Consider the following 42,854-nt stretch of genomic DNA (forward strand, 5'->3'; position numbering starts at 1 on the left):
AGGCTGGATTTGCCGCTGCCCGACAGCCCGGTGATCACGATCAACTGATCGCGCGGCAGGCTGACATCAAACCCCTTGAGGTTATGCTCGCGCGCGCCGCGAACCGTTATATGCGTGAGACTCATGTCGCGCGATGTTCCATATTTGTTCGGGAGAGGCAATAGGTGTCCGCGGAATGCCATCGCATGATTGCGGCGGTCGGAAGATATGGACATTTGTGGGGATATCAATCGGCAGATGTTGCTTGCGCTCGAACGCGGTCCGCGATTTTGTCAGCGTCAGCCATCAGACTCAGAATCTGAGCACGGATCGCATCAAGGCGCTGACGATCAGGCGTGGTGTCCGCGCTGCTGTCGATTGCCGCATAGGCAGCGATGTAGCCCGATATCAAGCTTTCGCGACGATCTTGCTCTTGAGTGCCGAGCCCCAAGGTCTTCAGATGAACCTGCCATGGTTTGTTGCCCTTCTTCGAATTGCATGCTTTGCAGCAAGGCAAGAGGTTGCCAAGTCGATGGCCATGTCCACTGAACGCGCTGTCTTTTACGGTTGCATGGATGTGATCCCACGTTTCGGCGGGCTGGCTACAATAGGCACAGGCGAGGTCACCATCTGGATCATTGCCGAGCAGGGAAACAGCTTCCCTGACCCTGGCCTCGTCATAAGCATCGTGGGGTGCGATCGCCGCTGCGAACATGTGGTTGATCGTCGTTTTGCGGTTAGCCACCATGCGGTATGGCTTGAGGTGCGAAGCGATGGATTTGATGCGCATAGTACCACGGTGCAACGCGCGGGTGATTTGCGCCAGCCTCAATGGCAGCCTGGCGGAACAATCATTCGCATGCGAGCCAATGCAAACCAATATCGCGCCGTCATTGATCAAGGGTCGCCAGCCCGCAGCGTTGCAGGAAATCGAACGTCCCTTCGTAGAACCGCGCCGGGCGCGTCCAGTCGCCGGCATCGCCTTCGGGCACGACGATCACCATGCCTTGCCGCGCGCGCGTCAAAATCACGCGGTAGGCGTTTTTCAGGTACAGGCGGCGGGTGGGATCGTTGACCTGCTGCCATTTGCTGCCCTTGAACGACTGGTGGACCCAGCCGCCCCGATCCCTGGCGCCATCGTGGTGGAAATCGCCGTCCCACACCACGCCGGCCCAATCGAGTTCGAGCCCCTGCACGTCGAATTCGCTGGCGACTTCCTCCATGAAATAGGCCGAGCGGATGTCGGTGGCGGGGTTGAGGAACCAGTTGGGCGGGTCGACCGCGGCCTTGATGTGGATGCCGAGCGGGCGGAGGCGTTGCGCGCCCGATGAGGCGATCAGGCCGAAGCGTTCCGTGCCGCGCGCCTTGTGACGCAGCCAGGCGCGCGCGGCGGCTAGATCGCGGGTGAGGACGATTGGATAAGTCTCGCGGATGCTGTCGAAGACTGCGCGGGCGGCTTGGGCGTCACCGTCCACCATGTGGCCGATGAAAACCGAGAGGGCCTCGGCGCGGAATGAACGCATCGAGACCGACAGGTGCAAGTGTTCGTCCTGCTGGACGCGCGGCGAGGCGAGGAAATCCGCAACCCGCAAGTTTGCGCCGTATTCGGGCAAGGTGATCCGCGGTGACACGTGCACCCGCCAATCGGGGAAGCGCGCCTCCAGCGCGTTGATCCATTCGGAGATGCCCGCCTCGCCGGTGTTGATCTCCTGCCCGCCACCGATCAGGCACACGATCACGCACCAATCGGGATGGCGGTCCATCACGCTGATCAGGAATTCGGGCTCGGACATGTCGAAATCGGCCTGGCCGCGCTTGCGCTGCATGAAGGCCGAGGCTTGGGCGCGGGTCCAGGCGCGTTGGGCTTCGTCGAACACCACGACCTTTTCGATCGGCACGTCGTGGTTGCCGACATAGTGATCGCGGAAGTGGTGGATGTTCTGGATGAAGCTGCGCACTTGGCGGGCAGCGGCGGCTTTGGAAATGGCCTCGCGGGCGGATTTGTCGCGCGCCAGTGCCTCGCGCAACACGTCGACCAGCGGGCCGTTGCCTGAAAGGAACACCGCGTGTTCGTCGCTGTGTTCGTCAGACCGGCGGGTGGCGATGTTGAGCCCGGCCAGCGTCTTGCCCGATCCGGGAACGCCGGTGACGAAGCAGATGGCTTTGCGGCCGTTGGCGCGGGCGGCATCGATCACCGCGCTGACGCTGTCGCTGGTTTCCTGGAGGTTCCTGGCGCTGGCGTCGGATCGAGCGATGTCCTCGACGCTGTGCGTGCGATACAGCGTCTGCGCGGCTTCGACGATCGTGGGCGTGGGCTTGTAGCCCGCTGCACCCCATGCGGCGTGATCGAGCGGCGCAAACGAATGGCGGCGGACCAGCAGGTGGATCATCTGGCCCAAGTCCTGCGCGTTGGCACGGAGCGGCGTGGCCACCATGTCGTCGGCAAACAGCGGGATCTGGAACGGCACGGCTGGCGCGAGCGTCGCCACCACGATCGGCACCACGTTGGCGTGATGGCTGCCCTCGTGGAAGTTCTTGAGATCGAGCGCGTAGTCCTCGACTTGCAGCAGCGCGTCCTTGCCATGGTCGCGCGCGCCGACCTTGAATTCGAGCACCAGCAAGTTGTCGCCCACCAGCACCACCGCATCGGCGCGCTTGCCCATGCGCGGGATGTAGCATTCGAGCAAGATTTCGCCGGCGAGTCCGGCCAGCGCCGCTTGCAATATCCGCGTTTGCTCGACCCAGGCGAAGCGTTGCTGGATGTCGAGATCGTGGTGATGCTGGCTGGCGAGCAGGCCGAGAATGCGGTCGCCATCCTCGGCGCAGAACTGCGCGATCGGCGCTTGGTAATATGTCTTGACGCCCACTGCCCGCCTGCCGCCCTGATAGCCAGACCAAGGGCTTAGGCGCCCGCCTGGCACTGCGTCCAGGCGCGATCGAACACTTGCGCTTTCAGCTTGCAAGTATCGTCGCGGACCGGCGACATTTTGTGACCATGTATGTCTGGAAAAGCGCGGGGCTTCGTCGTCTTTGGCTGGAGCAGCGGCACGGGATCGGGGCCGGATGCGAGGAGACAAGCCATGCGACCCAGAACTGGCACCAACACCGGAACACGCGTCGGCGGGGATCGGCACAAATGGATGGAATTCGGCCTGCTCATCGCCAGCAGCGGCGCGATTCTGGCGGTGGTGACCTGGGTCGAGAGCGGTTTGGTGGGCTGAAGGCGCGCCCGGCCGGGCTGATTGCGCGACCAGCCGCATTCGGCTCATCGCATTGTAATTGAAGTCTTAACCCTGATGCCGATAGCCTCTGGCCGATAACGCGGGACGGGGGCGGCAGCATGAGGGTCAAGACCATTTTGAACGCCACGCTGGTTGTCGCATTGGTACCGGGCGCATTGGTGCCGACAGTGGCGCGGGCCGATGATCCGAATGATCCCACGATGCGCAGCGCGGCGGCGCGGGCGCGCGATCATGCGATGGTCCGCCAGCTCAACCTGAACGAACTGGCCAGTACCCGCGACCGCGATGCACGCTATTCAGGCGGGTGGGAGGCTTATCGCCAATCCCGAACCGCGGATCGCGGTGGATCGGACCAGACCGTGCGCTACGTTCCCGAGGCGGACTATGCGCCGGCCTCGCAACGCTATGCCCGCGATCGCGCGAAATACGAACGCCGCATGGCAGAGTGGCGCCGCGCGGTCGCCGCGTGCCGCGCGGGCGATTATGACGCCTGCGGAAACTGAAACGGCGCATAAGTTGACATCGTTCGGCCGATCCGCCGGCCACCCTCCGGATAAGTACGTATTGGCACAGAGAGGTATTCGGAACATCAGGCGCTTAGAAGCATTGAAATGCCTGAGGGTCCACGAATATGGGTCACGTCACTATGGGTCGGATGATCTGGATTACCGGTTTGGTCTATGCGCTTTGCGCAATGGCCGCAGGTTCGCTGCATCCTGACCATTGGTCGGGCTTCGTGCAGGCGGTGATGCTGGTGATCGCGGGTTCGACAATCCTGATGAATATCGAAAGCGATATCGCGCACAATTTGCGCGCCGCGCGCCCGGCCCGTCGCCCGGCTGCAAGGCTTCGCCCCGCAGCCTGACCGATTTGTCACCTTAGATCGTGGCGTGGAACAGCGTGCCCACGCCCGCAGTCAACGCCATCGCCAGGCTGCCCAGCACCACCACCCGGATTGTGGCGGGCAACATCTTCGCACCGCCCGCGCGCGCACCCGCGGCGCCCAGCACGGCCAGCGTGATCACTGTCGCCACGCCGATCGCGTAAAGCACGTTCGGGCCGGGCAGCAGCAGCGCCATGATCAGCGGCACCACCCCGCCTGCCAGAAATGTCAGTGCCGAGGCCAACGCGGCCTGGACCGGTTTGGCCTCGTTGCCTTCGTGAAGCCCCAGTTCGTCGCGCTTGTGCGCGTCTAGCGGATCGGTGTCGTGGAGCTGGATGGCGACTTGCTGCGCCAGATCCGCATCCAGCCCGCGGGCACGGTAGATCGCGGCCAGCTCGTGCAGTTCCTGCCTGGGGTGTTCGCGCAAGGCCGTGGCTTCGCGGACCAGATCGGCCTTTTCGGAATCGGCCTGGCTGCTGACCGAGACATATTCGCCCGCCGCCATCGACAGCGCGCCCGCAACGATCCCGGCCACGCCGGTCAGCACCAGTTGCCCCGGCGCGACCGACGCCGCCGCCACGCCCGCCATCAGGCTACCGGTCGACAACAACCCGTCATTGGCGCCCAGCACCGCCGCACGCAGCCAGCCGGTGCGCGTGACGTAGTGCACTTCGTGGTGCCCACCCAAAGGGGCCTTTTCGCTCGACTTGTCGTTCGCCTGCGCGTTCATGGTAATCCCCTGCTATCCCGAAACCCGGCCTCCGCAGCCCGGTTCCCGTGAAGAACGCCAGCTTTTGCTGCCGTAAACGGTACCTGTGATCTTGTTGCATCGGTCATGCCGAAAATTCGGTCGAGATCGAGCAAGCTACCGATTTGGACTACCCTTCCCACCAATTCGGTGTAATTCTGAAGCCGCACTTAACCATGAACCGGCGGGAGAGGCCCCTGTTCGTGCGCACGATGGCCTTTTACGGGCGTTATGCGGGAAGTGGAATGCGAAAACTGTCGTGGCCGAAATGTTTAAGGGCTGTCGCGTCGATACAAGCAACGCTTCGTAAAGCATGACAGAGAGCCGCAACGGTTGATCTAGGAAGTGAAGTGATGAAGGACGTGGTCTCGCAAAGCAATGAAGCGCTTCTGGTCGGCGGTGCCCAGGCAGGTGCGGCTGCGCCCGGCGGTGCTGCACCGGTTACTGCAACGGATGAACGCCCAAGCCTGTTCTGCAGCCTCGACGGCACTTGCGTCAATCCGCACGATGCCATCCCGCTCAACACCCGCGATACCTTTGCGCGCAATTTCATGAGCCATTTTGCGGCTGCCCTGGGCGAATCGCAGCACGCCGCCTGAACTGCGCGCCGGGTAAGCCGGCCAGCGCCAGCACTCATCGCATGTCGTTCGCAGACCCGGCCCGTCGTTGGTCGATAATGGTTTTTGTGGACCTTGTCTTGGCCAGCCGATCCGATATGACACCGCGTATGCAGTTTCATCTGAAAGCAACTTTCCGTGCCAGCGTCGCGCTTGCACTGGCCCCCCTCACCGCATTCGTCGCAGGCGCGGCGCAAGCCGAAACGGTTGTGCCGCAAGAACTCGCAGACACTCCGCCGCCGGCGTACGGCGCTACCGGGCTGGCGCTTTCGGCGCGTGACACCAAGGTCAAACCGGGCGACGATTTCGACAAATACGCCAACGGCACGTGGCAGGCGGTTACCGTGATTCCGGCGGATAAGGCCATCATCAACGGGTTCGACGTTGTGGCGGAAGTCACGCAGAAGCAATTGCGTACGCTGATTACCGCCGCGCCTGCGGGGTCCAGGTACGGCGCGCTTTACCACAGCTTCATGGATGAAGGCCGGATCGAACAGCTCGGCGCGGCTCCGTTGCTCCAGGATATCGCGGTGGTGCACGCGCTTGCCGACAAGGCTGCGTTTTCGCGCTTCATGGGGCGAAGCACCGGAACCTTCGGTATGTCGCTGGTCAGCGCAGATATCTCGGCCGATCCCAACTTCCCCACCCGCACCGTCCTTGGCATAGGCCAGGCCGGGCTGGGCCTGCCCGAACGTGACTATTACCTCAAGGACACCTTCAAGAAGCAGCGCGATGCCTATCAGGCGTATATCGAACGCACTTTTGCGCTGATCGGTGAGCCTGATCCGGCGGGTTCTGCGCGTGCGGTGATGGCGTTTGAAACCGCCGCTGCCACGGTCAGTTGGTCTGCTGCCGATCGCCGAGATATCGACAAGTCGATCAACCCGATGAGCGCGACCGAGCTTGCCGGCTTCGCACCCGGGATCGACTGGTCGGCGTGGTTCGATGGCGTGGGCGTGCAGGCTCCTGCGCGGCTGATCGTCGGCGAAAAATCGGCGGTGCGCGATCTGGCGAAGCTTTACGCCGATACCCCGCTGTCCACGCTCAAGGCCTGGGAAGCCTTCCATGTCACCGATCAGGCCGCGCGCTTCCTGCCCAAGGCCTTCGTCGACAGCCGCTTCGAATTCATCAAGTCGCTGGTAGGTGTCAGCACGATTACCCCGCGCTGGAAGCGCGGCGTGGGGCTGGTCGACCAGCAACTCGGCGAACTGGTCGGCAAGGATTACGTCGCGCAGAACTTCCCGGCCGAAGCCAAGGCGCGGATGGTCGTGCTGGTCGGCAACCTCAAAGCGGCCATGGCCAATCGCATCAAATCAAACCCGTGGATGAGCCAGCCGACGCGCGAAGCGGCATTGGCCAAGCTGGCACGGATGGACGTGATGGTCGGATATCCCGACAAATGGCGCGATTGGGACGCTTTGCGCATCGACGCGGGCGATCTCTACGGCAACGTCGTGCGCGCATCGGCGTTCAACCGGGCTTACGAAGTGTCGAAACTGGGCAAGCCGCTTGATCGAACCGAATGGGGAATGAACCCGCAGACGGTCAACGCCTACAACGGCTTCTTCGAAAACAAGATCGTGTTTCCGGCCGCCATTCTCCAGCAGCCGTTCTTCGGGCTCAGTGCCGATGATGCGGTGAATTACGGGGCGATTGGCGCGGTCATCGGGCACGAAATCAGCCACGGGTTCGACGACCAGGGCCGCAAGGTCGACGCCAGCGGCGCCCAGAATGACTGGTGGAGCAAGGCCGATGTCGCGCGCTTCGAAGCCGGCGCCAAGGTGTTTGGCGACCAATACGCCAAGTTCGAGGTGGTGCCGGGCACGTTCGTCAATCCCACGCTGACGATGGGCGAGAATATTGCCGATTACGCCGGCGTGCTGGTGGCGCTCGATGCCTATCACAAGTCGCTGGGCGGCAAGCCCGCTCCGGTCATCGAAGGACTTACCGGAGACCAGCGCTTTTTCCTCGGCTGGGCACAAGTCTGGCGCTCCAAATCGCGCGACGAAGCCATGAAAAGCCAGGCCACCAGCAACGAACATACGCCCGACCGCTTCCGCATCCTGGGGCCCTTGCGCAACGTCGATGCGTGGTACGCCGCGTTCAACGTGAAGCCGGGCGATGCAATGTATATCCCGCCCGAACAGCGCGCGCGGATCTGGTAAGGCGGCAAGCCTTCCGAGCCCATTCATGTCCCGGCGGCCACAACCGCCGGGATATTGATTTCAAACCAGAATTTGCCATTTCAAACCAGAATTCGGAAAAAAACGTCATGACGCCCATCACCCGCCTGTCGATCGCCGCGCTGATGCTCGCCGGGGTTTCTTCGCCCGCTTTCGCGCAAGTCCCCGCCGGCACCGGCGTGTTCGCGCAGCCGTCGACGCTGCCGTTCCACGCGCCCGATTTCACCAAGATCCATGACGAGGATTTCCAGCCCGCGATCGAACAGGGCATCTCCATCACGCAGGCCGAAGTGCGCGCCATCGCCGACAGCACAGAGGCGCCCACGTTCGCCAACACCATCGAGGCGCTCGAACGGTCGGCCCAGATGCTCGACCGCAGCTATTCGGTGTTCAGCGCGCTGACCGGCGCCAACACCAACGACAAGCTCGACGCGATCGATACCGTCATCTCGCCCAAGCTGGCCGCGTTGCGCGATGCGATCGATCTCGACCCCAAGCTGTTCGCGCGGGTCAAGTCGCTCCACGATCGGCGCGCGGCGCTTGGCCTCACCGCCGACCAGACGCAGGTCCTGACGCTGACGTACGACCGCATGGTCCACAACGGTGCGCTGCTGTCCGATGCCGACAAGACGCGGCTCAAGGAAATCAACGGCAAGCTGTCGTCGCTGGGCACGGCGTTCGGCCAGAAGCTGACCGCGGGCACCAGGGACGGCGCGTTCGTCACCACCGACAAGGCCGCGCTGGCCGGGCTGACCGATGCCGATCTGGCCGCGGCCGCCAAGGATGCCGAAGCGCGCAAGCTGCCCGCCGGTTCCTACGTGCTGTCGATGCAGAACACCACGCAGCAGCCGTTGGCAGTCAAGCTGACCAACCGCGCGACCCGCGAAGCGCTGCTTGAACGCAGCCTCAACCGCTCCGAACGCGGTGACGCCAACGACACCCGCGCGCTGATCCAGCAGATCTCCGAACTGCGCGCCGAACAGGCGAAATTGCTTGGCGCGCCCAGCTTCGCCACGCTGACGATGTACGACCAGATGGCGAAGAACCCGCAGACCGCGCTGGCGTTCATCGGCAAGCTGGTCGGCCCGCTGGCGGTGGCGCAGAAGCAGGAAGCCGCCGAACTCGATGCGCTGATCAAGCAGAGCGGCGGCAACTTCGCGGTCACCCCCGCCGATTGGCCGTTCTACGCAGAAAAACTGCGCAAGGCGAAGTACGACATCGACGAAAGCCAGGTGAAGCCCTACTTCGAAATCCACCGTGTGCTCGAGGACGGCGTGTTCTATGCCGCCAACCAGCTTTACGGGCTGACCTTCAAGAAGCGCACCGATATTCCGGTCTATCAGGCCGACGTCAGCGTCTACGAAGTCTCGGACAAGGACGGTTCGTCGCTGGCATTGTTCTACTTCGATCCGTGGAAGCGCGACAACAAGTCTGGCGGCGCGTGGATGAGCAACTTCGTCAACCAGTCTACCCTGCTGGGCCTGAAGCCGGTGGTCTACAACGTCGAGAATTTCACCAAGCCCGCCCCCGGCCAACCCGCGCTGGTCACTGCCGATGACGTGAACACCATGTTCCACGAATTCGGCCACGCGCTGCACGGCATGCTGTCGAACGGGCGCTATCCGTCGATCTCGGGCACTTCAACCGCGCGCGATTTCGTCGAATTTCCCAGCCAGTTCAACGAGAACTGGGCGTCGGACCCCAAGGTCTTCGCGCACTATGCCAGGCATTACCAGACCGGCGCGCCAATGCCCGCCGCGCTCGTCGCCAAGATCAAGGCCGCGCGCAAGTTCGACCAGGCCTATGCGCTAGGCGAATCGACCGCGGCCGCATTGCTCGATCTCAAGTGGCACGCGCTTCCGGTGGGATCGGCACGTCCCGATGTCGATGCGTTCGAAGCCAAGGCGCTTGCCGAAACCGGGCTGGATACCGCGCACGTGCCCCCGCGCTACCGCAGCAGCTATTTCCGCCACATCTGGGGCAACGGCTACGCGGCCGGGTACTATGCCTATTCGTGGACCGAAATGCTCGATCACGACGCGTTCCACTGGTTCGAAACCCACGGCGGGTTGACCCGCGCCAACGGCCAGCGCTTCCGCGACATGATCCTGAGCAAGGGCCACAGCCAGGACTATGCAGTGATGTTCCGCAACTTCACCGGGCACGATCCGCAAGTCGGCCCGATGCTGGAAGCGCGCGGGCTGGTGGCGGAACCGGCGAAGGCTGCGCCGGTCAAGAAGGCCGCCACGAAGCGGCGGGGCTGATGCGCGAGGATAGCTGACGCTCGAACCGATGCAGCACTGCCAGTGTGCCGAGTACGGTCACTGGCAGGCTGAACGAAGCAGTCCACATCCACGTCCGCAACGGCACGCCGCCCAGCGCCTCGATCAGGAACGGCGGGTACAGCATCACCGCCAGCGACAGCGCCAGCAGGTCAAGCGGCCGCTCGGCGGCAAGGCGCCAGCGGGATGCCAGCGCTGCAACGGCCAGGCCCAGCGCGGGCAGCATGATCTTGACCAGCGCCGCGCCGGGCTGCGCATCGAGCTTGCCGAGCACGTGCGCGGTCGGGAACCGGGTCGGGTCATGAAGATAAAACGGCAGGTTCAGGGCAAGGACCACCACGCCGCACACCGCAGACAGCCGCAGGCACCGTGCCGCGCCATGAACCTGCCACACGTGCCCGGCCACGATGACCAGCGACACCGCGTAGATCGGCCGTGACGATACGGCGACGGCAAGCAGGATGGCGCTGCATGCCCGAGCCAACGACCTTTCGCCCCGCTGCGTGCGGATGCACCAGTCAGTCACGATCGCGACGTAGAGCGCGTTGACGAGAAAATCCCCGCCCACCACGAAATCGTCGAGTGCTTGCGGCGCCACGACCACCACCACCAGCCCGGCAATCCAGGCCGTTGCAGGCTCGCGAAAGTGGGTGCGGCACCACAGCAGGAAGGCCGGAACCCAAAACAGGTTCTGCAGCGCCGCATTGCCCAGGAACTGGAACGGTCGGGCCAGCAGCAACGCTCCCGGCATGGGCGTCGGCGGATTGCCGAGATACGTCATCGCCGCGTAGGGATAATGGCCCGCGACCAGCGAGCGCAGCGCATCATTCAGCGCATCGTCGCGATCCGATCCTCCGCCGAACCGTCCACTCGTTGCAAGCGGATATAGCACCGCGAACAGCGCCACGGCCACCGCGCAAAGGGCAAGGAACCATGCCCTGGTCGGCCGCAGTCTTTGCGACCTTGCCGCAAGCAGCAACAGGCAGAGCCCGGCCAATGCCACGATCGCCAGCGCAACCGCGCCGGCAAGGTCGGTAACCTTGACCAGTTGCCCGAGCGACGGAACCAGCCACAGCACCCATAACGACAGCACCGGGCCGGCAATTCCGCTCCATGGCGCCGCGCTGGATGGCTCGGTGGGCCTGGCCGGTATCATCAGTTCGCCCGACTCGCGGTGGAGCGGGTTTTGCCCGCCTGGCTTTCGGGAATCGGCGCCAACGGATAGGTCGCGGGTCTGCGCCATTCGATCATCTCGGCCTCGAAAGTGATCATCGCTCGATTCTTGTGTGCATCGCGGCAGGGTAGTGCCGTTCGGTCCGGATGCAACGCGCCGTCAGCCCCCGCGCACCACCAGCGCGCGTTCACCCGGATTGCCGAGCCATTCGGTATTCACACCCCAGCCCCGCGCGATCACGGCGGGCGTCAGCACCTCGGCAGGCGGGCCATTGGCGATCAGGCAGCCTTTGCCCAGCACCAGCACACGATCGGCATGGTTCATCGCCAGCGCAAGGTCGTGGAGAACCAGCACAACGCCCCTGCCCTGCCTGGCCAGCGCGCGGAAATGCGCGGTCAGGGACAGTTGATGCGCCAGGTCAAGCGCGGCCAGCGGCTCGTCGGCCAGCACCCATTCGGCGCCGGTTGCCAGCACCCGCGCCAGCAGCGCGCGGCCGCGCTCGCCGCCTGACAGGCTGTGGACCGGCCGGTCGGCAAACGCGGTGAGGTCCATCGCGGCGAGTGCCTGCCCGATCGCCGCCGCGTCCTCGGCCGCGCTGCTGCTGCCGCGCCCCGGCAAGCGACCAAGCCCGGCCAAAGCGCGAACCGAGAGGTTCCACGCCACCTCGCCCGCTTGCGGCAGGTAGCCGATGCGGCGCGCGCGCGTGGTTGGCGCGATCGCGCCCAGTGGCTCACCCGCCAATGCCGCGCGCCCGGTCTCGGGCACGATCAGCCCGGCCAGCGCCGCCAGCAAGGTCGACTTGCCCGCGCCGTTGGGGCCGAGGATCGCGGTGATTTCGCCCGCGTTCAGATCGAAGCTGATCCTGTCCAACACGGTGCGGCCGCCGCGTGCCAGTGTCAGATCATGTGCCGTCAGCATCACCCGATCTCCCGCCGCATCTTGAGCAGCAACGCGAGGAAGAACGGCGCGCCGAGCAGCGACAGCGCGATGCCCAGCCGCAATTCACCGCCCGCCAAGGGCAGCAACCGGCACAGGCAATCCGCCAGCAGCAGCAGCAGTGCCCCCGCCAGCGCGCTCGGCACGATCAGTGCCGAGGGGCGGTGATCGGTGAAGCGGCGCAGCAGGTGCGGCACGATCAGCCCGACGAAGCCGATGATGCCCGCAACCGCCACTCCGCCACCGACGCACGCGCCCACGCCCAGCACGATCAGCACCTGCAATCGCGCCGGGTTCACGCCCAGCGAGCGCGCCGCCGCCTCGCCCAATGTCAACGCATCGAGCGCGGGCGCGGCAATCCGCAGCAGCACCAGCCCCGGCAGCACGGTGGCGGCGGCGATGCCCACGTCGCTCCACGCGCGGTCGGTCAGCGCGCCCATCAGCCAGGTGACGATCTCGGACAGCGCGAACGGGTTGGGCGCCAAGCTGATCGCCAGGCTGGTCAACGCGCCCGCGAGGCTGGCAATCATCATGCCGGCCAGCGTGAACAGCGCGACCGAAGCCTCGCGGCCCGCGATCAAGGCGAGCAGCGCCATTGCGCTTCCGGCGCCGATGAGGGCGAAGATCGGCAGCAGGAACGGTTGGGCCGAGTAGCCGAACCAGAACGAGCACACCGCACCCAAAGCCGCGCCGGGGGCGATCCCGAACAGCCCCGGATCGGCCAGCGGATTGCGCAGATAGCCCTGCATCGCCGCGCCGGATGCGCCAAGCCCTGCGCCGACTATGAGCGCAAGGGCGGCGCGGGGGAGCCTGAGTTCGAGCAGGATCGGCAACGCGCCGAGGATCGCGGGATGGAGCGGATCGAGCCACACCCGCCCGGCCAGTAGCGAGAGCGGGACCGTGATGATGAGGGCTAGAACGAGCCAGAGGTTGAGGCGCGACATCATGTCCCCCGCCCTCTTGCGGGAGGGGTTAGGGGTGGGCTGTCGTTACGCAGCGTTCCGCTTTCACGCAGCCCACCCCCAGCCCCTCCCGCAAGCGGGCGGGGGGTCAGGTTGCGCCGGACTTCGGCCAGCCGCCCGACTGCGCGAATAATCGTCGGTCCGCCGCAATAGGTCAGCACCGGATCGAAATGCGCACGCATTGTCTGCTTCAACCCCGCCAGCGCCGGGTGCTGCAACAGGCGATCGCCGTCCGCGCGCGGATCGCCGGCGCTCAGGATCACGCGCGGCGGCTGTGCGATCATCATCTCAAGCGGCAGCCGATCAGCCTGCCGCATGCCTTGTTCCGCGGCGAAGTTGGCAAAGCCGGTGCGCCGCAGCAGGTCCGAAACCAGCGTATCCGCGCCCGGCACCATGCCGCCCTGTTCCCACAGCACCGCCGGGATCGGCGATGAACCCTGCGGCGGCGCGGCGGCGGCAAGCGCCAATTCGATCCGTCGCACCAGCGCTTCTCCGCGCTCGGGATGCCCGGCCCACGTGGCGATCTGCCGCACTTGCGCCAGGCTGGCGGGCACGCCGTTGGCGATACCCAGCGTCTCCACCCGCAGCCCCAGCCGCGCAAACGCACTGCGCGTGGCGACGGGCAGGAAGCTCGCCGCGATCACCACGTCGGGATGCAGCGCGACCACTTCCTCGGCCGTCCCCCCGGTTGCCGCGAAGCTGCGCGCCAGCCGCAGATCCATCGAGGTGGCACGTGGGTCCTGGCTGTAGCTGGAGATCGCGGCGATCTGTCCACGATCGGCTACCTCGGCCAGCACCGCGTCGCTGCACGGGTTGAGGCTGACGATCAGCGGGTGCAGATGCGGAACCGGCGCGACCGGTGCGCGCGCGCAGCCGGCGATGAGTGCAATCGCACCCAGGCCGGTCAGCGCGCGCGCCGCCCTCACCAGCGCAGCTTTGCGCCGGCGTAGGCGCTGCGGCCATATGTGCCGTAACCCGCCACGGTCTGGTACTTGGCGTCGAACAGGTTTTCCACCCGCGCGAACAGTTCGTAATGCTCGCCCAGCGGCAATTTGGCGCGCAATGTGGCCAGTTCATAGCCATCGACGCGCTTGCGGTTGCCGGCATCATCGAAGCTGCGCGAGACCAGCCGCAAGTCCGCACCGAGTGCCAGCCCGGCCCACGGACTTGTCCAGTCGGCGACCAGCGTGACGGCATTGCGGGGGCGACGCGCCTGGTCCTTGCCGAAATTGGCGTTGCCCGGCGTCTGGTTGGTCACCTTGAGGTGCGTATACGTCGCCGAAACGGTGAAGTTATCGGCCGGGCGCAAGCTGGCCTCGGCCTCGATACCTTCGGCCCGGGCCTTGCCGACGTTGACGTAGCTGAAGCCGAACAGGCACTTCGCGCACGACACGAAGTCGATCAGGTTGCGGCTGTCGCGGCGGAATGCGGTCACGCCCGCGTGGAACGTGCCGTCGGCCGTGCCATAAGCGATGCCCGCGTCGTAGCTGCGGCTGTTTTCGGGCTGGAGCGACAACTTCCCGTAAGCCGAGTACAACTGATACAGCGTTGGTGCCTTGAAGCCCTCGCCGTAGCTGGCGGTCAGCCGCACGCGATCGGTGAGCTTGACGCTGCCGTTGGCACCGAAGGTGGTGTGCGTGCCGAAGCGGCTGTGGTCATCGACCCGCACCCCGCCCGCCAGCGTGGCCCGATCGGTGTACCAGCCCAGCAGCGCGTGGCCGCTGGTCAGCCGCGCGGTCTGTTCGGGGTCGAACGCGGTCAAGAACTTCGTGCGTTCGGTGTCCGCGCCGAAATCGAGCGCGAAGTTTGAAGGCAAGCGCAGCCGTCCGGTCAGGTCTGCGCGCTCGCTGCGCCCGGCGGTGTTGTAATTGGGGGCCTTGCCGAAGGTGGGGTCGAAGTAGGTGCGGCGGGTGTCGGACAGTGCGTAGCCCGCATCGAGGTCTAGATTTGCGCCACGATAGCGCAAGCCCGCGCGGCCCGAGGCCTGCTTGCTCACCTGGTATTCGGGGGTATCGGCGAAAGTGTAGTTGGGCGCGGGGAAGCCGTCGATATCGATGTGGCTCCACGCATAGCGCGCGGTGGCGACTACGCTGAGTTCGCGGGTCAGGTCGAAATGCCCGGTACCCGATACGCGTGCCTGGCGATAACCGTCGGGTTCGGTGCCGATCGCGGCGGCGGAGATGCCCTTGGTCGTGGTATAGCCGCCGGTCAGCGAAATCGCGCCCTGCTTGCCTTCCAGCCCGGCGGTGGCATCGCCGTTGAAGGTGCCGTGCGAACCGCCCTCGGCGCTCGCTTCCAGCCCGGTGAACTGGCGGCTGGACAGTGCCAACACGCCGCCGAGCGCGTCCGAGCCCCATACCACGCTGTTCGATCCGCGCAGAAGTTCGACTTTGCCCAGCGCGCCGAGCGCGATGCTGCCAAGGTCGGTCCCGCCCGATGGCGCGGCCACGTCGGTCAGCCGCACGCCGTCGAGCAGCACCAGCGTCTGTTCGGAATTGGCGCCGCGCACGAACAGGCTGGTGGTCGAGCCGATCCCGCCGTTGCGCGCCAGCGTCACGCCCGGCGCGCGTTCGAGCAGGCGCGAGAGATCGGCGCCCTGCACCGCGTCGATCGCCTTGGCGTCGAACACGGTGACGGGTTGGCCCGATTGGTCGACCGGGATCACGCTGCCGGTGGCGACGACGGTGATCGAGCGATCGGCGATGCGATCGGCCACGACCACATCATCGCTGGCCTGCTGTGCTTGTGCAGAAGCGCTCAGCGCCAGCGCGCCGAGCGAAATGGATATAGTAAACAAGGTCTTCACGGTCGATGCTCCCAGCCCATGGACGGATTGCCGTCCATGGCGGGAAGCGCGCGGGGCCTTGATGGCACGCACTTCTCGACCTGCCTCCGGTACACCCCGCCCGGCACGCAGCGAACGACCACCATCGGCAGGTCTCCTGGCTCCCGGGTCATCGCGACCGCGCCGCCTTCCCGGAGCTTGCGCTCCAGTGGCTTCATGGCGGGCCGCTCTCCGGTTACAGTTGCGGGGGCAGCTTGCGCGTTGCAGCGCAAATTCCCTCAAAGGCCCGCACGCTTAATGCATTTGGGCACCGTCGGCGTCGGCGCGGCGCATAGGCGCACAAAGGTGCATGTTGCAAGTGCGTAATCGGATTGCCGCCAGCTGGCGGCGGGGTGAAAAACGCCCGTTAAGCATTTTACGCTAGGCTCCGCATTTGTGCCGCCATGGCACGATCGCAATTCGATGGGTGCGCAAGGCTTTAGGCCGCGCTAGCCCGCAATCGCAGACCCGCCGCTTGTCGCTAGCGGGAGCATGGATTTAGCCCGCCCCAATGCCGCTCGAGATCCAGTACCGCCCGATTGCCCTGCCCGCCGGGGCGCGCAGCACGCGGCGCCCGGTGACCATTGTGGTGCCCGGGCCGGTGCCGATTCCCGCCGCGACCGCCGCAGAAGCCGAATTCGACCGGCTCAAGGCCGCAGTCATGGCCGAACGCGCAGCGCCCAAGGCCAGCCGTCCGCGCCCGCTTGCCTTGCTCCAGGCGCTCGCCCGCGCAACAAGCTGGCGCCAGCGCGTGGCCGGAATCGCTGTGATCGGCGCGCTCGGCGTCACGCTCGGCGCGATCGGCTGGGGCAGCACCGGGATCACCCCGGCCCGCGCCGAAGTCGATGTGGCGGGCCTCGAACCGTTCGAACGCGCCGGGCAAAGCTTCCCCGGATCGGCGTTCTACTACCTCGATCCGGCCGACACCGGCCTGGTCGCGCCGCGCGTGGCCGAAAAGGCCTGGGCAACGCAGGGCGACGAGGCCGCGCAGCTTGCCGTCAATCCGCTGGCGCAGGGCTTTTCGGCCGCCGGAGCAGGCGTGCCGATCGCGCGGCCGCTGTTCGTCAGCGGCGGCGAGGATCACTACCGCGCGGTGCAGTGCCTCACCGCGGCGATCTATTACGAAGCCGCCAGCGAGCCCGATGCCGGGCAGCGTGCGGTGGCGCAAGTCGTGCTCAACCGCGTGTCGCATCCCGCCTTCCCCAAGACGGTGTGCGGCGTGGTGTACCAGGGTTCGGAGCGCGCCGGCTGCCAGTTCAGCTTCGCGTGCGACGGGTCGATGGCGCGCAAGCCGATGGCGCAGTTCTGGGACCGTGCGCGGCGCGTGGCCAACGATGCGTTGGCCGGCAACGTGTTCGCACCGATCGGGCTTTCGACGCACTACCACACCGGCGCGGTCCACCCCACGTGGGACCAGTCGATGCAGCTTGTCGACATCATCGGCGCGCACCGGTTCTACCGCTGGCCGGGGCTGGCCGGGCGACCATCGGCGTTCAACGCCAATTATCGCGGTGGCGAACCGCTTGCCGCACCGCATGCGCCGGTGGCCGGGCCAGCGCTGAAATTCGACGTGGCGAGCGACCCGATCGCGCTGGCGAAGGCTTACGAGGAAGGCCGACTGGCCGCGCTGAAGCAAGCGGCGGCGGGTGCGCAGGACGCGGGCTCGGCCGCTTTCGGCCAGGCCGCGGCTGGTTCGGCACGGCGCAATGCGATGTCGCAGTTTGCACCCGAGATCGAGAGGCGCGGTGGCGACGCGCTTTATCGGGCCAGCAACTTGCCCGGTACGCCCGCGGCAGCCGCAACCGACACCGCACTGCCCGAATACCGCAACAGCGGCCGCTGGATCGCCCAACCCGGCAATTAGGGCGCACGCTTGCCTCACCCGGCAAGCCGCTGCCGATGATCGCGGATAAAGCGTTAACGCGCCGTCCACCCTAAACTCGAACCTGCCGTTAGAGGCATGGGCCTAGAGCGGTTGGACCACGCAGCGATTGCTCGCGGTGTGGCCAACCGTTCAATAAGGCGAGACCGGGCACCATGCTGCATTTTTCTCCACGCCACGGTCCCCAGGCGCTTCATGGCGTGCGGCGGCGGCCGATGCGGCTGGTGGCGGCGAACGACAATCCTGCCGGCCAGGGTTCGCGCGAGGTGCCGCTGGCAACCGCGCTCAAGATGTTCGCCAGCCACGGGTTGTCTGCCGCTGCCCAAGCCGGGCAAAGCGCGCGTGATGCCGCGCGGATGGGTGACGAAGCCGGGTTTCACCACTGGCTGGCAGTATGTCGCTCGCTCGATCGGCGGCTGGCGATCGAGATCGAAAAGCGGCGCGCGCGCGGGCGGCTGTAAGCCCCGCCGCCGCAGCGGCAACCTGACCGAAGCCCTGTTCCTGCTATTGCGAACCAGTTGCAAAGATACCTTGTACATCCCGTGCTTTTGGCGGTTGCAATCGCCTGCCCGCTTGCTTAGGGCACTTGCCGTCAAGGCGTCTCTCCGTCGCGGAGCTTGAGGGGATGTGCGCCATGGGTCGGATCGGCACCCAAGCTCCCGAAACCTTCGTGAAGGAGCTAATCTCTATGGCCCGCAAGAAGATTGCGCTGATCGGCGCCGGTAACATCGGCGGAACTCTCGCACACCTCGCCGCGCAAAAGGAACTGGGCGATATCGTCCTGTTCGACGTGGTCGACGGCATCCCCCAGGGTAAGGCGCTCGATCTGTCGCAGTGCGGCCCGGTCGAAGGCTTTGACGCCCAGATCACCGGCACCAACGATTATGCCGATATCGCCGGCGCCGACGTGGTGATCGTCACCGCGGGCGTTCCGCGCAAGGAAGGCATGAGCCGCGACGATCTGCTCGGCATCAACTTGCGGGTGATGAAGGCCGTGGGCGAAGGCATCAAGGCGCATTGCCCCGGCGCGTTCGTGATCTGCATCACCAACCCGCTCGACGCGATGGTGTGGGCGCTGCGCGAATATTCGGGCCTGCCGCACAACATGGTCTGCGGCATGGCGGGCGTGCTCGATTCGGCGCGGTTCAGCACGTTCCTGGCGTGGGAGTTCGGCGTTTCGGTGCGCGACGTTTCCAGCTTCGTGCTCGGCGGACATGGCGACACGATGGTGCCGGTGGCCGAATATTCGACCGTCAAGGGCATTCCCGTGCCGGATCTCATCAAGATGGGCCGCACCACGCAGGACAAGATCGACGCGATCGTCAAGCGCACGGCTGGCGGCGGCGGCGAAGTGGTCAAGCTGCTCAAGACCGGTTCGGCGTTCTACGCACCGGCGGCTTCAGCGATCGCGATGGCCGAAAGCTACCTGGGTGACCAGAAGCGCGTGCTGCCGTGCGCGGCGCACCTCACCGGCCAGTACGGCGTCGACCAGCTATACGTCGGCGTGCCGGTGGTGATCGGCGCGGGCGGCGTGGAACAAGTGATCGAAATCGCGCTGACCGACCAGGCCAAGGCCGGGCTCAAGGTCAGCATCGACGCGGTCAAGGAACTGCTCGTCGCGTGCAAGGGCATCGACGGCAACCTGGGCTGAATTGTGATTCCCGGCCCCTCACGCAAGTGGTGAGGGGTTGGCTATTTTATTGAAACTGCAAGGACTTCCTCCCCGATGTCGATCCTCGTCAACAAGTCTACCAAGGTCATCACGCAAGGGATGACCGGCGCCACCGGCAGCTTCCACACCGAAGCGGCGCTGGCTTACGGCACGCTGATGGTTGCGGGCGTGACCCCGGGCAAGGGCGGCACCACGCACCTCGATCTGCCGCAGTTCAATACCGTGGCCGAAGCCAAGGCCGCCACCGGCGCCACCGCTTCGTGCATCTATGTCCCGCCTCCGGGTGCGGCTGACGCGATTCTTGAAGCGATCGACGCCGGAATCGAACTGATCGTCACGATCACCGAGGGCATTCCGGTGCTCGACATGGTGCGCGTCAAGCGCGCGCTGCAGGGCACCAAATCGCGGCTGATCGGACCGAACTGCCCCGGCGTGCTGACCCCCAACGAATGCAAGATCGGCATCATGCCGGGTTCGATCTTCAAGGCCGGTTCGGTGGGCGTGGTTTCGCGTTCGGGCACGCTGACCTATGAAGCGGTGTTCCAGACCTCCAACGCGGGCCTCGGCCAGACGACCGCGGTCGGTATCGGCGGCGATCCGGTCAACGGCACCAACTTCATCGACGTGCTCGAACTGTTCATGGCCGACGAAGCCACCAAGTCGATCATCATGATCGGCGAAATCGGCGGTTCGGCCGAAGAAGAAGCCGCGCAGTTCATCAAGGACGAAGCCAAGCGTGGCCGCGTCAAGCCGATGGTCGGCTTCATCGCCGGCCGCACGGCGCCTCCGGGACGGCGCATGGGCCACGCGGGCGCGATCGTTTCGGGCGGCCAGGGTGGCGCCGAGGACAAGATCGCGGCGATGGAAGCGGCGGGTATCACCGTCAGCCCCTCGCCCAGCCTGCTGGGGGAAACTTTGGTCGAGGTGCTCAAGGAGCGCGTCTGACTTCAAGGAACAACGGTGCTGCCGTGCGGTTGTTCGCACGCAGTACCGCGCAGCGATGGTTAATGTCGAATTGACCACGTTGCTGCGATGGCGGGCCGTTACGGTCGCCAGGGAATTGGTGGGGACAGTTTGGGGGCAATCGATCCCGGGCCACGCGTTGCGCGGCCCGGGGCGTAAGCTGATGTTCGGGCCGAATGGCCCAGGAGCGCATCTCGCGCTCGGAAGGTGATGACCATGGGTCAGGAAATGCAGGATTTCGCCCCCGACGCTAGTCTGGCTTTGGGGGCGCAGGACCAACCGCAAGCCGGCCCGTCGTGGCAGCGCAAGGGCTGGTCCCCGGCCGATGCGCTGGCACAGGATGACCTGACCTCGGCGCTCGATCCGATGGCGATGAAGGCGGCAATCAAGGCCGCCGTGGCCAAGGGCGCGGCTCCCGTTGCTGCGCTCGACGAAGCCGCGATCGAACAGGCCGCATCGGATTCGGTCCGCGCGATGATGCTGATCCGCACCTACCGCGTGCGCGGGCACCTGGCTGCCGATCTCGATCCGCTGGGCCTGGCGCACCAGAAGATCCCCGAGGATCTGGATCCGACATACCACGGCTTTGCCGGCGCCGCGCTCGATCGGCGGGTGTTCGTCGGCGGCGCGCTCAACCTGCAATGGACCACGGTGCGCGAGCTGGTGGCGATCCTGCGGCTGAATTATTGCGGCAAGGTCGGCATGGAATACATGCACATCGCCGCAGTCGAGGAACGCCGCTTCCTGCAGGAACGCATGGAAGGCGCCGACAAGCAGATCGAATTCACGCCCGAGGGCAAGAAGGCGATCCTCGCGGCAGTGATCCGCGGCGAGCAGTACGAGAAGTTCCTCGGCCGCAAGTACGTCGGCACCAAGCGCTTCGGGCTCGACGGCGGCGAATCGATGATCCCCGCGCTCGAGGGCGTGATCAAGTACGGCGGACAGTTGGGCGTCAAGGAAATCGTCTACGGCATGGCCCACCGCGGGCGATTGAACGTGCTCGCCAACGTGATGGCCAAGCCTTACCGCGTGATCTTCCACGAATTTTCGGGCGGTTCGGCCAACCCCGAGGACGTCGGTGGATCGGGCGACGTGAAGTACCACCTCGGCACCAGCACCGACCGCGAGTTTGACGGGATCAAGGTGCACATGAGCCTGGTGCCCAACCCCAGCCACCTCGAAACAGTCGATCCGATCGTGCTCGGCAAGGTGCGCGCGGGGCAGGTGTTCCGCGATGACATCGGCGATGAAACGCAAGGCGCCATCCCCGGCGAGGGCGCGCGCGGCAAGCACCAGCAAGTGCTGCCCGTGCTGATCCACGGCGATGCAGCGTTCGCGGGCCAGGGCATAGTGTGGGAATGTCTCGGGTTTTCGGGCATCCGCGGCTATAACACCGGCGGCTGCATCCACTTCATCATCAACAACCAGATCGGCTTCACCACCAGCCCGCAATTCGCGCGCAGCTCGCCGTACCCGTCGGACGTGGCCAAGGGCGTGATGGCGCCGATCCTCCACGTCAACGGCGATCATCCCGAGGCGGTGACTTTCGCGTGCAAGCTGGCGATCGATTACCGCCAGAAATTCGGCCGCGACATCGTCATCGACATGTGGTGCTACCGCCGCTTCGGGCACAACGAGGGCGATGAGCCTTCGTTCACGCAGCCGCTGATGTACGCCAAGATCCGCCAGCATCCGCCAGTGTCCGAGCTGTTCGCGGCGCGGCTGGTGGGCGAAGGCGTGATCGACAAGGACTGGCTGGGCGAAACCGCCGACCGCTTCGTCGCCACGCTCGAATCCGAATTCACCGCTGCGGGCAGCTACAAGGCCAACGAGGCCGACTGGTTTGCGGGCCGCTGGACCGGCCTCAACAAGCCTGCCGATCCCGAAACCGCGCGGCGCAACGTGCCCACCGGCATCGAGCAGAAGCTGTTCGACAGCCTGGGCCGCACGCTCACCACGGTTCCGGCCGACCTGACCATCCACAAGACACTGGCGCGCGTGATCGACGCCAAGCGTGCGATGTTCACCAGCGGAGACGGGTTCGACTGGGCGACGGGAGAGGCGCTGGCGTTCGGCAGCCTCGTGTCCGAGGGCTATGGCGTGCGCCTGTCGGGCCAGGATTCGGGGCGCGGCACGTTCAGCCAGCGCCACGCGGTGTGGGTCGACCAGACCGACGAGCACAAGTATGTGCCGCTGACCACGCTGCCGCACGGTCGGTTCGAAGTGCACGACAGCCCGCTTTCGGAATACGGCGTGCTGGGCTTCGAATACGGCTACGCCAGCGCCGATCCGAAATCGTTGGTGCTGTGGGAAGCGCAGTTCGGCGATTTCGCCAACGGCGCGCAGATCATCATCGACCAGTACATCGCCGCCTCCGAAGCCAAGTGGCTGCGCGCCAATGGCCTGGTGATGCTGCTGCCGCACGGGTTCGAGGGGCAAGGTCCCGAGCACTCCTCGGCACGGCTCGAACGGTTCCTACAGCTTTGTGCGCAGGACAATATCCAGGTGTGCAACATCACCAGCCCGGCCAACTACTTCCACGTGCTGCGCCGGCAGATGCACCGGCCGTTCCGCAAGCCGCTGATCATCATGACGCCCAAGTCGCTGCTGCGGCACCCGATGGCGAAGTCTCCGGCCAGCCTGTTCGTGGGCGACGGGCACTTCATGCGCATCCTGTCCGACGTCACCCCGGCGGCCGACGAGGCGACCAAACGGCTGGTGCTGTGTTCGGGCAAGGTGGCTTACGACCTGATCGAGGCGCGCGATGCTGCGGGCCTGACCGACACGCAGATCGTGCGGCTGGAGCAGCTCTATCCGTTCCCCGGCGAGCCGCTGGCCAAGCGCATCGCGCGGATGACCGCGCTCGAAACCGTGGTGTGGTGCCAGGAAGAACCCAGGAACAACGGTGCGTGGTTCTTCGTCGAACCGCTGATCGAGGATTCGTTGCAGGCGGCGGGCAGCACGGTGGCACGTCCCCGTTACGCTGGCCGCAACGCCAGCGCCTCGCCCGCCACGGGCCTCGCGTCTCGCCACAAGGCCGAGCAGGCGGCGCTGGTTGCCGATGCGCTGGGGCTGTCGGTACGCGGCGAGATCCGGCGTTTGAAGAAGGCTTAAATTCCTCGGAAAAACGGGAAGTTTGCAACATGTCGAGTGAAGTCAAAGTCCCCACGCTGGGCGAATCGGTGTCCGAAGCCAGCTTGGGCCAATGGCTCAAGCAGCCTGGCGAAGCGGTGGCGGTGGACGAACCGATCGCCAGCCTTGAAACCGACAAGGTGGCGGTGGAAGTGCCCTCGCCCGTCGCCGGGATCATGGGCCAGCAGATGGTCAAGGAAGGCGATACGGTCCTTGTGGGCGCATTGCTGGCGGTGATCGAAACAACGGGTGCCGCGCCGGTGAGCGCGCCTGCGCCCGCCCCGGTTGCTGCGGTCGTTCCGGCTTCGGCGCCCGCGCCGGCCGCTGCACCTGCGCCCGAACCCGCTCCTGCTGCTGCTCCATCGGGTGACGCCGCCACCGCGCTGTCGCCTGCCGTGCGCCGTGCCGTACTCGAACATGCGATCGACCCCGCAACGGTTCGCGGCACCGGCCGCGATGGGCGGATTACCAAGGAAGACGTGCTGGCAGCCGCTGCTCAGGCAAAGCAGGCCACGCCTGCCCCGGCGGCCACCGCGCCGTCCGCCCCTGCGGCAGCGGCACCCGCCGCTACCGGTGACCGCCGCGAAGAACGCGTGCGGATGACCAGGTTGCGCCAGACGATCGCCAAGCGGCTGAAATCGGCGCAGGAAACCGCCGCGCTGCTCACCACGTTCAACGATGTCGACATGTCCGCGGTCATCGCCGCGCGCGACAAGTACAAGGACGCGTTCGAGAAGAAGCACGGCGTGAAGCTCGGCTTCATGAGCTTTTTCGCCAAGGCCGCGTGCCTGGCGATCAAGGATTTCCCGTCGGTCAACGGCCAGATCGACGGTGAGGACATCGTCTATTTCGATTACGTCGATCTGTCGGTCGCGGTTTCGGCGCCCAACGGGCTGGTCGTGCCGGTGGTGCGCAATGTCGACACGCTGTCGTTCGCGGGCATCGAGAAAGCCATCGGCGATCTCGGCAAGCGCGCGCGTGAAGGCAGCCTGACGATGGCCGACATGAAGGGCGGCACCTTCACCATTTCCAACGGCGGGATCTTCGGTGGGCTGATGTCCACGCCGATCATCAACCCGCCGCAGTCGGCGGTGCTGGGGCTGCACCGGATCGAGGACCGCCCGGTGGTGCGAGGCGGCGAGATCGTCATCCGCCCGATGATGTACCTGGCGCTCAGCTACGATCACCGCCTGATCGACGGCCGCGAGGCGGTGACGGCGCTCAAGACCATCAAGGAAGCGATCGAGGACCCGACGCGGTTGCTGATCGACCTCTAATCCCGTTTGCCCTGAGCTTGTCGAAGGGCCGCATTTACTTCCACGAAGAGAAGGACGACCCTTCGACAGGCTCAGGGCAGTCGGAAAAGGGGTCTGGAGCATACCATGGCTGAATACGACTACGACGTCCTCGTCATCGGTGCCGGTCCCGGCGGTTACGTCGCGGCGATCCGCGCGGCGCAATTGGGGCTGAAGGTTGCCTGCGTGGAAAACCGCGAGACCCTGGGTGGCACGTGCCTCAACGTCGGGTGCATTCCGAGCAAGGCGCTGCTCCACGGTTCGGAACTGTTCGACGAGGCTGCCAATGGCACGCTGGCCAAGTTCGGCGTGAAGCTCGGCTCGGTCGAGCTGGATCTGCCGCAGATGCAGGCCGAAAAGGCGCTCGCAGTCAAGGAATTGACCGGCGGGATCGCGTTCCTGTTCAAGAAGAACAAGGTGACCTGGCTCAAGGGCAAGGCGAAATTCACCGCGCTCCATACCGTTGAAATCGCGGGTGAAACCGTCACAGCGCGCGATATCGTGATCGCCACAGGGTCGAGCGTGACCCCGCTCCCCGGCGTCATGGTCGACAACGCGGCGGGCCGGATTGTCGATTCGACCGGTGCTCTGGCGTTGGACGAAGTGCCGAGCCATCTTGTGGTCATCGGTGGCGGGGTGATCGGGCTCGAACTCGGTTCGGTATGGCGCCGGCTGGGCGCGAAGGTCACCGTGGTCGAATTCCTCGACCAGTTGCTCCCCGGCATGGACGGCGAAGTGCGCAAGGAAAGCGCCAAGCTGTTCAAGAAGCAAGGTATGGAACTGCGGCTGTCGACCAAGGTAACCGGCGCGCAGTTGAAGTTGAATGGGGCCAAGGCAGACGGCGTGCAACTGGCGCTGGAACCATCGGCGGGCGGTGCGGTGGAAACGCTCGATGCCAGCCACGTGCTCGTCTCGATCGGGCGGCGGCCGAACACCGATGGCCTCGGGCTCGACGCCATCGGTATCACGCCGAACAAGCGCGGCCAGATAGAGACAGCATCCGATTTCCACACCGCCGTCGAAGGCGTATGGGCAATCGGCGACGTAATCCCCGGCCCGATGCTCGCGCACAAGGCCGAGGACGAAGGGCTCGCGGTGGCGGAAAACATCGCGGGTGAAACCGGCATCGTGAACCATGATGTGATCCCCAGCGTCGTCTACACCATGCCCGAAATCGCCGGCGTGGGCCTCACCGAAGAACAAGCGAAAGAGCGGGGCGAGATCAAGGTCGGCAAGTTCCCGATGATGGCCAACAGCCGCGCGAAAACCAATCGTGAAGGCGACGGCTTCGTCAAGGTGATCGCCGATGCCAAGACCGATCGCGTGCTCGGCGTGTGGATCATCGCCAGCCTGGCCGGCACGATGATCGCCGAAGCCGCGCTAGCGATGGAATTCGGCGCGACCAGCGAGGACATCGCGCTGACCTGCCACGCGCACCCCACGCACGCCGAAGCGCTCAAGGAAGCGGCGATGGCGGTGCGGGGCAAGCCGATCCACATTTGAACCGTTCAAGCTAGCAATGCCGTTCACGGCCCGACCGCAGCGCGCGCATGCCTTGCTCATCCTGCCGGTTGGTGCAGGGCTTGTGGCGATGGCCGTGAGTCATGGACCGCGCGGCTACCTGATCGGCAATGCGGTCGCGCTGCTGCTGGCTTTGGGGCTTGCGCTGGTGCCGCTTCGGCTCGAAACCGCAGCCCGGCGGTGGCCATGGATCGCGGGCCTGCTGCTGGTCCTTGCGGTCACCGCGGTTGCCGGGCCGCCGCTCGACGGTGTCCGGCGCTGGATCGCGATCGGCCCGCTTCGGCTCCACGCCGGCATGCTGCTGGGTCCGTCGCTGGCAGTCCTTCTGGCGACTGCGTCGCCTGGCTTGCGGATCGCAGGCACGCTTGCAGCCATCGCGATCGCCTGCGTTGCGCCGGATCTGGCGATGGCACTGGCCTGGGCTGGAGCCCTGCTGCCAGGCCTGCTCGGGCTGCGGCCGAGGCTGGCGGTCGCTTCGATCGCCCTCGCCGCGCTGATGGTTGCCGCCACCGCGATGCGCCCCGATCCGCTGCAACCCGTGCCGCACGTCGAAGCCGTCGTCGCCGGGGCTTGGCGCACGAGCCACATCGGCGGCTTCGTCCTTGCGCTCGCCGGAATGGCCCCGCTGCTGCTGGCATGCATGCGCGATGCGCCGGCAAGGGCGCTGGCTGGTTTCTGGGCGGGCCTCTCGCTGGCTGGACTGATCGGCCACTGGCCCTCGCCGCTCATCGGCTATGGCGCTGCGCCGATCCTGGGTTATGGCTTGTCGCTGGCGGTTTGGCGCGCCACGCAATCGGCCCGTGCAAGCACATGAGTGGTCCGCTGGCACCGATCCCGCTGGTGGTGGCATTGCCGCAAATCGTCGGCCTGCTCGATCTGGCGGGCGTGGCGGTGTTTGCGCTGAGCGGCGCGCTGCTGGCGGCGCGGATGCGGCAGACGATCGTTACGATGACCTTTTTCGCGCTGATCACCGGGGTCGGCGGAGGATCGGTGCGTGATCTGTTGATTGGCGCGCCGGTGTTCTGGGTGCGCGATCCGTGGGTGGCGCCGGTGTGCCTGGGCGTGGCGACGGTAGCGTGGTTCACCCCGCACCGCTGGTGGCAGAATGCGGTCCTCGAGTGGGCCGATGCGGTGGGCCTGGGTGCTTATGCCGTGCTCGGCACCGCCAAGGCGCTGGCTTATGGCGTTACCCCGGTGCCGGCGATGCTGATGGGGGTGATCACCGGCTGCGTCGGCGGGATCATCCGCGATGTGCTGGCCGGGCGCCCGTCGATCCTGATGCGGCCGGCGCTATACGTAACCGCCGCCGCACTTTCCGCCGGGCTGTGCGCGGGCGGCAAGGCGCTGGGGCTCGATAACGGCGTGGTTTGGCCAGTCGCAGCGCTGGCCGGGTTCGGCTTGCGCGGCGCGGCGATCCGCTGGGACCTGGCGCTGCCGGCCTATTCGGCGGACGCGGACGGGTAAATCACGCAGGCATTTCCCACAATTCGATCGGATTGCCTTCGGGATCGTGGATCCGCGCGAAGCGGCCCATCCCGGGCTGGTCCCATTCGGCGCGCGTTTCGACCTCGATCCCGGCGCCGCGCAAGCCTTCGATCAGCGCGCCGATCTGCGTCACGCGCAAGTTGAGCATGAACGCCTTGTCGGCCGCGAAGTAATCGGTATCGGTCTTGAACGGCGCGAATACCACCGGCCCGCCGAGCGTGGCCCACGACCATTCATCCACCTCGCCCGCACCCTCAGCCGCGCAGCCGCCGCCCACGCCGAGGTGCTGCTTGTACCATGCGGCAAGCGCGTCCGGGTCGGCCGAGCGGAAGAAAAAGCCACCAATCGCTTGTACCGGCATTGCAGCCTCCGTCTTGCTTTGGCGCCTTGTGCCACGCTTGCGGCCGCCCAGCCAAGCAGTTCGCGATGGAATTCGTTAACCAGGCCGCGCTAGATCCTTATGTCATGATCTGGCTGCTTTTGCTTTGCCCCACCTTGGTCACGCTGGCCGTGCTGGTACTGCTCGAACTCCGCCGGTCGGAAGCGGGCGACTGGCTGATCAACTTGCAGGCGTGGGCGATCCAGACCGGGGTCGCGCTGGCGCTGTTGCCGCTGATCCCGGCATGGCAGGCGCATGGGCTGATCGATGCGGGCAAGATACCGTTTTGGGCAGGGTTGCTGCTGTTCGTGCTGGTGCGCGACCTGGCCGAATACGTCTACCACCGGTTGCAGCACCGCATTCCCGCGCTGTGGGCGATGCATTCGCTCCACCATTCGGACCCGGCGATGAGCGCGCTGACCACAAACCGGCACTTCTGGGGTGACCAGGTGGTCAAGCAAGTGACGGTGTGGTCGCTGGCGGCGATGCTGGTGACGCCGACGCCCGCGATGATCGGTGTTTATTCGCTGATTTCGCTATGGAACTATTACGTCCACAGCGCGCTGCCGGGCGATTTCGGGCGGCTTTCGTGGCTGCTCAACAGCCCCGATTACCACCGCCGCCACCATTCATCGCTGCCCGTACATTTCGACAGCAACTTCGCCGCGCTGTTTCCGATCTTCGATGTGATCGCAGGTTCCTATCACCGGCCTGCGGGGCGACCGCAGACCGGGTTCGACGTGCGGCCGCGCGGGGTTGTGGACCTGGTGCTGTGGCCACTGCGACAGCACCGGATTCCGGAACCTCAAACCCCCGGGAATCAGTCCATCGTCACGACGACTTTGCCCACCGCCTGACGGTTTTCCAGCATCGCGATCGCCTTGCCGCCTTCGGCCAGCGGGAAGCGCGCCGAAACGCGCGGGGCGATCTTGCCGGCCTTGAGCAATTCGAACAGCTCGGCAATGTGTGCGGCGTTCTTCTTCGGTTCGCGCACGGTGAACGCGCCCCAGAACACACCACAAACGTCGCAGCTTTTGAGCAAGGTCAGGTTGAGAGGCAGCCTGGCGATGCCGGCCGGGAAGCCGACCACCAGGAATTTGCCCTCCCACGCGATCGCACGGACCGCCGGTTCGGAATAATCGCCGCCGACGATGTCGTATACGATGTTCGCCCCATTGGGCCCGCAAGCGGTCTTGAACTGTTCGGCCAACGCTTTCGATTGCGCCTTGTCGAACGGCGGGCGGCCGTAGATCACCACGTCGTCAGCGCCGCATTCGCGCGCAACCGCGGCCTTTTCCTCGCTCGACACCGCCGCGATCACCCGCGCGCCATAAGCCTTGCCCAGTTCGATCGCTGAAATGCCGACACCGCCCGCCGCGCCGAGGATCAGCAGCACATCGCCAGCCTTGATATGGCCGCGATCCTTGAGCCCGTGGATCGTGGTGCCGTAAGTCATCAGCAGCGACGCGCCGGTTTCGAAGCTGACGCCTTCGGGCAACGGGAACAGTCGGTGCGCTTCGGCCACGACCTTTTCGGCCAGCCCGCCGTGCCCGGTCGAGGCGATCACGCGATCACCGATATTCCAGCCCGTAACGCCCTCGCCCAAGGCCTCGATCACGCCCGCCAGTTCGCCACCCGGCGCATACGGCCGCTCGGGCTTGAACTGGTACATGTCGCGGATCATCAGCGTATCGGGGAAGTTGATCGAGCAGGCGTGGACCTTGACCAGCACCTGGCCCTTGCCGGGCACCGGATCGGCAATATCGTCGAGGATCAACGCATCGGGTCCGCCGATAGCGTGGCTGCGCAGGGTCTTCATGCCGTATTCTCTCCCAATTCGTCGATCATAGCGCGGTGCGGTCAGTTGACCTTGAGCACCAGTTTGCCAAAGTTCTTGCCCGTAAACAGCATGTTGAACACTTCAGGGAAGCGTTCGATGCCCACTTGCACGTCTTCGCGGAAGTGCAATTTGCCATCGTGCATCCAGCCGGCCATCTCGGCCACCGCCTCACCCGCGCGATGCGCGTAAGTGGTGACGACGAAGCCTTCCATCCGCGCGCTTTGCACCAGCAGATTAAGGTAATTGCGCGGGCCTGGCGGCACGTCGGTGCTGTTGTAGATCGAGATCGCACCGCAGATCACCACGCGGGCCTTCATCTTCAGGTGGTTGAGCGCGGCTTCGAGGATTTCGCCGCCGACGTTGTCGAAATAGACATCGAGGCCTTGCGGGATCAGTTCGCCGAGCCGCTGATCGACGTTTTCCGTCTTGTAGTCGATGCAGGCATCGAAGCCGAGTTCATCGACGCAATAGCGGCACTTTTCCGCCCCGCCGGCAATGCCGATGACCGTGCCGCCCCTGATCCTGGCGATCTGGCCGACCACCGCGCCGACCGCGCCCGACGCGCCCGATACCACCACCGTTTCGCCCGGCTGCATCGCGCCGACTTCAAGCAGGCCGAAATAGGCGGTCATCCCCGGCATCCCAAGCCCGCCGATCAGCCGTTCGAGCGGCGCGACATCGGGATCGACCTTGGTGAACAGCATCGCCGGCCCGGTAAAATGTTGCGCCACCCCGCCCCAGCCTGTCACGGTATCGCCCACCGCGAATTGCGGCGCGTTCGATGCGGTAACCTGGCCGACAATGCCGGCGCGCATGATCTCGCCAATGCCGATCGGCGGAATGTACGATTTGCGATCGACCATCCACCCGCGCATCGCCGGATCGAGCGACACAAACGCAACCTTGACGGTGATTTCACCATCGCCCGGCGCGCGCACCGGTTCGGGTGCAATCGCGAAACAATCGGGTGTTACCATCCCGCTCGGTCGTTTGACGAGGCGGACTGTCGTGGTCTCGGTCATGCTCGATCCTCTCCGGCGGGGGTCGGTTGCCCCCGATCAGGTCGTACCGTGGGTCAGGAACGGACGGTCTGCAAGCACCTTTGCCTCATAGGCCGCGATCGCATCGCCGCGCGCCATCGTCAGCCCCACTTCGTCGAGCCCCTGGGTCAGGCAGTGCTTGCGGAACGGGTCGATTTCAAAGCTGAAACGGTCCTGGAACGGCGTCGTCACGGTTTGCGTTTCGAGGTCGATGTGAACCGGATCGGTCTGCGCCACCACCATCAGCCGGTCGATCGCTTCTTGCGGCAGGGCCACCGCCAGGATGCCGTTCTTGAAGGCATTGCCCGCAAAAATGTCCGAAAAGCTTGGCGCGATAACCGCGCGCACGCCCATGTCGAGCAAGGCCCAGGCGGCGTGTTCGCGGCTCGATCCGCAGCCGAAGTTGTCACCCGCGATCAGGATCGGCGAGCGTTTGAACTCGGCCGAATCGAACAGGTTGTCGGGATCCTTGCGGATCGCTTCGAACGCGCCGCGGCCAAGCCCTTCGCGGGTGATGGTCTTGAGCCAGTGCGCGGGGATGATCACGTCGGTGTCGACGTTCTTGCGCCCGAACGGGATCGCGCGGCCTTCGATGGTGTTTACCGGTTCCATGCGCGCGCTATAGCCGTGCGGCCGCGCGGTTCAAGGGCACACGACCCCAACACGCTCAGTCGGTTTCGGGCGCATCCTCGGGCCGGGTCGGCTTGGCGGTGGCCCCGGTCTTGCGGCGCGATGCGTACATCAGCGCCGCGGCAAGCGCGGCCGAACCGACCGCGGCGCCCGCCATGGCGGCCATTCCGGTCCAGCTCGACTTGTCGGATTTTTCGGGTTTGTCGGTCATGCGGGTTTTATGTCCACGCTGGCCGTGGGCTTCAAGACCGCGGTTGCGATTTCCGGTGGAATAGTGGCTTCTCCCGGTCCGGCCGATGGCGTTCCACACGTCATGCAGAAGCGGAAGAACGCCATCTTGCGCGTGTTGCAAGTGCCGCAGTGGTTGAACAGCGTCATGCCGCAGTGGACGCAGAAGTTCGATTCGGCTTCTCCGGTCGTGGCGATCGGTCGATCGCAGCCGGGGCACTGGCGCGCGGCCATCTTGCGGAAGGCCTCGTCGTGGTTGACCTTGGCGCGGCGTTCGGTTTCGGCCTGCTGTTCGGCGGCCTGGCGGTTGGCGAGGTAGGTGCGCATGTTGCGGATCAGGAACATCCCCGCGCCGAAGGTCAGCACGATGCCCACCACATAACGGATATAGCCGCCGTAGCTGGGCAGATAGGGCACCAGCTCCACGAAAAACACGAACAGCGCCGAGATCACGAAACCGCGCGCGAGCGGCCAGTAGTCGCTCTTGCGCTTCTTCAGCACCAGCCACACCGCCACCAGCAGCATCGGCAGGGTCAGCGCCAGCCGCAGGCCGAACACGCGCAGTTCGGCCGCGAACCGCGCGCGTTCAGCGGCGGGTTCGGCATCGGTGATGATCTTGGTCGATTGCGCTTCGAGCGCGGCCTCGCGCTGGCCGAGCGGCAATTGCTGCGCTTCGAGCGTGTCGATCGTGGCCTGGATCGCGCGTTCATTGCCCTTGAGCTGTTCGAGCGCGCGGGTGCGCGAGATGACTTCGGGGTCCTGCTGCGGATTGGTGGTGGCGGTGCGCGCGGCGATCCACGTTTCGAAGGTGTCGTTGGCGCTTTTGGAGACACGCTGCGCCTGCGTGAGCTGGAGCCGGTCGATCGCCAGCTTGTCGTCGATCACGCCTTTCTGCTGGTCGATCGCGGCAATCTCGCGGCGGATGGCCTGCACCGCCGGCGGATCGCCCGCGACCGCTGGCCCGACGCGTTCCTCGACCACCGGCAGATCGCCGATCACCAGGTTGCCCAGCCCGATGATGAAGCCGGCAAAGACCAGGCTGACGATCCACAGCACGACGGCATAAGCGCGCTCGGGCACGCTGGCGCCCCTCATCCAGCTCATTTGCCTACTCCCTCGCCGCTACAAAGCGGCACGCTACCGGTCGGGCGGGGTTGCAGCAAGCGGCGTCTGGCGATCGAGACATTGCGCCAGTACCGACCAGCGTGCGGCTTTCTCGGCAATGGACATCGCGGCATGTGCAGGGCTGCTCGATGGCAAGTCGATGAGCGCAAGGTCCGGATGCCCGGCCAGTGCACGGCGGCCGATCTTCGCCGCGCTCGCGCCGTTGAAGGACACCGCGCGCAAATGGGGCAAACCGGCCACGCATCCGGCCAGCGGATTGGTCTCGACCGCGCGCATCGCGGTATCGAGACTGCCCGGCCGCTGTGCCGAGGCGACGACGTCCCACAACCCGATCCGCGCCTTTGCCAGCACCCCCAGCCGATCGTCGTAATCCAGCGCGGCAAGATCGCGGCTCAATATGCCGCCCAGCAAGCGCCAGAACATGTTGCGCGGGTGGGCGTAATACCGATCCGCCGCCAGCGACGCATCGCCGGGCAAGCTGCCGAGGATCAGCAGTCGGGCGTCAGGCGGGATGATCGGCGCGATGCCGGACTTGCGGTCCGATCCAACCGCGCCCGGCTCACTTCGCAATCGGCGTCTCGGGCTCACGGTCCGCATTCCACGCTGCCCACTTTTCCTCGGTGCCGGGGTGATCGGTCGCGCCTTCGCGCAGACCGTCGCGGGTCTGGTCGGCCATGCCGCGCGGCAAGCCGCCCGAAACGGTGAACAGCACTTCCAGCCCGCGCAGCCGGAACGGCATGGGCGGTGCGGCTTCGGGGTGTGGAGGGCGGAAGGCCTGGAGCACGGTCAACTGGTTGTCGGCGCCGCTGAACAAGTCGAACGCCAGCACGTCGACCGGCCCCGCCGGACCATCGATCGCGGTCTGGCGCGACAGCACGCATTCGCTGAACTGCGCGCCCGTCGAGCCCAGGAACACACGTGCCTTCTCGATCTGTTCGGCTGGCGTGGGCGCATCGAATGTGACCATCCGCCGCTCTCCGCGCGAATTTTCGCACAGCGCCTGCGGCACGTAATGCTGCCCCGGCGGCAGATCGGCGGTGATCCAGAAGGCGTGCGCCATCAGGAACCCGGCGAGTTGCAGCGCGGCCGGCGTCAGCGGCATTACACGGGCTCGCGCGTCAACTCGCGCACGTCGGTCAGCTTGCCGGTCACGGTCGCCGCCGCCGCCATTGCCGGCGAAACGAGGTGCGTGCGCGCGCCAGGACCCTGCCGGCCGACGAAGTTGCGGTTGCTGGTGGAGGCGCAGCGTTCACCCGGCGGCACTTTGTCGGGGTTCATGCCCAGGCACGCCGAACAGCCCGGTTCGCGCCATTCGACGCCCGCATCGGTGAACACCTTGTCGAGCCCCTCGGCCTCGGCCTGGCGCTTGACCAGGCCTGATCCGGGCACGACGATCGCCCACTTGACGTTGGGTGCCTTGTGCCGGCCGCGCAGCACGTCGGCGGCGGCGCGCAAGTCCTCGATGCGGCTGTTGGTGCACGATCCGATGAATACGTTCTGCACCTCGATCCCGTCCATCGCGGTACCGGGTTCGAGCCCCATGTAGGCCAGGCTGGCGCGCGCGGCGTCCTGCTTGGAAGGATCGGCGAAGCTGGAGGGATCGGGCACCACGCCGCCGATGGCGACGGTGTCCTCGGGGCTGGTGCCCCAGGTGACGGTGGGCTGGATCGTGCTGGCGTCGATCACCACCGACTTGTCGAACGTGGCGCCGGGATCGGTGGCGAGGCTTTTCCACCATGCCACGGCCGCGTCCCATTCGGCGCCCTTGGGCGAATAGGGTCGGCCCTTGAGGTAGGCGAAAGTCGTTTCGTCCGCAGCAATCAGGCCAGCGCGTGCGCCGCCTTCGATGCTCATGTTGCAGACCGTCAGCCGGCCCTCGATCGACATCTGCTCGAACACCTTGCCGCGGTATTCGATCACATGGCCGGTGCCTCCGGCGGTGCCGATCGTGCCGATCACGTGGAGGATCAGGTCCTTGGGCGTGACGCCGGGCTGGAGATCGCCCTCGACGCGCACTTCCATCGTTTTGGACGGCGTGAGCAGCAGCGTTTGCGTGGCCAGCACATGCTCGACTTCGCTGGTGCCGATCCCGAAGGCCAGCGCGCCAACGCCGCCGTGGCAGGCAGTGTGGCTGTCCCCGCACACGATCGTGGTGCCGGGCAGCGAAAAGCCCTGTTCTGGCCCGACAACGTGCACAATGCCCTGTTCGGCATCGCTGGCGTCGATGTAGCGAATGCCGAAATCGGGCGCGTTCTGTTCGAGCGCGGCCAGTTGCGCGGCGCTTTCATGGTCGGCGATCGGCAGGCGCTTGCCCGCCGCATCGAGCCGAGCCGTCGTCGGCAGGTTGTGATCGGGCACCGCCAGCGTCAGGTCGGGGCGGCGCACCTTGCGCCCGGCCACGCGCAAGGCTTCGAATGCCTGCGGGCTGGTGACTTCGTGGACGAGGTGGCGGTCGATGAAGACCAGGCACGTTGCGTCATCGCGCTTTTCAACGACGTGGGCGTCCCAGATCTTTTCGTAGAGTGTGCGGGGTGTTTGGGCCATGCCCAGCGCCTTAAGCCCGGCCACCAAGGCTTTGCAAGCCCGCGTGAACCTGTAACGTTCAGTGCCACATTCACCCCGAGGAGCCTGGATGACCGACACGAGCCAGCCGCAGCGCTTCACCCGCTCGCTCTCGGGCCTCGGCGTGATCATCCTGACGCTATCGGTACTGTCGCCCGGTGTTTCGATCTTTGTCAGCGGCGCCTCGATCATCCAGCAGGCCGGCACCGGCGCGGTGATGGCTTTCGTGCTGGGTTCGGCGGTGTGCTATTGCCAGACAGCGATGTCGGCCGAGCTTGGCGCAGCCTATCCCACCGCCGGGGCGGATTACGCCAGCGTCGGCCACGCGGTGGGCGATTGGGCGGGTGCGACGCTCTATATCGCCACGATGTTCAACATTCCGTTGTTTCTCAACACATCGGCGGTCGGCATCGCGACGTATCTGCACCCCTTCGGCATTCCGCTTTCGGACAATGCGATGACGCTGGCGGTGGTGGCCACGGCCACCGCGCTGTCGCTGCTCAACATCCGTTCGAACGAATACGTGACCGGGGTGTTCATGGTGATCGAGATTGCCGCGCTCCTGCTGGTGGCCGGTATCGGCGCGTGGCATTTTCATCCGCAGTCGGTCGCGCAAGTGCTCCACCCGCAGCGCGTGGTCGATGGCGCCTGGATCGCGGCGGGGGTCGGCGTAGTCGGGATCGCGGTCAACAATGCCTCGTGGGCGCTCGCCGGGTCGAGGCAGGCGCTGTTCTTCAGCGAGGACATGAAACACCCGCGCACGATCGGGCGGATCATCATGCTCAGCTTTGCAGTGACGGTGGTGCTGGAATGCGCGCCGGTAATCGGAGTGATCGCGGGCGCGAAGGACCTGCACGTTGTGCTGGCCAGCCCGTCGGTATTCGAGACTTTCCTGACGCAGTACCTGCCGCCGTTCATGCTGCAATTCGTGTCGCTGGCGATTGCGCTGGCGATCTTCAATGCGTGCCTGGCCGGCTTTGTCGGGATCGGGCGCCAGGTTTTCAGCATGGCACGCACCCGATTGTTCGCCGCGCCGATCAACGCCGCGCTGATGCGGTTGACCCCGCGCAGCGAAGCACCGTGGGTGGCAATCCTGGCGATCGGGGGGAGCACCGCCATCGCGACTTATATCCCGCTGTTCTTCAAGATCCTGCTGCTTTCGGGTGGATATACATTCCTCACCGCGTTTTACGTGTTCGGGGTGTTCAGGGGCCGCAAGACCGGCCGCACCGGCCACCACGATTACCGCACGCCCGCGTTTCCGCTGATCCCCGCATTGGGCGTGCTGGTCGTGGTCGGCGAGATCGTGGTGCTGTGGCTCGACGCAGATGCGGGGCGCAAATCGCTGTTCATCACCGCCGGGCTCTATGCCGCTGCGTATTCGTATTACCGGTTCGTGCTGGCGCGAAGGCCGGGCGGGTGGGCGCTGACCGGACCTGCCGATATCGACGCAGATACGCGCTGAAACGGGACGGGCGCGCCCTCTCCGTCTGGGTAGACGGAAAAGACGCGCCCGCGAACACTACTCGGCAGGAGGCTGTCCCATTCGGGTTCAACCGCGCCAGTTGTTCCAGTCACGGCGTTCCATCTGCAAGCGGCCACGGATCTGGTTCACGCGCTGTTCGAGGGCATAGACCTCGTTGCGGTTGAGGCCATCGCGCGCATAGCCGTAGTACAAGCGCTTCACGTCACGCGCCTGCATCTTCAGGCCGGCGGCTTCGCGCGGCGAAATCGTGCGACGGGCCTGCGAACGCGAGATCGCCATGTCGAGCTGTTCGATATCGGCGCGGATCATTTCGTTGCGCTGCGGCGTCATCTGCCAGCCGCGGTTGTTGTAGCCGCGATTGTCGCGCCCGCGATTGTCGTAACCGTTCTTGTTGGTGCGGCCATCGTTGTCGTGGCGTTCGACCGAGCGATCGTTGTGATTCCAGTCCTGCGCCATGGCTGGTGCGGACAAGCCGCCAAGCACCATGGGCGCGAGGGCGGCGAGAAGGGTTGTCTTGCGCATGTCGTTTACTCCTATCGGCCAGATGACCTGATGGAAGCAAAATGCACCAAGCACGATTTGGTTGCATCAAAACAATTGTAAGAATTCGTCGCACTTACATGAACAGGATTGAAAGTAATAACAATCCATTCATACTATACTTGAGGCTTACTGCCAGATGAACGAAATCAGGCGGCGAGCCGCGCGGCATGGCTTTGCACCAGCGCGATCATGTTCGGCAAGCCCTGGGTGCGGTTGGACGAAAGCTGGTTCTTCAGATCGAACGGCGCGAGCGCATCGGCTACGTCCATCCCCGCGACTTCGGCGGCGGGCTTGTCCTGCACCGCGGCCAGCACCAGCGCGACGATGCCCTTGGTGATCGCGGCGTTGCTGTCGGCAAGGAAGTGCAATTCATCGCTGCCATCAGCGCTTTTAGCGGCCTGTGTCGGATAGACCCACACGCTGGCCGAACAGCCGCGCACCAGCGTTGCATCGGTTTTCAGCGCATCGGGCATGGATTCAAGGCTGCGGCCGAGGTCGATCAGCAAACGGTAGCGATCGTCGGCGTCGAGGAACAGGTATTCGTCACGGATATCATCGAGCGAGGTCATATCCAGCCCTTAGCCGTCCGGCCGAGGCCGGGCAATCTCCCCTTCAATCAGGCGGCGATGCCGCCGGGCCGGGTGAGCGCGAAGAAGATCACGTAAAACCAGCCGAGCACGCCGTGTATCGCGGCCCAGATGATCGATTTGTGCAGGCTCCACGAAATCGCCACCGCAATCGCGCTGCCCAGGCCAATGCCGGCTTTCGCCGCGCCGCTGCTCGTGCCGCTCACAGGTCTACTCCACTTGCAATTGCTTCGAGCTTGCGGACGCGTTCGCGCAAATCCGCCATTTCGATCCGTGCGGCGCCGCTGCCGGGCCCCGATCCGTAATGCGTGCCGGGTTCGTGCGCGTGACCCTGGCGCGTATCGAGTTCGCGCGCCTTGAGATCGAGCCAGCCCTGCCACCCCTTGAGAGCAGCAAAGGCAACCACGACCAGTCCGGCCAGCGCGCTGGCGGCGAAGATCATCGCGGGTGCGTTGGGCAAGGATTGGGTGAACATCGAAGTCTCTCCGAAATTCGCGAATTGTGTCGAAGCCTCGCGCGCCTCAGCGGTCGCGCAGCGCTTCGATTTCCCTGGCGAGTTCGAGCGGTTTGCGATCCTCGGTAGCAATGCGTTCGAGCACTTTTACACGCTCGCGCAACGCCTCGAGTTCGCGGCGATCGGCCGACGGCAGGTCGGATTCAGCTTGCGGTGTCGCGTAGCGATCGCGCATGCGTTCGCCGGTGTCGCGCAGCCGCTCACCGATATCGTGCAGCCGTTCGCGCGGGCTGGATATGCCGAGCCGCATCCGTTCCATCTTGCGGCGGTGGCGCAACTGGATCGCCACGAAGGCAACCGCGATCCACAGCAGCGGGGTCAGGAAACCGAGATGGATGTGCATGGCGAAATCTCCGTTTCAGCTTTGGCCGGAGCGGCAGCGTGCCGGCGGCGGGTTGGTGAGGATGTCAGCGCAGCCGTTCGATCTGGTCGGACAGTTCGCGGGTCTTGCGGTCTTCGGTGGCGATGCGTTCGAGCACTTCGAGCCGCTTGCGCAACTCCTGGACTTCGCGTTCCAGCGCCGGGTCGGTTGCAGGCGGCAACGCCGGAAAGCCGGGCTGCGTGCCGTCGAAGCGATCTCGGCCCCGATCGTTTCCGTGCGCGCGGTGGCGGTCGCGAAAGACCCGGCTAAACGCAATGATCGCGACAATCAGGACAATGGTAACTTCGACAGGCATTTGTGTCGTCTTTCCTGGGTTTGCGTTCTCTGATTTCGTTGGGCCGCTCAGATCGCGGGCTCGCGCATGTCCTCGATGTGGCTGGCCAGCGTAGCCGACTTGTCGGTGGCAATGCGTTCGAGCACCCGCACGCGCTGTTCGAGCCGTTCTGCGTTGGCTGCCGATTGTGCGGCATTTTCGTTTGCCGCTTGCGCCTTGGCTTCGAGTGCGCGCTGCTTGAAAGCGAGCCGGCTGCGGTAGGCATCGGCGACGATGCTCGTTACCGCGATGATACCCACGATCACCGCCACCAGCGCCATGGTTTCCTGGATGGTCACTGCACCTTCTCCCGCATGGACTGGCTCGGCGTGCGGCGATCCTCGACAGCAGGCCTTTCGCGCATCGCCTCGATCTCACCGATCAGGCTGTAGCCGCGGTCGGTCACGATCCGTTCGACATTGCCTAGCCGATCCTTGACCGATCCGATCTCGGCGCGCAGCGCGGCGTTTTCCTGGCTGAGCAGCTTGATCCGCTCTTGTGCTTCGGTGCCCATTCCGGGCTTGAGCGACTGGCCCCACATGCCTTCGAGCGGATAGCCATGCTGGATGCGCAGACGCGTGGTATGGATCCATCCGAACACCCCGGCGCCGGCCACGACCAGCCCTCCGCCCATCAGCCAGGGCAATGCCGCAGCGAATTCCGCGCTCACTGGACCTTCTCCCGCCGGCCGGCTTCGAGGAGCCGGTTGTCGACCGAGCGGGCATCGCGCAACGCTTCGATCTGGCTTGCAACATCGTAGCCCTTGTCGGTGACGATACGTTCCAGCACGCGCACCCGGTCTTCGAGTTCCCTTGTCTGCTCCGCGATCTGAGCGGAAAGCTCGTTCGCCAGCCCTGGATTGCCCTGTGCTGCGATCCTGGCCATCTTCTGCTTGTGGCCGGTCCAGATGCCAAGCATCCCGCAACCGATGCCCATTATCGGAATGAGAACCCCGATTTCCCCGATCATGTGAAATTCCCCCGTTTGATTGGTGTCAGCGCAGGCGTTCGATTTCGGCGGACAGCCGCGGGTTGTTCGAGACGTAGAAGCTCTCCACGTCGGCCAGGCGGCGATCGATATCGCGGAACTTGGCGCGCACTTCGCGGGCGGTGCGGCCGGGTGACTGGCGCACGCCTTGCCAGAACTTCTGTTCCTCGCGGTTGCCGTAAAGATGGCCGGGCTTCTTGGGCGCCAGCAATCCCACCAGGATGTAGAGCGGGAAGCCGAACCCGGTGCTGAGCGTCAGGATCACCGCCGCCAGTCGCACCCACAGCACGTCCACTCCGGTGTAGTCGGCAATTCCGGCGCAGACGCCCATGAACTTGCCGTTGACCTTGTCGCGGTAAAAACGCGTCCGTTCGGTGTTCACTTCACCACCCTCCCCGTTTGAGCGTAAATGCGTTCGATCTCGTGCAGCGGCTGGTTGTCGGCGGCGCTGTCGGACAGCACCCGCGCTGGCTTGAAATCGGGATTGTCGTCGGCAACCAGCCGCTCGACCGTGTCCATCCTGTCGTCCAGCCGCTTGGCCAGCCGATGCAGCTCGTCGAGCAGTTGCTCGTCGCCCGTGGTGAGCGTGGCGGCGGTTTTCCAACGGGTAATGTAGTGCAGCACCACCCATGGCAGGCCGATGAAGATCGTGGGAACGATCAGGATTTCAGATGGAAACGACATCGGCTCAGCCCTCCTTCGGCGTCGGCACCTGGCCCAGCGCACGCTTCATTGCTTCCAATTCCTCGTCGACCTTGTCCTGCCCGGCGAGCGCGGAGATCTGGTCGGCGAGGCTCGGCGTCTGCGAACCATCGGCCAGGCTCAGCGCATCGGCGCGGCCTTCGGCATAATCGACCCGGCGTTCGAGCTGGTCAAAACGCGCCATCGCTTCGTCGACACGCTCGGTCGCGAGCAAGGTGCGTAGCTTGACGCGGTTTTCGGCGCTTTCGAGTCGCGCGGCGATCGCGGTCTGGCGGCTGCGGGCTTCGCGCAGGCGGTTCTGCAGCTTCTCGATGTCGAGTTCGTAAGCACGCAGCGAATCGTCGAGCACGCCGATTTCTGCACCCAACTGCTCGGCCATGTCGCCGGCCTTCTTCTTTTCGACCAGTGCGGCGCGCGCCAGGTCCTCGCGGCCTTTCGACAGTGCAAGCTGCGCCTTGTCGGCCCAATCGGCCTGCAAGTGATCGAGCCGCACGGTGTGGCGGTGCATTTCCTTCTGGTCGGCGATAGTGCGCGCGGCGCTGGCGCGGACTTCGACCAAGGTTTCCTCCATCTCGAGGATGATCATGCGGATCATCTTGTAAGGATCATCTGCCTTGTCGAGCAAATCGTTGAAGTTGGCCGCGATAATGTCGCGGGTCCGCGAAAAGATACCCATGAAATTGCCTCCGGTGGAAAACGTGCGGTGGGATTCGGTGCGGTCCTCGCGGCGCTGCTCGCGGCCAGAGTCCCGGCCGTTGTCGCGCCCGTTGTCGCGGGCTGCGCGCAGGGCGGCAACCTCGCTGTCGAAGCGCGAAGCGGCGCGGCGGCGCGCGTCGGAGGCCGGCTCATCACCGATCGGGTTCAGGTCGCCCATGTAACGGTCCCCGCTCACGCCAGCTCGCCGGTCACCGCCGAAGCCGTGGCGACGAGGTGAGGGCGTTCCAGACCGCCAATGCTCACGGCACTAAGGCTGCGGTCGAGCACCACGAGGTTCATCGCGGCCATTGCCATCACGCTGATCAGCGCTGCGCGGCCAACCGAGGAAGTGAGGAAGCGGGCGAGTGCCATCGAAAGTCTCCATCTGCCGCGGTGTCCGGGTCGGCCTTGCCAAGATCTCCTTGGTCGGCGGACTGGCCGGTGAACCGCTCGTTCACGTAACTGCAAGGTCCTTCGCAAAGGCCGTGCCAATCGCTGCACATGGCGGAAAAGCGCGGCTTCCTCGTGAAATGCGCGCGACCACCGTGGCGCAACTTGCCTAACCTTGGGAAATTACGCTAAGGTTGGGCTCATGGACCGTGATGTGCAATTTGTCGGACAATCGAGCGCTTTCCTCGACGCGGTCGAACGCGCCAGCCGCGCCGCGCCGATGCGCCGCCCGGTGCTGGTGATCGGCGAACGCGGCACTGGCAAGGAACTGATCGCCGAACGCCTCCACCGCCTGTCCCCGCGCTGGGGCGAACCGCTGGTCACGCTCAACTGCGCTGCGTTGCCCGAAACCTTGATCGAAGCCGAATTGTTCGGGCACGAGGCGGGCTCGTTCACCGGCGCCACCCGCTCGCGCGTCGGCCGTTTCGAGGAAGCCGACAAGGGCACACTGTTCCTGGATGAACTCGCCACGCTGTCGATGGGCGCGCAGGAACGGCTGTTGCGCGCGGTCGAATACGGCGAAGTCACCCGCATCGGCGCGTCCAAGCCGGTCCGCGTCGACGTGCGCATCGTCGCGGCCACCAACGAGGACTTGCCCGCGATGGCGGCG

Annotated in this window: 48 protein-coding genes and 1 riboswitch; of the genes, 18 read left to right on the forward strand and 30 right to left on the reverse strand. The window is 65.4% G+C overall.

Annotated elements, in window-relative coordinates; translation table 11 throughout:
• Positions 1-226: 226 nt before the first annotated feature.
• Together Q0R16_RS14965 and Q0R16_RS14970 are read right to left on the reverse strand one after the other, a co-directional pair.
• Entirely contained in the window at positions 227-880 is a 654-nt protein-coding gene (locus tag Q0R16_RS14965) for a hypothetical protein (protein ID WP_295637761.1), read from the reverse strand.
• Positions 870-2,846: a DUF2075 domain-containing protein gene (locus Q0R16_RS14970; protein ID WP_295637764.1), complete on the reverse strand. Its 1,977-nt coding sequence runs from the start codon at positions 2,844-2,846 to the stop codon at positions 870-872. Before Q0R16_RS14970 ends, Q0R16_RS14965 begins: the two co-directional genes overlap by 11 nt.
• Before the next feature lie 213 nt (positions 2,847-3,059).
• Between Q0R16_RS14970 and Q0R16_RS14975 the strand changes: the two genes are divergently transcribed.
• From Q0R16_RS14975 to Q0R16_RS14985, 3 genes are all read left to right on the forward strand, one after another.
• Positions 3,060-3,200: a hypothetical protein gene (locus Q0R16_RS14975; protein WP_295637767.1), complete on the forward strand. Its 141-nt coding sequence runs from the start codon at positions 3,060-3,062 to the stop codon at positions 3,198-3,200.
• Positions 3,201-3,319: 119 nt separating this feature from the next.
• The gene (locus Q0R16_RS14980) at positions 3,320-3,724 is read left to right on the forward strand and encodes a hypothetical protein (RefSeq protein ID WP_295637769.1); all 405 of its coding nucleotides are present in this window, start codon (positions 3,320-3,322) and stop codon (positions 3,722-3,724) included.
• A 128-nt stretch (positions 3,725-3,852) separates the two neighbouring features.
• Entirely contained in the window at positions 3,853-4,086 is a 234-nt protein-coding gene (locus tag Q0R16_RS14985) for a hypothetical protein (RefSeq protein ID WP_295637772.1), read from the forward strand.
• Positions 4,087-4,099: 13 nt separating this feature from the next.
• Here the strand turns inward: Q0R16_RS14985 and Q0R16_RS14990 are convergent, their stop codons facing one another.
• Positions 4,100-4,834 (reverse strand): VIT family protein, encoded by a 735-nt coding sequence (locus Q0R16_RS14990; protein WP_295637775.1) that lies wholly within the window; start codon positions 4,832-4,834, stop codon positions 4,100-4,102.
• 371 nt (positions 4,835-5,205) lie between these two features.
• Here Q0R16_RS14990 and Q0R16_RS14995 point away from each other — a divergent pair, with 371 nt between their 5' ends.
• The 3 genes from Q0R16_RS14995 (at position 5,206) to Q0R16_RS15005 (ending at position 9,916) form a co-directional block, all read left to right on the forward strand.
• Positions 5,206-5,451: a hypothetical protein gene (locus Q0R16_RS14995; RefSeq protein WP_295637778.1), complete on the forward strand. Its 246-nt coding sequence runs from the start codon at positions 5,206-5,208 to the stop codon at positions 5,449-5,451.
• A 116-nt stretch (positions 5,452-5,567) separates the two neighbouring features.
• Positions 5,568-7,634: a M13 family metallopeptidase gene (locus Q0R16_RS15000; protein ID WP_295637781.1), complete on the forward strand. Its 2,067-nt coding sequence runs from the start codon at positions 5,568-5,570 to the stop codon at positions 7,632-7,634.
• A 107-nt stretch (positions 7,635-7,741) separates the two neighbouring features.
• Positions 7,742-9,916 carry a M3 family metallopeptidase gene (locus tag Q0R16_RS15005; RefSeq protein WP_295637784.1) on the forward strand — a complete coding sequence of 725 codons (2,175 nt, stop codon included), beginning with the start codon at positions 7,742-7,744 and terminating at the stop codon, positions 9,914-9,916.
• On the opposite strand, the gene Q0R16_RS15010 is transcribed toward Q0R16_RS15005, so the two are convergent.
• The 5 genes from Q0R16_RS15010 to Q0R16_RS15030 all read right to left on the reverse strand — a co-directional run bounded on the left by Q0R16_RS15010 (position 9,885) and on the right by Q0R16_RS15030 (position 15,812).
• The gene (locus Q0R16_RS15010; RefSeq protein WP_295637787.1) at positions 9,885-11,090 is read right to left on the reverse strand and encodes a hypothetical protein; all 1,206 of its coding nucleotides are present in this window, start codon (positions 11,088-11,090) and stop codon (positions 9,885-9,887) included. The genes Q0R16_RS15005 and Q0R16_RS15010 overlap by 32 nt on opposite strands.
• Positions 11,091-11,267: 177 nt before the next feature.
• On the reverse strand, positions 11,268-12,026 hold the full coding sequence (locus Q0R16_RS15015; RefSeq protein ID WP_295637790.1) for an ABC transporter ATP-binding protein: 759 nt from the start codon (positions 12,024-12,026) through the stop codon (positions 11,268-11,270).
• On the reverse strand, positions 12,026-12,991 hold the full coding sequence (locus Q0R16_RS15020) for an iron ABC transporter permease (RefSeq protein WP_295637793.1): 966 nt from the start codon (positions 12,989-12,991) through the stop codon (positions 12,026-12,028). The genes Q0R16_RS15015 and Q0R16_RS15020 overlap by 1 nt, the downstream gene beginning before the upstream one ends.
• Positions 12,988-13,932: an ABC transporter substrate-binding protein gene (locus tag Q0R16_RS15025; RefSeq protein WP_295637797.1), complete on the reverse strand. Its 945-nt coding sequence runs from the start codon at positions 13,930-13,932 to the stop codon at positions 12,988-12,990. Before Q0R16_RS15025 ends, Q0R16_RS15020 begins: the two co-directional genes overlap by 4 nt.
• The gene (locus tag Q0R16_RS15030; RefSeq protein WP_295637800.1) at positions 13,929-15,812 is read right to left on the reverse strand and encodes a TonB-dependent receptor; all 1,884 of its coding nucleotides are present in this window, start codon (positions 15,810-15,812) and stop codon (positions 13,929-13,931) included. Before Q0R16_RS15030 ends, Q0R16_RS15025 begins: the two co-directional genes overlap by 4 nt.
• Positions 15,813-15,920: 108 nt before the next feature.
• A riboswitch (cobalamin riboswitch) is annotated at positions 15,921-16,121 on the reverse strand.
• A 220-nt stretch (positions 16,122-16,341) separates the two neighbouring features.
• On the opposite strand from Q0R16_RS15030, the gene Q0R16_RS15035 reads away from it, so the two are divergent.
• From Q0R16_RS15035 to Q0R16_RS15075, 9 genes are all read left to right on the forward strand, one after another.
• A complete protein-coding gene (locus Q0R16_RS15035) occupies positions 16,342-17,694 on the forward strand; it encodes a cell wall hydrolase (protein ID WP_295637803.1) in 1,353 nt (450 codons plus the stop codon).
• A 173-nt stretch (positions 17,695-17,867) separates the two neighbouring features.
• Positions 17,868-18,173: a hypothetical protein gene (locus Q0R16_RS15040; RefSeq protein WP_295637806.1), complete on the forward strand. Its 306-nt coding sequence runs from the start codon at positions 17,868-17,870 to the stop codon at positions 18,171-18,173.
• 227 nt (positions 18,174-18,400) lie between these two features.
• Positions 18,401-19,363, forward strand: coding sequence for a malate dehydrogenase (gene mdh, locus Q0R16_RS15045; RefSeq protein WP_295637809.1), 963 nt, complete (start codon positions 18,401-18,403; stop codon positions 19,361-19,363).
• A 75-nt stretch (positions 19,364-19,438) separates the two neighbouring features.
• Positions 19,439-20,329 carry a succinate--CoA ligase subunit alpha gene (gene sucD / locus Q0R16_RS15050; protein ID WP_295637811.1) on the forward strand — a complete coding sequence of 297 codons (891 nt, stop codon included), beginning with the start codon at positions 19,439-19,441 and terminating at the stop codon, positions 20,327-20,329.
• 234 nt (positions 20,330-20,563) lie between these two features.
• The gene (locus Q0R16_RS15055) at positions 20,564-23,461 is read left to right on the forward strand and encodes a 2-oxoglutarate dehydrogenase E1 component (RefSeq protein WP_295637895.1); all 2,898 of its coding nucleotides are present in this window, start codon (positions 20,564-20,566) and stop codon (positions 23,459-23,461) included.
• A 29-nt stretch (positions 23,462-23,490) separates the two neighbouring features.
• Complete coding sequence (odhB, locus tag Q0R16_RS15060) at positions 23,491-24,756, forward strand: 2-oxoglutarate dehydrogenase complex dihydrolipoyllysine-residue succinyltransferase (protein WP_295637814.1); 1,266 nt, start codon at positions 23,491-23,493, stop codon at positions 24,754-24,756.
• A 105-nt stretch (positions 24,757-24,861) separates the two neighbouring features.
• The gene (lpdA, locus tag Q0R16_RS15065; RefSeq protein WP_295637817.1) at positions 24,862-26,277 is read left to right on the forward strand and encodes a dihydrolipoyl dehydrogenase; all 1,416 of its coding nucleotides are present in this window, start codon (positions 24,862-24,864) and stop codon (positions 26,275-26,277) included.
• A gap of 88 nt (positions 26,278-26,365) precedes the next feature.
• The gene (locus Q0R16_RS15070; RefSeq protein WP_295637820.1) at positions 26,366-27,109 is read left to right on the forward strand and encodes a hypothetical protein; all 744 of its coding nucleotides are present in this window, start codon (positions 26,366-26,368) and stop codon (positions 27,107-27,109) included.
• Positions 27,106-27,759: a trimeric intracellular cation channel family protein gene (locus tag Q0R16_RS15075; protein WP_295637823.1), complete on the forward strand. Its 654-nt coding sequence runs from the start codon at positions 27,106-27,108 to the stop codon at positions 27,757-27,759. Before Q0R16_RS15070 ends, Q0R16_RS15075 begins: the two co-directional genes overlap by 4 nt.
• Position 27,760: 1 nt before the next feature.
• Here Q0R16_RS15075 and Q0R16_RS15080 read toward each other — a convergent pair whose 3' ends face one another.
• Positions 27,761-28,141: a VOC family protein gene (locus tag Q0R16_RS15080; protein WP_295637826.1), complete on the reverse strand. Its 381-nt coding sequence runs from the start codon at positions 28,139-28,141 to the stop codon at positions 27,761-27,763.
• A 65-nt stretch (positions 28,142-28,206) separates the two neighbouring features.
• Here Q0R16_RS15080 and Q0R16_RS15085 point away from each other — a divergent pair, with 65 nt between their 5' ends.
• A complete protein-coding gene (locus Q0R16_RS15085) occupies positions 28,207-29,016 on the forward strand; it encodes a sterol desaturase family protein (protein WP_295637829.1) in 810 nt (269 codons plus the stop codon).
• Here Q0R16_RS15085 and Q0R16_RS15090 read toward each other — a convergent pair.
• From Q0R16_RS15090 to leuC, 8 genes are read right to left on the reverse strand one after another with little or no spacing between them, the layout of a single operon-like run.
• Positions 28,980-29,978: an NADPH:quinone oxidoreductase family protein gene (locus tag Q0R16_RS15090; protein ID WP_295637832.1), complete on the reverse strand. Its 999-nt coding sequence runs from the start codon at positions 29,976-29,978 to the stop codon at positions 28,980-28,982. The two genes, Q0R16_RS15085 and Q0R16_RS15090, sit on opposite strands and share 37 nt — an antisense overlap.
• A gap of 41 nt (positions 29,979-30,019) precedes the next feature.
• Complete coding sequence (locus Q0R16_RS15095; protein ID WP_295637835.1) at positions 30,020-31,021, reverse strand: NADP-dependent oxidoreductase; 1,002 nt, start codon at positions 31,019-31,021, stop codon at positions 30,020-30,022.
• Positions 31,022-31,057: 36 nt separating this feature from the next.
• On the reverse strand, positions 31,058-31,651 hold the full coding sequence (gene leuD / locus Q0R16_RS15100) for a 3-isopropylmalate dehydratase small subunit (protein WP_295637838.1): 594 nt from the start codon (positions 31,649-31,651) through the stop codon (positions 31,058-31,060).
• 55 nt (positions 31,652-31,706) lie between these two features.
• Positions 31,707-31,880 (reverse strand): hypothetical protein, encoded by a 174-nt coding sequence (locus Q0R16_RS15105; protein WP_295637841.1) that lies wholly within the window; start codon positions 31,878-31,880, stop codon positions 31,707-31,709.
• On the reverse strand, positions 31,877-33,001 hold the full coding sequence (locus Q0R16_RS15110; RefSeq protein ID WP_295637844.1) for a zinc ribbon domain-containing protein: 1,125 nt from the start codon (positions 32,999-33,001) through the stop codon (positions 31,877-31,879). The genes Q0R16_RS15105 and Q0R16_RS15110 overlap by 4 nt, the downstream gene beginning before the upstream one ends.
• 33 nt (positions 33,002-33,034) lie before the next feature.
• Positions 33,035-33,610 carry a DNA-deoxyinosine glycosylase gene (locus Q0R16_RS15115; protein WP_295637847.1) on the reverse strand — a complete coding sequence of 192 codons (576 nt, stop codon included), beginning with the start codon at positions 33,608-33,610 and terminating at the stop codon, positions 33,035-33,037.
• Positions 33,582-34,124: a hypothetical protein gene (locus Q0R16_RS15120; protein ID WP_295637850.1), complete on the reverse strand. Its 543-nt coding sequence runs from the start codon at positions 34,122-34,124 to the stop codon at positions 33,582-33,584. The genes Q0R16_RS15115 and Q0R16_RS15120 overlap by 29 nt, the downstream gene beginning before the upstream one ends.
• Positions 34,124-35,566, reverse strand: coding sequence for a 3-isopropylmalate dehydratase large subunit (gene leuC / locus Q0R16_RS15125; RefSeq protein ID WP_295637852.1), 1,443 nt, complete (start codon positions 35,564-35,566; stop codon positions 34,124-34,126). Before leuC ends, Q0R16_RS15120 begins: the two co-directional genes overlap by 1 nt.
• Positions 35,567-35,654: 88 nt before the next feature.
• Between leuC and Q0R16_RS15130 the strand changes: the two genes are divergently transcribed.
• Positions 35,655-37,049 (forward strand): APC family permease, encoded by a 1,395-nt coding sequence (locus Q0R16_RS15130; protein WP_295637855.1) that lies wholly within the window; start codon positions 35,655-35,657, stop codon positions 37,047-37,049.
• 87 nt (positions 37,050-37,136) lie between these two features.
• Here Q0R16_RS15130 and Q0R16_RS15135 read toward each other — a convergent pair whose 3' ends face one another.
• The 13 genes from Q0R16_RS15135 to Q0R16_RS15195 form a co-directional block, all read right to left on the reverse strand.
• Positions 37,137-37,592, reverse strand: coding sequence for a hypothetical protein (locus Q0R16_RS15135; protein ID WP_295637858.1), 456 nt, complete (start codon positions 37,590-37,592; stop codon positions 37,137-37,139).
• A gap of 167 nt (positions 37,593-37,759) precedes the next feature.
• Positions 37,760-38,182, reverse strand: a complete 423-nt coding sequence (locus Q0R16_RS15140; protein WP_295637861.1) for a SufE family protein — start codon at positions 38,180-38,182, stop codon at positions 37,760-37,762.
• Between the two features lie 47 nt (positions 38,183-38,229).
• The gene (locus Q0R16_RS15145; protein ID WP_295637863.1) at positions 38,230-38,406 is read right to left on the reverse strand and encodes a hypothetical protein; all 177 of its coding nucleotides are present in this window, start codon (positions 38,404-38,406) and stop codon (positions 38,230-38,232) included.
• Positions 38,403-38,675: a hypothetical protein gene (locus Q0R16_RS15150; protein ID WP_295637865.1), complete on the reverse strand. Its 273-nt coding sequence runs from the start codon at positions 38,673-38,675 to the stop codon at positions 38,403-38,405. Before Q0R16_RS15150 ends, Q0R16_RS15145 begins: the two co-directional genes overlap by 4 nt.
• Positions 38,676-38,721: 46 nt before the next feature.
• A complete protein-coding gene (locus Q0R16_RS15155) occupies positions 38,722-39,057 on the reverse strand; it encodes a hypothetical protein (RefSeq protein WP_295637868.1) in 336 nt (111 codons plus the stop codon).
• A 64-nt stretch (positions 39,058-39,121) separates the two neighbouring features.
• Positions 39,122-39,391 (reverse strand): hypothetical protein, encoded by a 270-nt coding sequence (locus Q0R16_RS15160; protein WP_295637870.1) that lies wholly within the window; start codon positions 39,389-39,391, stop codon positions 39,122-39,124.
• Positions 39,392-39,438: 47 nt separating this feature from the next.
• Positions 39,439-39,708 carry a hypothetical protein gene (locus tag Q0R16_RS15165; protein ID WP_295637873.1) on the reverse strand — a complete coding sequence of 90 codons (270 nt, stop codon included), beginning with the start codon at positions 39,706-39,708 and terminating at the stop codon, positions 39,439-39,441.
• A complete protein-coding gene (locus Q0R16_RS15170) occupies positions 39,705-40,043 on the reverse strand; it encodes a hypothetical protein (RefSeq protein ID WP_295637899.1) in 339 nt (112 codons plus the stop codon). Before Q0R16_RS15170 ends, Q0R16_RS15165 begins: the two co-directional genes overlap by 4 nt.
• A 32-nt stretch (positions 40,044-40,075) precedes the next feature.
• Positions 40,076-40,378: a hypothetical protein gene (locus Q0R16_RS15175; protein WP_295637876.1), complete on the reverse strand. Its 303-nt coding sequence runs from the start codon at positions 40,376-40,378 to the stop codon at positions 40,076-40,078.
• A gap of 25 nt (positions 40,379-40,403) precedes the next feature.
• The gene (pspC, locus tag Q0R16_RS15180; protein ID WP_295637879.1) at positions 40,404-40,778 is read right to left on the reverse strand and encodes an envelope stress response membrane protein PspC; all 375 of its coding nucleotides are present in this window, start codon (positions 40,776-40,778) and stop codon (positions 40,404-40,406) included.
• Positions 40,775-41,080 (reverse strand): envelope stress response membrane protein PspB, encoded by a 306-nt coding sequence (gene pspB, locus Q0R16_RS15185; RefSeq protein WP_295637882.1) that lies wholly within the window; start codon positions 41,078-41,080, stop codon positions 40,775-40,777. Before pspB ends, pspC begins: the two co-directional genes overlap by 4 nt.
• 4 nt (positions 41,081-41,084) lie before the next feature.
• A complete protein-coding gene (gene pspA / locus Q0R16_RS15190; protein ID WP_295637885.1) occupies positions 41,085-41,990 on the reverse strand; it encodes a phage shock protein PspA in 906 nt (301 codons plus the stop codon).
• A complete protein-coding gene (locus Q0R16_RS15195; protein ID WP_295637888.1) occupies positions 41,987-42,166 on the reverse strand; it encodes a hypothetical protein in 180 nt (59 codons plus the stop codon). Before Q0R16_RS15195 ends, pspA begins: the two co-directional genes overlap by 4 nt.
• A 220-nt stretch (positions 42,167-42,386) precedes the next feature.
• On the opposite strand from Q0R16_RS15195, the gene Q0R16_RS15200 reads away from it, so the two are divergent.
• Positions 42,387-42,854, forward strand: a 468-nt coding sequence (locus Q0R16_RS15200) for a sigma 54-interacting transcriptional regulator (RefSeq protein ID WP_295637892.1), incomplete at its 3' end; no start/stop codon positions are given.

The organism is Novosphingobium sp., from assembly GCF_025351285.1.
GTDB lineage: Bacteria > Pseudomonadota > Alphaproteobacteria > Sphingomonadales > Sphingomonadaceae > Novosphingobium.

Coding starts and splice junctions, on each gene's coding strand:
- Q0R16_RS14975 (WP_295637767.1), top strand. CDS start 3,060: ATGCGACCCAGAACTGGCACCAACACCGGAACACGCGTCGGCGGGGAT.
- Q0R16_RS14980 (WP_295637769.1), top strand. CDS start 3,320: ATGAGGGTCAAGACCATTTTGAACGCCACGCTGGTTGTCGCATTGGTA.
- Q0R16_RS14985 (WP_295637772.1), top strand. CDS start 3,853: ATGGGTCACGTCACTATGGGTCGGATGATCTGGATTACCGGTTTGGTC.
- Q0R16_RS14990 (WP_295637775.1), bottom strand. CDS start 4,834: ATGAACGCGCAGGCGAACGACAAGTCGAGCGAAAAGGCCCCTTTGGGT.
- Q0R16_RS14995 (WP_295637778.1), top strand. CDS start 5,206: ATGAAGGACGTGGTCTCGCAAAGCAATGAAGCGCTTCTGGTCGGCGGT.
- Q0R16_RS15000 (WP_295637781.1), top strand. CDS start 5,568: ATGACACCGCGTATGCAGTTTCATCTGAAAGCAACTTTCCGTGCCAGC.
- Q0R16_RS15005 (WP_295637784.1), top strand. CDS start 7,742: ATGACGCCCATCACCCGCCTGTCGATCGCCGCGCTGATGCTCGCCGGG.
- Q0R16_RS15010 (WP_295637787.1), bottom strand. CDS start 11,090: ATGATACCGGCCAGGCCCACCGAGCCATCCAGCGCGGCGCCATGGAGC.
- Q0R16_RS15015 (WP_295637790.1), bottom strand. CDS start 12,026: ATGCTGACGGCACATGATCTGACACTGGCACGCGGCGGCCGCACCGTG.
- Q0R16_RS15020 (WP_295637793.1), bottom strand. CDS start 12,991: ATGATGTCGCGCCTCAACCTCTGGCTCGTTCTAGCCCTCATCATCACG.
- Q0R16_RS15035 (WP_295637803.1), top strand. CDS start 16,342: ATGCCGCTCGAGATCCAGTACCGCCCGATTGCCCTGCCCGCCGGGGCG.
- Q0R16_RS15040 (WP_295637806.1), top strand. CDS start 17,868: ATGCTGCATTTTTCTCCACGCCACGGTCCCCAGGCGCTTCATGGCGTG.
- mdh (WP_295637809.1), top strand. CDS start 18,401: ATGGCCCGCAAGAAGATTGCGCTGATCGGCGCCGGTAACATCGGCGGA.
- sucD (WP_295637811.1), top strand. CDS start 19,439: ATGTCGATCCTCGTCAACAAGTCTACCAAGGTCATCACGCAAGGGATG.
- Q0R16_RS15055 (WP_295637895.1), top strand. CDS start 20,564: ATGGGTCAGGAAATGCAGGATTTCGCCCCCGACGCTAGTCTGGCTTTG.
- odhB (WP_295637814.1), top strand. CDS start 23,491: ATGTCGAGTGAAGTCAAAGTCCCCACGCTGGGCGAATCGGTGTCCGAA.
- lpdA (WP_295637817.1), top strand. CDS start 24,862: ATGGCTGAATACGACTACGACGTCCTCGTCATCGGTGCCGGTCCCGGC.
- Q0R16_RS15070 (WP_295637820.1), top strand. CDS start 26,366: ATGGCCGTGAGTCATGGACCGCGCGGCTACCTGATCGGCAATGCGGTC.
- Q0R16_RS15075 (WP_295637823.1), top strand. CDS start 27,106: ATGAGTGGTCCGCTGGCACCGATCCCGCTGGTGGTGGCATTGCCGCAA.
- Q0R16_RS15080 (WP_295637826.1), bottom strand. CDS start 28,141: ATGCCGGTACAAGCGATTGGTGGCTTTTTCTTCCGCTCGGCCGACCCG.
- Q0R16_RS15085 (WP_295637829.1), top strand. CDS start 28,207: ATGGAATTCGTTAACCAGGCCGCGCTAGATCCTTATGTCATGATCTGG.
- Q0R16_RS15090 (WP_295637832.1), bottom strand. CDS start 29,978: ATGAAGACCCTGCGCAGCCACGCTATCGGCGGACCCGATGCGTTGATC.
- Q0R16_RS15095 (WP_295637835.1), bottom strand. CDS start 31,021: ATGACCGAGACCACGACAGTCCGCCTCGTCAAACGACCGAGCGGGATG.
- leuD (WP_295637838.1), bottom strand. CDS start 31,651: ATGGAACCGGTAAACACCATCGAAGGCCGCGCGATCCCGTTCGGGCGC.
- Q0R16_RS15105 (WP_295637841.1), bottom strand. CDS start 31,880: ATGACCGACAAACCCGAAAAATCCGACAAGTCGAGCTGGACCGGAATG.
- Q0R16_RS15110 (WP_295637844.1), bottom strand. CDS start 33,001: ATGAGCTGGATGAGGGGCGCCAGCGTGCCCGAGCGCGCTTATGCCGTC.
- Q0R16_RS15120 (WP_295637850.1), bottom strand. CDS start 34,124: ATGCCGCTGACGCCGGCCGCGCTGCAACTCGCCGGGTTCCTGATGGCG.
- leuC (WP_295637852.1), bottom strand. CDS start 35,566: ATGGCCCAAACACCCCGCACACTCTACGAAAAGATCTGGGACGCCCAC.
- Q0R16_RS15130 (WP_295637855.1), top strand. CDS start 35,655: ATGACCGACACGAGCCAGCCGCAGCGCTTCACCCGCTCGCTCTCGGGC.
- Q0R16_RS15135 (WP_295637858.1), bottom strand. CDS start 37,592: ATGCGCAAGACAACCCTTCTCGCCGCCCTCGCGCCCATGGTGCTTGGC.
- Q0R16_RS15140 (WP_295637861.1), bottom strand. CDS start 38,182: ATGACCTCGCTCGATGATATCCGTGACGAATACCTGTTCCTCGACGCC.
- Q0R16_RS15150 (WP_295637865.1), bottom strand. CDS start 38,675: ATGTTCACCCAATCCTTGCCCAACGCACCCGCGATGATCTTCGCCGCC.
- Q0R16_RS15155 (WP_295637868.1), bottom strand. CDS start 39,057: ATGCACATCCATCTCGGTTTCCTGACCCCGCTGCTGTGGATCGCGGTT.
- Q0R16_RS15160 (WP_295637870.1), bottom strand. CDS start 39,391: ATGCCTGTCGAAGTTACCATTGTCCTGATTGTCGCGATCATTGCGTTT.
- Q0R16_RS15170 (WP_295637899.1), bottom strand. CDS start 40,043: ATGGGCGGAGGGCTGGTCGTGGCCGGCGCCGGGGTGTTCGGATGGATC.
- Q0R16_RS15175 (WP_295637876.1), bottom strand. CDS start 40,378: ATGATCGGGGAAATCGGGGTTCTCATTCCGATAATGGGCATCGGTTGC.
- pspB (WP_295637882.1), bottom strand. CDS start 41,080: ATGTCGTTTCCATCTGAAATCCTGATCGTTCCCACGATCTTCATCGGC.
- Q0R16_RS15195 (WP_295637888.1), bottom strand. CDS start 42,166: ATGGCACTCGCCCGCTTCCTCACTTCCTCGGTTGGCCGCGCAGCGCTG.